The sequence below is a fragment of the Paenibacillus sp. FSL K6-1566 genome (genome assembly GCF_038050475.1).
Lineage (GTDB): Bacteria > Bacillota > Bacilli > Paenibacillales > Paenibacillaceae > Paenibacillus_AQ > Paenibacillus_AQ lactis.
In genome coordinates this window covers 1,787,306-1,832,500 of sequence record NZ_JBBOSR010000001.1, presented here as the reverse complement: position 1 = coordinate 1,832,500, position 45,195 = coordinate 1,787,306, and the positions used below count along the sequence as shown (strand labels likewise).

Annotated in this window: 39 protein-coding genes, 2 rRNA genes and 1 other annotated feature (2 of these 42 only partly in view); all 41 genes read right to left on the bottom strand. The window is 53.7% G+C overall.

The genetic code is table 11. From position 1 onward, the window contains the following. A 23S ribosomal RNA gene (locus tag NST08_RS07775) occupies window positions 1-725 on the bottom strand (it extends 2,322 nt beyond the left edge of the window). A gap of 347 nt (window positions 726-1,072) precedes the next feature. Then, window positions 1,073-2,626: ribosomal RNA gene (locus NST08_RS07770) — 16S ribosomal RNA — on the bottom strand. Together the 16S and 23S rRNA genes form the textbook arrangement of a ribosomal RNA operon. Before the next feature lie 570 nt (window positions 2,627-3,196). Next, the gene (locus NST08_RS07765) at window positions 3,197-4,906 is read right to left on the bottom strand and encodes a LysM peptidoglycan-binding domain-containing protein (protein ID WP_341341663.1); all 1,710 of its coding nucleotides are present in this window, start codon (window positions 4,904-4,906) and stop codon (window positions 3,197-3,199) included. Window positions 4,907-5,071: 165 nt separating this feature from the next. After that, window positions 5,072-5,956, bottom strand: coding sequence for a branched-chain-amino-acid transaminase (gene ilvE / locus NST08_RS07760; protein ID WP_007130706.1), 885 nt, complete (start codon window positions 5,954-5,956; stop codon window positions 5,072-5,074). After that, a complete protein-coding gene (pheA, locus tag NST08_RS07755; RefSeq protein ID WP_007130707.1) occupies window positions 5,957-6,844 on the bottom strand; it encodes a prephenate dehydratase in 888 nt (295 codons plus the stop codon). Then, window positions 6,841-7,809, bottom strand: a complete 969-nt coding sequence (gene thrB, locus NST08_RS07750; RefSeq protein WP_028407031.1) for a homoserine kinase — start codon at window positions 7,807-7,809, stop codon at window positions 6,841-6,843. The genes pheA and thrB overlap by 4 nt, the downstream gene beginning before the upstream one ends. Further along, the gene (thrC, locus tag NST08_RS07745; RefSeq protein WP_028407032.1) at window positions 7,806-8,879 is read right to left on the bottom strand and encodes a threonine synthase; all 1,074 of its coding nucleotides are present in this window, start codon (window positions 8,877-8,879) and stop codon (window positions 7,806-7,808) included. The genes thrB and thrC overlap by 4 nt, the downstream gene beginning before the upstream one ends. Window positions 8,880-8,948: 69 nt before the next feature. Further along, on the bottom strand, window positions 8,949-10,235 hold the full coding sequence (locus NST08_RS07740; protein WP_213617297.1) for a homoserine dehydrogenase: 1,287 nt from the start codon (window positions 10,233-10,235) through the stop codon (window positions 8,949-8,951). A 59-nt stretch (window positions 10,236-10,294) separates the two neighbouring features. Beyond that, on the bottom strand, window positions 10,295-10,732 hold the full coding sequence (locus tag NST08_RS07735) for an ACT domain-containing protein (protein ID WP_077569210.1): 438 nt from the start codon (window positions 10,730-10,732) through the stop codon (window positions 10,295-10,297). A 683-nt stretch (window positions 10,733-11,415) separates the two neighbouring features. Next, window positions 11,416-12,165: a hypothetical protein gene (locus tag NST08_RS07730; RefSeq protein ID WP_251537025.1), complete on the bottom strand. Its 750-nt coding sequence runs from the start codon at window positions 12,163-12,165 to the stop codon at window positions 11,416-11,418. Window positions 12,166-12,193: 28 nt separating this feature from the next. Then, complete coding sequence (locus tag NST08_RS07725) at window positions 12,194-12,958, bottom strand: hypothetical protein (protein ID WP_210095139.1); 765 nt, start codon at window positions 12,956-12,958, stop codon at window positions 12,194-12,196. After that, window positions 12,955-14,286, bottom strand: coding sequence for an SPFH domain-containing protein (locus NST08_RS07720; RefSeq protein WP_144879859.1), 1,332 nt, complete (start codon window positions 14,284-14,286; stop codon window positions 12,955-12,957). Before NST08_RS07720 ends, NST08_RS07725 begins: the two co-directional genes overlap by 4 nt. Window positions 14,287-14,540: 254 nt before the next feature. Beyond that, the gene (obgE, locus tag NST08_RS07715) at window positions 14,541-15,851 is read right to left on the bottom strand and encodes a GTPase ObgE (RefSeq protein ID WP_007130715.1); all 1,311 of its coding nucleotides are present in this window, start codon (window positions 15,849-15,851) and stop codon (window positions 14,541-14,543) included. Window positions 15,852-15,864: 13 nt separating this feature from the next. Further along, window positions 15,865-16,605 (bottom strand): Spo0B domain-containing protein, encoded by a 741-nt coding sequence (locus NST08_RS07710; RefSeq protein ID WP_007130716.1) that lies wholly within the window; start codon window positions 16,603-16,605, stop codon window positions 15,865-15,867. 304 nt (window positions 16,606-16,909) lie between these two features. Next, entirely contained in the window at window positions 16,910-17,221 is a 312-nt protein-coding gene (gene rpmA, locus NST08_RS07705; RefSeq protein WP_007130717.1) for a 50S ribosomal protein L27, read from the bottom strand. Window positions 17,222-17,238: 17 nt separating this feature from the next. Further along, window positions 17,239-17,571, bottom strand: coding sequence for a ribosomal-processing cysteine protease Prp (locus NST08_RS07700; protein ID WP_341341662.1), 333 nt, complete (start codon window positions 17,569-17,571; stop codon window positions 17,239-17,241). 13 nt (window positions 17,572-17,584) lie between these two features. Beyond that, window positions 17,585-17,896: a 50S ribosomal protein L21 gene (gene rplU, locus NST08_RS07695; protein ID WP_007130719.1), complete on the bottom strand. Its 312-nt coding sequence runs from the start codon at window positions 17,894-17,896 to the stop codon at window positions 17,585-17,587. A gap of 13 nt (window positions 17,897-17,909) precedes the next feature. Beyond that, window positions 17,910-17,994, bottom strand: a sequence feature (ribosomal protein L21 leader region). Between the two features lie 56 nt (window positions 17,995-18,050). Then, window positions 18,051-19,292: an Rne/Rng family ribonuclease gene (locus NST08_RS07690; RefSeq protein WP_210095141.1), complete on the bottom strand. Its 1,242-nt coding sequence runs from the start codon at window positions 19,290-19,292 to the stop codon at window positions 18,051-18,053. Window positions 19,293-19,415: 123 nt separating this feature from the next. Continuing rightward, complete coding sequence (locus tag NST08_RS07685) at window positions 19,416-20,270, bottom strand: M50 family metallopeptidase (RefSeq protein WP_007130721.1); 855 nt, start codon at window positions 20,268-20,270, stop codon at window positions 19,416-19,418. Further along, a complete protein-coding gene (locus NST08_RS07680) occupies window positions 20,263-21,183 on the bottom strand; it encodes a M23 family metallopeptidase (protein WP_341034089.1) in 921 nt (306 codons plus the stop codon). Before NST08_RS07680 ends, NST08_RS07685 begins: the two co-directional genes overlap by 8 nt. Before the next feature lie 280 nt (window positions 21,184-21,463). Beyond that, window positions 21,464-22,258: a septum site-determining protein MinD gene (minD, locus tag NST08_RS07675; RefSeq protein WP_007130723.1), complete on the bottom strand. Its 795-nt coding sequence runs from the start codon at window positions 22,256-22,258 to the stop codon at window positions 21,464-21,466. A 3-nt stretch (window positions 22,259-22,261) separates the two neighbouring features. Further along, window positions 22,262-22,924, bottom strand: a complete 663-nt coding sequence (gene minC, locus NST08_RS07670) for a septum site-determining protein MinC (RefSeq protein ID WP_007130724.1) — start codon at window positions 22,922-22,924, stop codon at window positions 22,262-22,264. Window positions 22,925-23,008: 84 nt separating this feature from the next. Further along, window positions 23,009-23,539 (bottom strand): rod shape-determining protein MreD, encoded by a 531-nt coding sequence (mreD, locus tag NST08_RS07665; protein ID WP_007130725.1) that lies wholly within the window; start codon window positions 23,537-23,539, stop codon window positions 23,009-23,011. Beyond that, window positions 23,536-24,411 carry a rod shape-determining protein MreC gene (gene mreC, locus NST08_RS07660; RefSeq protein WP_007130726.1) on the bottom strand — a complete coding sequence of 292 codons (876 nt, stop codon included), beginning with the start codon at window positions 24,409-24,411 and terminating at the stop codon, window positions 23,536-23,538. The genes mreD and mreC overlap by 4 nt, the downstream gene beginning before the upstream one ends. 56 nt (window positions 24,412-24,467) lie before the next feature. Beyond that, entirely contained in the window at window positions 24,468-25,502 is a 1,035-nt protein-coding gene (locus tag NST08_RS07655) for a rod shape-determining protein (RefSeq protein WP_007130727.1), read from the bottom strand. Between the two features lie 38 nt (window positions 25,503-25,540). Continuing rightward, on the bottom strand, window positions 25,541-26,230 hold the full coding sequence (gene radC, locus NST08_RS07650) for a RadC family protein (RefSeq protein WP_007130728.1): 690 nt from the start codon (window positions 26,228-26,230) through the stop codon (window positions 25,541-25,543). Between the two features lie 88 nt (window positions 26,231-26,318). Then, complete coding sequence (locus tag NST08_RS07645) at window positions 26,319-26,930, bottom strand: Maf family protein (RefSeq protein WP_210095143.1); 612 nt, start codon at window positions 26,928-26,930, stop codon at window positions 26,319-26,321. Window positions 26,931-26,955: 25 nt separating this feature from the next. Beyond that, on the bottom strand, window positions 26,956-27,198 hold the full coding sequence (locus NST08_RS07640) for a DUF4321 domain-containing protein (protein WP_007130730.1): 243 nt from the start codon (window positions 27,196-27,198) through the stop codon (window positions 26,956-26,958). Window positions 27,199-27,325: 127 nt separating this feature from the next. Next, entirely contained in the window at window positions 27,326-28,759 is a 1,434-nt protein-coding gene (locus tag NST08_RS07635) for an SPOR domain-containing protein (protein WP_028406581.1), read from the bottom strand. 206 nt (window positions 28,760-28,965) lie between these two features. Next, window positions 28,966-30,339, bottom strand: coding sequence for a UDP-N-acetylmuramate--L-alanine ligase (gene murC, locus NST08_RS07630; protein WP_028406582.1), 1,374 nt, complete (start codon window positions 30,337-30,339; stop codon window positions 28,966-28,968). A 6-nt stretch (window positions 30,340-30,345) separates the two neighbouring features. Then, on the bottom strand, window positions 30,346-31,749 hold the full coding sequence (locus NST08_RS07625) for a bifunctional folylpolyglutamate synthase/dihydrofolate synthase (RefSeq protein WP_007130733.1): 1,404 nt from the start codon (window positions 31,747-31,749) through the stop codon (window positions 30,346-30,348). A gap of 7 nt (window positions 31,750-31,756) precedes the next feature. Continuing rightward, complete coding sequence (locus NST08_RS07620) at window positions 31,757-34,426, bottom strand: valine--tRNA ligase (protein WP_007130734.1); 2,670 nt, start codon at window positions 34,424-34,426, stop codon at window positions 31,757-31,759. Window positions 34,427-35,049: 623 nt separating this feature from the next. After that, entirely contained in the window at window positions 35,050-36,438 is a 1,389-nt protein-coding gene (locus NST08_RS07615; RefSeq protein ID WP_028406584.1) for a LysM peptidoglycan-binding domain-containing protein, read from the bottom strand. A 244-nt stretch (window positions 36,439-36,682) separates the two neighbouring features. After that, a complete protein-coding gene (locus NST08_RS07610; protein WP_028406585.1) occupies window positions 36,683-37,588 on the bottom strand; it encodes an RluA family pseudouridine synthase in 906 nt (301 codons plus the stop codon). Then, the gene (gene hemL / locus NST08_RS07605) at window positions 37,585-38,880 is read right to left on the bottom strand and encodes a glutamate-1-semialdehyde 2,1-aminomutase (RefSeq protein WP_028406586.1); all 1,296 of its coding nucleotides are present in this window, start codon (window positions 38,878-38,880) and stop codon (window positions 37,585-37,587) included. The genes NST08_RS07610 and hemL overlap by 4 nt, the downstream gene beginning before the upstream one ends. Window positions 38,881-38,918: 38 nt before the next feature. Further along, on the bottom strand, window positions 38,919-39,914 hold the full coding sequence (hemB, locus tag NST08_RS07600) for a porphobilinogen synthase (RefSeq protein WP_007130738.1): 996 nt from the start codon (window positions 39,912-39,914) through the stop codon (window positions 38,919-38,921). 125 nt (window positions 39,915-40,039) lie between these two features. Continuing rightward, window positions 40,040-41,596: a uroporphyrinogen-III C-methyltransferase gene (cobA, locus tag NST08_RS07595; protein ID WP_251537040.1), complete on the bottom strand. Its 1,557-nt coding sequence runs from the start codon at window positions 41,594-41,596 to the stop codon at window positions 40,040-40,042. Window positions 41,597-41,600: 4 nt separating this feature from the next. Continuing rightward, the gene (hemC, locus tag NST08_RS07590; protein ID WP_028406588.1) at window positions 41,601-42,554 is read right to left on the bottom strand and encodes a hydroxymethylbilane synthase; all 954 of its coding nucleotides are present in this window, start codon (window positions 42,552-42,554) and stop codon (window positions 41,601-41,603) included. A 2-nt stretch (window positions 42,555-42,556) separates the two neighbouring features. Then, entirely contained in the window at window positions 42,557-43,216 is a 660-nt protein-coding gene (locus tag NST08_RS07585; RefSeq protein WP_007130741.1) for a precorrin-2 dehydrogenase/sirohydrochlorin ferrochelatase family protein, read from the bottom strand. A gap of 3 nt (window positions 43,217-43,219) precedes the next feature. Further along, window positions 43,220-44,053 (bottom strand): cytochrome c biogenesis protein CcsA, encoded by an 834-nt coding sequence (gene ccsA / locus NST08_RS07580; RefSeq protein WP_007130742.1) that lies wholly within the window; start codon window positions 44,051-44,053, stop codon window positions 43,220-43,222. Window positions 44,054-44,071: 18 nt separating this feature from the next. Further along, window positions 44,072-45,195, bottom strand: the 3' portion of a protein-coding gene (gene hemA / locus NST08_RS07575; RefSeq protein WP_213617200.1) for a glutamyl-tRNA reductase. It continues 280 nt past the right edge of the window; the window shows 1,124 of its 1,404 coding nt (coding positions 281-1,404); its start codon lies beyond the right edge, outside the window — the gene reads right to left on this strand; the stop codon is at window positions 44,072-44,074.

Genomic DNA, 45,195 nt, shown 5'->3' with positions numbered 1-45,195 from the left:
TTCGGGTCTACGTCCACATACTAAAGCGCCCTATTCAGACTCGCTTTCGCTGCGGCTACGGCTTCTCGCCTTAACCTTGCATGGGAACGTAACTCGCCGGTTCATTCTACAAAAGGCACGCCATCACCCATCGATCGGGCTCTGACTTCTTGTAAGCACACGGTTTCAGGTTCTATTTCACTCCCCTTCCGGGGTGCTTTTCACCTTTCCCTCACGGTACTGCTTCACTATCGGTCGCTAGGGAGTATTTAGCCTTAGCAGATGGTCCTGCTGGATTCATACGGGGTTTCACGTGCCCCGCACTACTCGGGATCCGTCTCGGAGGGTTCACATTTTCGATTACAGGGCTTTTACCTTCTATGGCCGGCCTTTCCAGACCTGTTCGTCTAATCTAAACCTTTGTAACTCCATGTGAGACGTCCCACAACCCCAGAGAGCAAGCTCTCTGGTTTAGGCTGTTCCGCGTTCGCTCGCCGCTACTGACGGAATCACTCTTGTTTTCTCTTCCTCCAGGTACTTAGATGTTTCAGTTCCCTGGGTATGCCTCTAGCTGCCCTATGTATTCAGGCAGAAGTGACTGGCTATTACACCAGCCGGGTTTCCCCATTCGGACATCCCCGGATCGAAGCTTGCTTACAGCTCCCCGAGGCAGTATCGTTGTTCGCCACGTCCTTCATCGGCTCCTAGCGCCTAGGCATCCTCCGTGTGCTCTTAGTAGCTTAACCATGTCGCTCCAGCTTCGTGCCATGTGCTCTGTTGTTCGCTTGTTTCCTGATTGGATAAAACCACTCAATGGTGAAACAAGCTTCCAAAGGATCACCTGTCACGAATCTTTCGCTCTAACGCTACTCTTTCACTTCTTGGTCAATCACTTGACACAAGTCGTTAGAGAAGGATATTTCTAAAACGCAAATTCGTTTCGTTATCTAGTTTTCAAGGATCAAATGAGAGGTTGAACTCTCAAAACTGACCAACGAGTGAGTGATCGGCGACCTTGCGGTCAGCCTAATTGTTGGCGACTTGAAGTCAGCCATATTCGAATGTCTTCGTTGCAGAAGACGATTCTCCATAGAAAGGAGGTGATCCAGCCGCACCTTCCGATACGGCTACCTTGTTACGACTTCACCCCAATCATCTACCCCACCTTCGGCGGCTGGCTCCCGTAAGGGTTACCCCACCGACTTCGGGTGTTGTAAACTCTCGTGGTGTGACGGGCGGTGTGTACAAGACCCGGGAACGTATTCACCGCGGCATGCTGATCCGCGATTACTAGCAATTCCGACTTCATGCAGGCGAGTTGCAGCCTGCAATCCGAACTGAGACTGGCTTTTTAGGATTGGCTCCACCTCGCGGCTTCGCTTCCCGTTGTACCAGCCATTGTAGTACGTGTGTAGCCCAAGTCATAAGGGGCATGATGATTTGACGTCATCCCCACCTTCCTCCGGTTTGTCACCGGCAGTCACCTTAGAGTGCCCACCCAAAGTGCTGGCAACTAAGATCAAGGGTTGCGCTCGTTGCGGGACTTAACCCAACATCTCACGACACGAGCTGACGACAACCATGCACCACCTGTCTCCTCTGTCCCGAAGGCCGCCTCTATCTCTAGAGGATTCAGAGGGATGTCAAGACTTGGTAAGGTTCTTCGCGTTGCTTCGAATTAAACCACATACTCCACTGCTTGTGCGGGTCCCCGTCAATTCCTTTGAGTTTCAGTCTTGCGACCGTACTCCCCAGGCGGAATGCTTAATGTGTTAACTTCGGCACCAAGGGTATCGAAACCCCTAACACCTAGCATTCATCGTTTACGGCGTGGACTACCAGGGTATCTAATCCTGTTCGCTCCCCACGCTTTCGCGCCTCAGCGTCAGTTACAGCCCAGAGAGTCGCCTTCGCCACTGGTGTTCCTCCACATATCTACGCATTTCACCGCTACACGTGGAATTCCACTCTCCTCTTCTGCACTCAAGTTCCCCAGTTTCCAGTGCGTCCCGAAGTTGAGCCTCGGGTTTAAACACCAGACTTAAAGAACCGCCTGCGCGCGCTTTACGCCCAATAATTCCGGACAACGCTTGCCCCCTACGTATTACCGCGGCTGCTGGCACGTAGTTAGCCGGGGCTTTCTTCTCAGGTACCGTCACTCTCATAGCAGTTACTCTATGAGACGTTCTTCCCTGGCAACAGAGCTTTACGATCCGAAAACCTTCATCACTCACGCGGCGTTGCTCCGTCAGGCTTTCGCCCATTGCGGAAGATTCCCTACTGCTGCCTCCCGTAGGAGTCTGGGCCGTGTCTCAGTCCCAGTGTGGCCGTTCACCCTCTCAGGTCGGCTACGCATCGTCGCCTTGGTGAGCCGTTACCTCACCAACTAGCTAATGCGCCGCAGGCCCATCCTCAAGCGACAGATTGCTCCGCCTTTCATAACTCCGCCATGCAGCGAATTTAATTATCCGGTATTAGCTACCGTTTCCGGTAGTTATCCCAGTCTTGAGGGCAGGTTGCCTACGTGTTACTCACCCGTCCGCCGCTAAGCATCAGGAGTGCAAGCACTCCATCAGCTCCGCTCGACTTGCATGTATTAGGCACGCCGCCAGCGTTCGTCCTGAGCCAGGATCAAACTCTCCAATAAAGATCGTCCGAAGGACGATCGATTGAAAGAGCGATTAAGCTCATTAGAAAAACTGACGAGAATTTGTTCAATTCTCTATTGTAACTCCCCGCCGAAGCGGTTCGTTTTTACTCACTCGTTGTTCAGTTTTCAAAGATCAACCTTTTCGTTACCGGCGAATCTCGTTCGCATCAGCAACTCTTATAATATATCATATTCATTTCGATAATGCAAGAGGTTTTTTAAAGTTTTTTTTATTACTTAAAATCGAAACCAAAAATTATTCATCGACCTCTTCCCTGCCGCAAAGGCGTTCGTTTCGCGACTGGATTTATAATATATCATGAATCAATACTGTTTAACAATGCATAATTTTTTCCAAATCCATTATTGCAGCTTGTACTAATTAAAGAGTGGCTTTCAAAGCACTTAAAGCTCGTTCCGCCCTATATTTTACCACGCTTTGTATCCCTACTATAATGAGACAAGACGGCCGGTGACCGGCCGCCCTTCTACTAAAAATCCTAACATGGCTCTAAACCACTCACAACTTACCTCTAAGCTGTTACCCCTTATTTTTTCGCTAAACCTTTATCCTTTTATCCATGGGTTTTGCTGTTTGTTCTTTGCCGACTGCGGCTTCCGTGTTTTCTTGGCTGCAGTTCTGGAGGCTTTCCCCCCCGTCTGACGATGAACCTTTGCCTTGGCCGTCTTACTATTCTCTTCAATTGCAGCGTCACGAATTTCAGCTTCCTGATCGCTCTCTTCAACTGAATGATTCGTTGGAGATGCATCTTCCGTAAAGCTTGAAGCAATTCCTACTCCTTGTTCTTCATTTTGACGGTCTATCCACATCTGTTCATAAGGGTTCATGAATGATGGATTTGCGCCGAAACCTCCAATCGGTGCCGAAGGAACGCTGTAGGCACCCGACGAATTCATGGCACCATGCTGCCAATTATAAGGCATTGCATTCTCCGATGCGCCCTGGTTAGCATATGGATAACTTTGAGGCATACCGTAAAAAGGACTAACTTCTCCGCCCTGACAGCCGCAAGGTGAAGAGGCGTAGCCAAGCGGCGAAATCCCGTGATGTTCCGAGTACGGCATATAGTTAGAAGTAACTCCTGCCGTATAGGACTCGGAAACGGATACCTGGGAATACTCCATCCCAACCGAGTCCCCGGACAATCCCGGATAACCTCCCGCTGCATTTCCCCAAGCTTCTCCATAGGACGCCGGAACGGCCGGCTGTGGCACGTGGTAGTATGGATGAACGCTCTCTCCTTGCCATTTTACCGGTTCATGGCACCCGCATGGGGATTCCGGATAACCGTATTGCGGCATCGTAAACTGAGGCTCATGATATCCATGATGATGGTGATGTTGGTACGGACCAAGACATGGATGATCCGGAACATGGTGAATCGGAAACTCCGGACATGGATGCATGAAAGGTTGGACATGGAAATCAGCAACCTTCGGGCATGGTTCATCGACCGGAAGAACCGGATGCGGCATTGGCATTGTCTTTAACGGATACATTTGCTCCGGCTCAAAAGGTTTGTATTCCGGTTTGTATTCCGGTTTATACTCCGGTTTAAATTCTGGCTTGAACTCTGGCTTATACTCCGGTTTGTATTCTAGTTTAAATTCGGGTTTAATCTCCGGTTTATACTCGAGTTTAATCTCAGGTTTGTACTCGGGCTTAATCTCGGGCTTAATCTCCGGTTTGTACTCCGGCTCTACCTTTTTAGGCTCCTCCGGCAGAGGCGCAATCTCCGGTAGCTTCGGTAACACAGGCGGCTCTGGCATTGGCTGTGGCGGGGCCACCGGCGGCTGCGGTACGGGCTGGGTAATTTCTTCTTTGACGCCCGTGTAATCCTTGCTGCCCGGCTTCTTTTTGCCTGGAGCCATTTCAGCACTCATCGTTACGCCATCGCTGTCCCCCGTCTCCGTATAAATGCCAGATGACGGGATGTTCACAATCTCTCCCACCAAAAGGGCATTCGGATTTTTAAGCTGCGGGTTGGCATCGATAATTTCTTTCAGGGTCACTCCCCAAGCTTTGGACAGCTTCCATAGAGAATCCCCTTGCTTTACCGTGTGCTTATGGATAATTGGCTGGCTGCCGCCAGGTACCGGAACGGGCTCTGTCGGAATTTTAATTTTAGCCCCGACATCAAGCTTATTCGGATCGACCAGCTGCGGGTTGGCAACGATGATCTTCGTTAACGGTACGTCAAATTTTTTGGACAGCTCATATAGGGTGTCGCCTTCCTTGACGATGTGTATCTTCACGCCGCTAAAACCTCCTACACTCTTCTAGGCGTCATGGTTATTCGCCCGTGTTCGTTACTACATCCTATGCAAGAAATGGGCGATTGACATCCCTCGATACAAAAAAAATCCTTTCATCGACATGAAAGGATTGTTCAATAAGCTTGATTTACTTGTCCGTAATCTTTAGGATTCCCAAACTTTATACCCGTCAATCTCAACGATTTTCCGGAATTCTTCAAGCAATCGGAGCGTAATCGGACCCGCTTGCCCTTTTCCGATGGTGCGCCCGTCAATTTCGCGTGCAGCGATGACCTCGGCGGCCGTACCTGTGAAAAATACCTCGTCGGCGATATACACATCATGCATGCTGAAAGGCTCTTCCTTAAGCGGAATGTCAAGCTTGCCGCACAGCTCGATAATCGCCTGGCGCGTAATGCCTTCAAGTGCGCCCAGGTAACAAGGCGGCGTTGTGACGACACCATTTTTCACGATAAAAATATTGTCTCCCGAACCCTCCGTAACATACCCTTGAGCGTTCATCATAATGGCTTCATCGGCCCCTGCGAAGTTTGACTGGATCTTAACGAGGATGTTGTTCAAATAGTTCAGCGACTTGATCTTCGGATTGAGCGCATCCGGAATGTTTCTGCGCTGGGCCACAGAAACCGCCCGCAAGCCGTTCAAATAAGCTTCCTCAGAATAGATTGCCAACTGTTCGACAATGATCAACACCGTCGGTTTCGGGCAGCGACGTGGATCAAGCCCCAGATTGCCGGCACCGCGCGACACGACGAGGCGGATGTAGCCGTCTCTCATATCGTTGCGGCGAATCGTCTCCGCCATTGCCTCCAGCAGCTCATCGTAGGCCAATGGAATAACTAGATCGATAGACTTGGCCGAATCGTATAAACGGTCCAAATGCTCTTTGCATTTGAAGATGTTGCCGTTATAAATCCGGATGCCTTCGAAAATGCCGTCCCCGTACAGGAAGCCGTGATCAAATACCGAAACTTTCGCATTCTCTTTCGTGACAAATTCTCCGTCTAAATAGATCCATTGCTCAGACATTTACTTTACCCCCAATTTCTCGCTTTCGTAGGCGTAACCCGGATACGATCCAAGCGTGCGGACTTGGCATCCGAGCGCTTCGATTTCTCCCATGGCGGCCGTCAACAGAACGGAATCGGCCGGAGCCATTACATCAATATAGAAATAATAGTTGCCGAGCTTTTTCTTGGTCGGCCTGGATTCGATTCGGGTCAGGTTCAGCCGTCTCCACGCAAATGCCGAAAGCACCTGATGCAGCGCACCCGGCACATCTTCCGGCAGCGTAACCAGAATGCTCGTCTTGACATGCTCCGGTGAACGGTCAATGGCGATCGGCTCATGGCCGATCAGCACGAACCGGGTGTAATTGTTGTCGTGATCCGTAATCCGCTCTGCGAGCAGATCCAATCCATGCTCCGCTGCACCGAGGGATGTTCCGATGGCCGCCCACCCTTTGCCCGGATTTTCTTTTACGATTTTAACGCCTTCGGACGTGCTGCCAACCTGTTCAAGCTCCGCCTGAGGGGCTGCTTTGGCCAGGAATTGGCGGCACTGGGCAGTCGCAACCTGATGGGACCAGATTTTCGTAATCTTGCTGAAATCCATCATTCCATCGGGTCCGCGGAATTCCGAAGCATTGCCGATCAAATTTTGAATCGACGGATACACCCACTCCACCTGCATCGGCATATCCACCTCATTGACAAGCCAATCCATATGGAGGCTTACAGAGCCCTCAATCGTATTCTCAATCGGAATGACGCTATAATCACTCTTGCCTTCGACCGTAGACATGAACACATCAGAGATCAGTTTGTAGTGGACCAGCTCGACAGGCTGATCGCCAAGAAGATATCGTATCGCTTCATGAGATACCGATCCTGAGGGCAACAAGGCTATTTTTTTCATGCGGTAACTTCCCCTCTAATCATATCCAAAAAGGATCTGTTGTTGATGTCGTCCATCGTCCGGACGCCCTCGGCTGCCGGGTCCAGACAGAAGCACGAGGCCGAAATGCCTTCGGCCTCCATCGCTTTCACCAAGTAAGCCTTGAGATCATCCACACGCCGATCGTCACGATCCACGAAAGCGATGATCGTCGGGCCTGCTCCGCTGAGCGCGACCCCCAGTGCGCCTTGATCAGGCGCTTCCGCCAGAATTCTCGGCATCCCGGGCACGAGCGGTGCCCGGTAAGGCTGGTGAATGCGGTCCTGCATCGCTGCACGTACAAGATCCAGGCGGCCTGCCGACAGGGCAGCCGTCATCAAGGACGATCGACTAATATTATATACGGCATCGGCCAAATTGACCTGGGCAGGCAGCGCCTCCCGTGCTTTGGACGTGGCCAGGTGGAAATCCGGAATGACGACCACCGTCCCGAGACGGGCCGGCGGGTCGATCCGGATATAATCCGCATGCTTTCCATCCCATACCGCCGTAATAATGCCGCCAAATAACGAGGCGCCAACGTTGTCCGGATGCTTCTCGAGGGCAGTCGCCATATCGAACAGCTTGGCCTCAGACAACGGAGAGCCGATCAACGCATTGGCCGCGAATAAGGCGCCAACGATGGCGGAAGCACTGCTGCCGAGTCCCCGGGCCAACGGAATGTCGGAATACATCGATATTTCAAGCTCGGGAACCGATTCTCCTGCTTCATCGAACACCATTTGCGCCACTTTATAGATCAAATTGCTTTTGTCGACCGGCACTCCCTTCATCTCGTCCCCGTAGAGATGAAATTCAGTGCGATCAGCCGGCTTCAGCTCGATCCAGGAGTATAGTGACAATGCCATGCCGAGCGTATCAAATCCGGGACCGAGGTTGGCCGTACTGGCCGGAACCTTCACCCTTACGCCTTGGGACAAACTCATACCTGCGCAGCCCCTTCAAGCTTCGCGATGGCTTCCATGACTGCGGACTCCGTATCGGATACGACCAGCGGTTCCGATTTGACGGTTGAAATCGCGATGTTCGGATCCTTCAATCCATGTCCAGTCAGAACGCAGACAACGGATTCCCCGCCTTTAAAATATCCTTCCCGCTTCATTTTATATACGCCTGCAATCGAAGCTGCGGATCCCGGCTCGGCAAAGATTCCTTCACGTGACGCGATTTTGCGGTAGGCTTCCAATATTTCCTCATCGGTTACATAGTTAATCTGGCCGCGGGACTCCTCGGCTGCAGCAACCGCCGTCTTCCAGCTGGCCGGATTGCCGATTCGGATTGCCGTTGCGACCGTTTCCGGATTAGCAATCGGCTCGCCTTTCACGATGGCCATGGCTCCTTCGGCCTCAAAGCCGAGCATTTTAGGAAGCGAAGCCGCTTTGCCGGCTGCATGGTATTCCTTGAAGCCTTTCCAATATGCGGAGATATTGCCCGCATTCCCAACCGGGATCGCCAGCACGTCCGGCGCTTTTCCCAACTGATCAACCACTTCGAATGCAGCCGTCTTCTGCCCTTCAATCCGGTACGGGTTCACGGAGTTGACGAGGGTAATCGGATGCTTAGCCGTGATCTCCCGGACGATTTCCAGTGCGCGGTCAAAATTGCCGTCGATGGCAATCACTTTGGCGCCGTAGATCATCGCCTGTGCGAGTTTGCCCAGGGCAATATTGTTGTTCGGGATAATAACGATGCAGTTCAACCCGCCACGCGCCGCATAAGCAGCCGCTGCAGCGGAGGTATTGCCGGTCGAGGCGCACATAATGGTGCGGCTGCCTTCCTCCATCGCCTTTGCTACCGCCATCACCATTCCCCGGTCTTTAAAGGAGCCTGTAGGATTCAGGCCTTCAAATTTAAAGTGCAGATCGATTCCTAGCTCCTCCGACAGGTTTTCGGCGCGGATCAGGGGCGTATTCCCCTCTTTAAGGGTCAGCAGCGGGGTTTGTTCATTAACGGGTAAATATTCTTTATAAGTTTGAAGCAGTCCTTCGTACGGCATCTCTCATGATCTCCTTTTCTATGAAAAAATATAGTCTCGGCTCTGATGCTCACTTCGCGGTCTTATGGGTTAGCCTTCTACGCGGTAGACGCTCTTGATCCGCCGAATAACCTCCAGGCCCTCGAAATGATTCAGCACCTTATCCATATTTGCCTTGCTCGCATGGTGCGTGACGATGATGATCTCTGCATCCGGATTCTGGTCATTCGGCTGCTGGACGACCGATTCCAGGCTTACGTCATGCTGTGCAAACACTTGGGTGATTTGGGCGAGTACTCCCGCTTTATCATCGACATGCAGCAGAATGAAGTTTTTATACGAAATCTGCTCATCCGTCTTAAGCTTCTTCGGTTTATACGGAACGATCGCTTTCAGACCATTCACGCCAAGCTTCAAGTTTTTGATGATCGCGACCAGATCCGCCACAACGGAGGTCGCCGTCGGCATCTCGCCGGCACCCGCACCGTAGAACATTGTCTCCCCTACAGCTTCCCCATAGACGTAGACGGCGTTGAAAACACCGTTAACGGCTGCGATGGGATGTCCCGTGCGTACCATGGTCGGCTGCACGCTGATGCTGACCTCGTCGTCCTGACGCTCCGCGATGCCGAGCAGCTTCATCTCATAGCCCAGACGTTTGGCGTACGAAATGTCTTCTTTGGTTACTTGAGAGATTCCCTTGACCGATACATCCTGCAGCTCGACATTCGTCCGGAAACCAAGCGTTCCGAGAATCGCCATCTTGCGTGCCGCGTCCAGGCCCTCCACATCAGAGGTCGGGTCTGCCTCCGCATAGCCGAGCGCCTGCGCTTCAGCCAGTACGTCCTCAAAGGATGCGCCCTCCTGGCTCATTTTCGTCAAAATATAATTGGTCGTACCGTTCACGATCCCCATAATCTTCATAATGCGGTCCGATGAGAAGCCTTCAATCAGCGTCCGGATAATCGGAATACCGCCGGCTACGCTTGCCTCATAGAATACATCGCACTGCTTCTCTTGCGCTTTTGCCAAAATCTCGGCGCCGTGCAGAGCCATCAGATCCTTATTCGCCGTCACGATATGCTTGCCGCGGTCCAGCGCTTCCAAAATGTACGTCTTCGTCTGATCGATGCCGCCCATAACTTCCACAATGACATCAATCTCCGGATCCCGGATCACTTCCCACGGATCCTCCGTCAGCTTGCTCTGATCCACACTGACGCTGCGGTATTTCTCCAGATGCTTCACCGCAATCCGCTCGATCACGATCGGTGATCCGACCTGGCTGCTCAGATCCTCCTGATGACCTTCTACAATTCGCACAACCCCAGTTCCTACTGTTCCCAATCCTAAAAGCCCTATCTTCACCGGCTTCATTCCTACAATTACCTCCCGTATCCCATCACAATAAGCGATTTACTTAACCATGAAACGAATTATCCTTGCCCGATCATCTGTACTTTGCGTACGCCGGTGATCCGGCGCAGACCGTCCAACAAATCGTCGAGCTCTTCAATCAAACGGGAGACCTCAACAGAGATCACCACGTTTGCGATCCCCTGTAAAGGAATGCTCTGGTGGATGGTCAGCACATTGCCGCCTTCACCGGCAACCAATCCAAGCACCTCTGACAGCATGCCCGAACGGTGCTCCATATCAATCGATATGGTGACAATTTCATCCCGCTCCAGCTGATTGATCGGATGGATGCCATCCTTATACTTATAAAAGGCGCTGCGGCTAAGCCCTACCTGCTCAACAGCTTCATGGACCGTCTTGACGTCGCCGGAGGCCAGCAGCTTCTTCACCTGCATCGTTTTGACCACAGCTTCGGGAAGGATGTCTTCCCGGACCAAATAATAGCGTTCCTTCACAAAACGTCCTCTCCTCAAAGACTACTGTTTTCGTATAGTGGACATTATACTGGATATATCGGGCAAGGGCAATACATAAATGTCCCTTTTTTCGCGTTGGCAGCATCTTCATGTCCAGGCTATAACCTATACTATATCGCAAATTTTATAGGAACTCATCGTTAACCCTGTAAAAATGTAAATTTAGCGAAGAAAAAACGCCCATACTACGCTTAAAGTTGAGAATGAAGTACTCGGGCCCGCGACAGCAAACATGTCCCTAAAAGGGACTTGTGGGGCCAAATGCAGCGCTGCAGGAGCAAACAAGTCCCTAAAAGGGACTTGTCGCGCCCAATCCGGCGCTGAAGAAGCAAACAAGTCCCTAAAAGGGACTTGTCACGCCCAATCCAGCGCTGAAATAGCAAACAAGTCCCTTAAAGGGACTTGTTGTGCCCAATCCAGCGCTGCAGGAGCAAACAAGTCCCTAAAAGGGACTTGTCGCGCCCAATCCAGCGCCACAGTAGCAAACAAGTCCCTAAAAGGGACTTGTCGCGCCCAATCCAGCGCCGCAGTAGCAAACAAGTCCCTAAAAGGGACTTGTCGCGCAGGCCGGCTTTTATCCTTACACGCTTGGGGCCACTCGATCAAGGCGACCAGTGCTTTAGAAGGGGCTTGGGCAGATCCCCCTTTTTCGAACCCTCCGTCTACCCGATCCTGCTGTGCCTCAGCAGCGTGCCGCAATAGTCGCACTCCTTGTGCTCGCCGCGGGCCACGGACGATTTCGCACCGCATCCGGGGCATTCTATCCAATACGGGCCGTCCTCTTCCGGTGTCTCCGTCCGCTCTGCCGTCAAAATCACGGCTGCTTGATTCAGGACCGAATTCAGCTGCTCATCAAGGCTCTGTGCACCACTGGTTTCGCTGAAGTCTTCTCGGCTCCGCAAGGACGGGATTTTCACGACCCCGTTCTCGATCCGTCCATGGGGGAGCAAATGCATGCGAAACATATCATTCAAATCCCGGATCACTTGCTCCGGTCCCTGCCTAACCGCCTGGGCGATATACGGGATATGGAACAGCCTCCTTCGCACGATGGCATCCGTATAAACCTCGATCAGCATTCCGAAGCTTTGGTCCCGCTTGTGTCCGATCACGAACAAAATGACTGCCGGAAGCAGAAAAACGATTCCCAAGAAGATCGTGACTTCCGAAAGACTCCCGGTCTCCCCGGTGCCGGTGCTGCCGACGATCATCAAAAACTCAAGGACCATAAACGTAATTAGCAATACCCAGCCCAAGAGCCTGTAATTTCTCCCCTTGCAGCTGTTTCGACGCTGGGTGGCAATCAATCGAATGGCGGCCAGCACCATCGCTAGCGGAAAAAATAAAACGGCAGCCACGAGGATAAGGGCATCGGTTGTGGAAAATTTCAATTTATAAGGTTTCAAAGGCATACCCATACGTTATCTCCTTGATCTGCTTTTATGTAGAACCTGCTTTTGCATGTAAAAGCTGCATATTACGGTCCTGCACCGTTCTGAGGATATCCCGGATCATGCGTGCCGTTTCCTCGGCCACCTCCGGGCGGGCTTCGGCGCTGACTTCACCGATCAGTGTCACCTGATCTTCCAATACCGCGATTTTCTCCCGGATCAAATGCTCCATTTCATGGAGGGAGGCATGGGGAATGGGATCGCTGTAGCGAAGCGTCTCCTCCAGTTCAGCCAAATCCCGATCCAGCAAGGGGATATCCTCGCCTGACAGCAGGTTCAGCTTTCCCCGGATCGCTCCAACCCAAGCGACCGTTTCACGCTTCCTTGCTGTGTGCTCCCCCTCCTTCTCCTCATGAGCGAATGCATACCTGCCGATCAGAGAGACTAAAGCCAAAACAACGGCAAATCCCAATAACGTCATCGCATGGATTTTGAGATACGCCGGCCCTGAGAGCTTAAACAGGTTTCCCAGCAAAATCACCTCAAGGATGACGGATACGGCATACACCCCGATAATGAAGCCCATGGCGATCGTAAAAGGGGCCTTGGAGGCAGCAGCTTTGCGTCTGCGTTGATGGATGCAGGATCCGGTAAAAAGAAGCACAGACGCCTCAGCGAAACCAATGGCAATGCCGGACATCCACGCGTTGATATCGGTCAGCCCGCCAATAAAACCGAATAGCAGTATCGTTGCCACCGGCACGATCGCGGCAGCCAACCAGAAACCGTTTCGAGTTGCGACTCTTGACGTCATGATGGATCACCGCTTTCACTTTCCATTAACCGATGCCCGCATTCCATGCAGAACTTCTGCCCCGGCTGTACCTCATGATTGCAGTTAGTGCATTGAAGCCTATGGCTTGCTCCGCAGTTCGGACAGAATTTCGCCCCCGGGTCCAGCAAGTGGCTGCATTCCCGGCAAGGGATCGGCAGCTGGGCGCCGCATTCCGCGCATATCTTGGCATTCGCCGGATAATCATAGCCGCAGGATGGGCAGGCTCTGTACGGATCTCCGCAGTTCAGGCAAAACTTCGCATGACGGGGGATCACATGACCGCAATCGGTGCACAAAATATCGCGAGCCGGCTTGTCCGGCTTCTGCACATGGGCCGGCTGACCACAGCCTGAACAAAACCGGGAATGCTCGTCGATCAACGTTCCGCACTCGGTACAGGCTCTTGGCTTCAGTCCGGGGCCGTCCGCAGTCGGTACCTCAGTGTCCCTTAACACTCGGGTCATCGTCTCATATACCGGACCAGCCATGCCGATCCCTACGCCCAGCCCGCTGCCGATGATTCCCGCCGGGCTCCCGGGATTCTTCGCGGCTCCTTCCAGCGTATCGAAGGTCCGCTCCTGATGATATGTATAGCCGATAATGTCCATTTCCGCTTTCTTCGCCAATGCTTCCTTAATTCGAAGAGCCGCGGGGTCATCTTCCGGTATGTTGATGGAATCGACAAAGAAATTGAGCAGCGTAATCCCCATCTCATCGAACGATGGAGCAATCGCTTCCATAATGTGCTTTGATATTTCCGTCATATAGGCGCTGATTTCGACGACGCTGATTTTTTTGAAAATGATGTACGAGGAGATGATATCCTTAATATTGGACATAAGCACCCCCCGGTAATATTTGACCAAGGTGCTTTGATCAAAGGTTGGCAGCGTGCCGACCATTTTCCCCAAAAATTTTCTCGGATCGCTGATCTGGACCCCGAACTGTCCGAATGCCCGCACGGAGACGATAATATTATATTTGGGATCCTGGAGCTGTATCGGCGCGCTCGTCCCCCACTTCACATCCAGTGAGCGCATTTTGTTGATAAACCATACTTCAGCGGTAAACGGGGATTTGCCGCCGAACGGAAGATTGATGATATTCGATAAAATCGGAATGTTTGCAGTGCTTAGCGTATGCCTGCCTGCAGAGAAGGAATCCAAGGCTTGGCCGCCCTTATATAAAATCGCCTCCTGCGATTCATGAACGATAAGTTGGGTCCAGGTGCCCAGTTCCTGGTTCGGATAACGCCAAGCAAACACATCCGGCGGGCCTTCAAATTTAACAACGTCAATGATTGCCATAGTTCTGCTCTCCTTTTGCACGGTTCGTCCGATCTGATGATCAATAAAAAAAGGTACAAATGTACTACTATTGTATACGATTTGACTGGTAAATGGATGAAAAATTTGGGAATGCGGGCATATTCGCGCTCTTTAGCGTACAAAAAAACCGCCAAGCCTGCTTGCATACAGACTTAGCGGTATCTCTTTATCAAACAAAATCAGCGGCGCTCGAAGGCCCCGATTGGGGGATGTTCCATCCTTCTGTTCTGCTCTTAATAATAGCTGCTTCCTTCAACAAACTCGAATTCAAAATCGCCGATTCGTACAATTGTTCCTTCCGTTGCACCGCGCTTGCGAAGCTCCTCGTCCACACCCATATGGCGCATGGTCCGGGCAAGCTTCAGAATCGCGTCATGCGAATTCATCTGCATCCGCTTCAGCATCCGCTCGATCCGTTCGCTGTGCACGACATACATTTCATTGTCGCGGGTAATCGTGAACGAGTTGTCATTCTGGGCTTTGAACTTGTAGACCTTCCGCTCGGCAACCTCGGTCACCTCTTCCACCGTTGGCTCTTCCGGCATGCTCTCAAGAATATCCATCGTTCGGTACAGAAGCTCCTGGATCCCTTGACGGGTCAGTGAAGAAATGGGCATAACTTCAATGTCCGGGCGGATCGCCTTTACCTTCTCGGTGAAGACGGCCAGATTCTCTTCGGCTTCAGGCATATCCATCTTATTGGCAGCCACAATTTGCGGGCGGTCCATCAGAGCCGCATTGTAGAGCCTGATCTCATCATTGATCTTCTCCCAATCCTCGAACGGGTCCCTGCCCTCCGTACCGGCCATATCTACCACATGAATAATGACGCGCGTCCGCTCTACATGCCGGAGGAACTCATGTCCGAGTCCGACGCCCTCATGGGCGCCCTCGATCAATCCGGGCAGATCGGCCATGACGAAGTTTCGGCCATCGCCCACTTCCACCATACCGAGATTTGGCGTGATGGTCGTAAAATGATAGGCTCCAATCTTTGGCTGCGCAGCGGAAACGACCGATAACAGCGTAGACTTGCCGACGCTCGGGAAGCCGACCAAGCCGACATCGGCCATGACCTTAAGCTCCATTACGACGTATCGCTCTTCGCCCTCTTCACCGTTCTCGGCGAGCTCCGGCGCAGGATTGTTTGGCGTTGCGAAACGGATATTTCCCCGTCCCCCGCGTCCGCCTCTGGCTACAACGACCTGCTGCCCATGCCGGGTCAGATCCCCGATCACTTCGCCCGTGTCGTCATCCATCAGGATCGTGCCGGGCGGTATGCGCACAATCAAATTTTCAGCGTTGGCGCCATGCTGGCTTTTGTTCCGTCCCTTTTCTCCGCGCTTGGCCTTAAAATGCTTCTGGTAACGGAAATCCATCAGCGTACGCAGTCCTTCATCCACTCGAAATATGACATCGCCGCCTTTGCCGCCGTCACCGCCGGCAGGGCCGCCCTCAGGCACATACTTCTCACGGCGGAATGCAATGAGGCCATCTCCTCCGTCTCCGCCTTTTACGTAAACTTTCGCTTTATCTACAAACATGATATCACCTTCCTCAAGTCACTAACGGCAGGTATAAGCGGTACGTGGGTTCCCCCGGCTCCGTCTGTTCCACCCGAACGCCTTCGTCCTGTACGGCTTGTTCGATCTGAAGCCTTAAGCTGTCGGGTTCTCCGAAGTCTCCTTCACCCTGTGCCCATACAATCAGCTCATGCTCCTGCTGCATAAATGTTAACGCTAACTCCCGGGTTTCTCCCCATGACGCCTTCCCGCTCATCTGGAAAGCCTTGACCGTCCGAATAATCGTTTCGGCCACCCGATCGGCCGTTCCTGGCGAGACCTTGCCTTCCAACTGGACTTGATCCACAATGTCAACTTCCAGCTGCAGATTGTTGCCGGAGGTCCGGTATGAATGTAAATAAAAAACCAGAGAAGGGATGCCCAGCTTGGATATTTTGCTCTCCAGCGCCATCCGCTCTTTTATTCTTTCCACACAAGCCACGGATTTATCAAGCTTGCCTAATTGAATATAGCCGTATAAAATTTGAAGTTCATTCATCCAATCATGTCGGTGATGATTCAACATCCGAATCGACGCGTGCTCCATATTCCGAACGATCGCCTGCTGCCTGCGCTTCTCCGACCGCAGCACAAGCCATGCAGCGCCAACCGAAGCAGCCGCAGCCCAGATCGCCGTTACGGCACCCGCTGCGAGACTAGGCTTCCATACCATCCATGCTACCGGCAAGACTGAGGTTAAACCGGCCCCAGCCGTTATCCATATCCAGGATTTCATCGCTTCTCCTCGTCTTTCAACAGCAATTGGTTACATTCACCAGATCTCAGTATATCACAGTCTTTCCGCATGGTTCATCCCCTGGATGATGATCTTGGCAAATTTCAATACGAATTACGGTGGAAGGCCAGCGATCGAAGGCGCTGCAGGCTAACGGTTACTCCACCTTGGCTTCGAAGATGCTAACCAACTCGACGACCGGATACCCCGCCCACGGAGTGAAGCAAGCCCCTTCTTATAATTAAAAAAAGAAGCCCCGGCAACGATGCCGAAAGGCTTCTTCTGTAAGCAGTATAAGAAACGATTAAGCTTCCACTGCAGCCGCTACAGGAGCGACTTCAACCGGGTAGACGCTCACTTTCTTGCGGTCACGGCCCCAACGTTCGAATTTCACAACGCCGTCCACTTTCGCAAACAAAGTATCGTCTTTACCGATACCCACGTTCGTGCCTGGGTGAATTTTCGTACCACGTTGACGAACCAAGATGCTGCCGCCGGTCACAACTTGACCGTCCGCACGCTTCACGCCAAGGCGCTTCGCTTCACTGTCACGACCGTTCTTCGTGGAACCTACACCTTTTTTCGATGCGAATAACTGAAGATCCAATTTCAACATGTTGTCTACCTCCTTCTTTAAGTAGTCAATTCTTGTATTCGTATATATTTGCCGTATGAATCGGCAATTCCCTGCAACATGACAACCATCGACTCGAGAAGCAGCTGAACTTGACCCAATGCAGATTCGTCTGCACTCTTCGGAAGATTCGCGCTGAGAAAGCCGCCCTTCATCCGGGTCTCCATAACGATTCCGGTAAGAGCCTCGACGGAATTGACCGTCCCCACCGTGATGCTGGATACTCCGGCACACACGATATCTTGTCCGGGATCGGCATAGCCCGCATGTCCCTCAACCTTAAAGCTACGGATTCGTCCATCTTCCCCGCGCAGGATCTGTACCGTAATCACTTACCGCACCCTCTTACGCTTGGATCTTCTCGATGGTTACTTTCGTATAAGGCTGACGATGACCTTGCTTCTTGTGGTAGTTCTTCTTCGGCTTGTATTTGTATACAACGACCTTGCGGCCTTTACCGTGCTTCTCCACTTTCGCAGTCACAGTTGCACCGGCTACAACCGGAGTACCTGCTACCAGTCCGTCCTCTTTGGAAACGGCCAGTACACGGTCGAAAGTCACGCTCTCTCCGTCACCTGCATTCAGCTTCTCGATGAACAATACATCGCCCTCTTGAACTTTGTATTGCTTACCGCCTGTTTCGATAATAGCGTACATTTGCTTGCACCTCCCTATGTCTCAGACTCGCCTGGAAAAGGTGACTGTCCATACCTGAACAGCGCTTATAAACCCAACCGGAGCGGTTACAGCATGTGCAGCAATAGATTACTTCACACATACCCAATGATAATATCATAATCCTTATTCAACGTCAACCTCCAGAAGGAAGAACAAAGCCTCTCCCTCCGCAGGCACCGCAAGGCTTGGCAAAGGGCAGCGGCATGCTCTCTCTCGCTTTCTTACGGGTCATTTCCAGCAAATCCAGCTTGGTCCAGCCTACGACAAAGGTCTTGCTCCGATCCTTCCGGATCGCCTCCTCCATTGCCGCCGCTACCTGATGCCGATGCTCCTCGCGCTCCATATCGATGAAGTCGACGATGATGATCCCTCCGATGTCCCACAGCCGCAATATGCGTGCAATCTCGCGAGCGGCCAGCAGGTTGGTCTGGAGAATCGTCTCGCCCAGATTATCCCCGCCGATATATTTCGCGGTATTGACATCGATAATGGTCATCGCTTCCGTCTGGTCAATGACGATCGTAACCCCTTCCGGCAGCGCAATCTTTCTTGCGAAGCCGGTCTTCAGCTGATCATCAATCCCGTAAGCCTGGAAGAGCGGGACGCTCTCCGAATAATGGATAACCTTTGGCTCGATGCCCGGGACGCTGTCCTTCAGGTAGCTAATCGTCTCCTCGGCTTTGGGCAGGCTGTCAATCACGAGCTCATCCTCATAAGGATCAAATGAATCCCTGATCAGGCGCTGCAAAAGGCCAAGATCCCGATGGAGCAAAGCGGGAGCTTGAAGCTTCCGTGCCTTTTCCGTTATTCTCGCCCATTCTTCCCTTAAAAACTCAAGATCACTGCGGATAAAATCGATGGGCTCATCCTCCGAAACCGTCCGGATAATGATGCCCTCTTCCCCGGTCCGCAGCTGCTCTCCAATCCCCTTCAGCCGGCTGCGCTCCGCATCGCGCTCGATCTTCTTCGAGACGGCGACATAATCGGCTGTCGGCATGTATACCATGCATCTGCCCGGAAGGGAGAAATGCGTTGTCACCCTGGCTCCCTTGCCTCCTCTCGGCTCTTTCATCACTTGAACGATCAGCTCTTGGCCGACGGTCAGCAGCTGCGAGATCGAGGGTTTCTGCTTCGGCTGTTTCTCAAGATGCGGATGAAGCACATCATCAACATATAAAAATGCGTTCTTCTTCAGTCCGATATCGACAAAGGCTGCCTGCATCCCGGGCAGCACATTGACAACCTTTCCCTTGTAAATGCTTCCGACTACACTCTGCTCGGAATTTCGCTCAACCGCGAACTCCGCTAATCTCCCATCCTCGATGAGAGCCATCTGAATGTTCTCATGTTCACAATGAACGATCATTTGCCTCATGGCTTCACCTCACAAACGGAAGACGAACTCTATGATTCTATCCTACCACAATTTGGATGAATGAAGCAGACAGAATCGGCCCCACCCTGTGTCTCCCTCATGATGTTTACGATTTTACGCATATCAGGGTGGTCCATTTGATGCGAAGTACGAAGAGATGACATGCTGTTCAGGCACAACGGCGAGCAAACGGCCCGGTCCGCCCATCACATATATCAAATGATACTTCTCTCTTTTAAATAGACGCATGATATCACTCAAAGGTTTCGCAGAATCGGCTACGATCGGCTGTGCAGGTCCGAGCCGCTCCAAATTTCGTTCATAAATCTCGCTGCGCTGCACAAGAAATCGGAGAAAACGGTAAGGTACATTCCGGTGATCCTCAAAGTTGGAGTATGCCAGAAACAGCCCGATCATCAGCAGGTTGAGGCGGATCCCGCCGCCGGAGGATAAGGGAGCAAGTCCGTAAGCGATCATCAGCAGACTGCCGCATATGCCGGCCCGGGAAGTCCATACCAGCGTTGCGTGGTAAGGAGCGATTAAACTGATCAGCGCCTGGAGCACCTTTCCTCCATCAAGAGGCAGAATCGGCAGGAGATTGAATAGAGCGATCATCACATTTCCCTGGATAATATAAGCCAGCATCGCCTCGTCTCCCCAGCCGGCCCAGCGGCAGCAGAGGGCAAGTCCGATCATGATGGCATTTTGGAGCGGACCTGAAAGCGCGATGACGATTTCCTTCCATGCCGTCATCCGCCCATCGTCCTCTATAACAGCAACGCCGCCGAACGGCAGCATCTGAATGGCTCTCACCTTGAACCCCATCGCTGCAGCGGCGGCGGCATGACCTAATTCATGGATAAAGACGATGATGAATAATGTAAGCAGCTCGAGAAAACGTCCCGTTACGACGGAAGCCAGCATGACGATGACAAAAAGCGGATGCAGCGACAGGGCTGTCCCCTTAAAATTAATCAAGCGGCATCACTTCCGCAGGGTCCACGTCCCGGTTGCCCTCTTTGAGAACAAAATAAAGCGTCGGGGGACTGCCCGAATCCGTCGATTGAAGCGTACCGATCGGATCTCCGCCCTGCACCCAATCGTTGACCTTCAGCCCGGTCTCCGCCAGTCTGCTGTAAATCGCCTTCCGGTTTCCCGTATGCTGAATTAAAACCGATATCCCGTTCTCCGGATGCTCTGTCACCTCCAGTACCCGGCCGGTCTCAATGCTTCTGACCGCCCGCTGGGATAACGATCCTCCTGCGGCTTCCAGCACGATTCCCTTCAGATCTACAGCAAAGGATTGCACCAACCTGCCTTCAAGCGGAGGAATGAGCGATGTGGATGCATTCACTTTGGTGGAGTGCTCATCGGTTTGCCCGAAAATCGGAATAAAGGATGGAGCTTCTCCAAAATGCTCTTCGTACCATACCTGGGCCGCGCGGAAATCCATCTCACGGCTCAGCCCTTCGATGATAAAGGCCTGCGTTCGCAGAGCCCATGGCTGCTGCATGGAAAATATCCCCCACACGATGCCGAACAGCAGCGCGCTCACGACGAGGCGTCGAACAAGGCCGGGCAGAAAGGATCCCCTTCGCGGCGGATTCGGAGCGTCGCCGGGATCTATAGTGTCGTACCAGCCGCGATATCCCTGCTGCTTCCAGAGCCGCTCGGGATCCGGCTCCATATCGGCCGAGGACCGATCGGGCAATGCCGGTCTGACTTTCGAATTCTGAGCCCCCTCGGGCTCTTTGGCTTCCGGCTTGACCGTCTCCGCTTGTCCAGGCAGCGCCGGCCACGACTTGTCCGGCGGGAGCGAATGCTGCCCGCCCTCGAGCAGCTCCCGGATTCGGGCTTCCCTACGATGTTTCACTGAGGATTTAACGTCCATAAGCTCTCCCCCTTGGGGCTTGTTTGTCTGTCTGCCTCAAGATCCTTCGGCAGATCTCTTCTTGTCCTATCATATGAGGGAGGGAAAGCCGTTTAGAACAAGCCCTGCTCATCTTGATGAGCCGGATCCGGTAGAAATGCCGTTGCCTTCTTGAGAACCCCTCAGGCTGTCGAGAACCTTTTCTATACGGAGCGGCTTCCAACAGAAAAAAAGGGGTATCCCGCCAGATCCAAGATCTGTTGGGATACCCCTGCTGCTCTATATGAAACTGAAACTTCGCTTAACCCATTCCGAAAAACTTCTTGAACTTGGTGAACATGCCCTTTTTCTGATGAATCTGCATCAGAGGCACGGTATCACCAAGAATTCGGCGTGCGATGTTCCGATAGGCGATCGCCGCTTGGGAATCCGGATTCATTACGGTCGGCTCCCCACTATTGGCCGCCTTGATCACCTTCTCGTCATCGGGCACGATGCCGATCAAATCGATGTTCAGCACCTGCAGCACATCTTCAATCTCGAGCATGTCGCCGGTCTTCACCATGTTCGGACGGATCCGGTTCACGATCAGCTTCGGCGATTCCACATGGGAGCTCTCCAGAAGCCCGATAACCCGGTCTGCGTCCCGAACGGCTGCGTTCTCCGGCGTCGTAACGACGATGGCTTTATCGGCGCCGGCAATTGCATTCTTGAAGCCCTGTTCGATTCCTGCAGGGCAATCGATGATGATGTATTCGAATTCTTTCTTGAGTTCGAGAACGATATCCTTCACTTGATCCGGAGAAATCGCGTTCTTATCCTTCGTCTGGGCTGCAGGCAGCATATACAGATCGTCAAAGCGCTTGTCCTTGATCAACGCTTGATTGAGCCGGCATCGCCCTTCTGCAACGTCGCATATGTCGTAAATAATCCGGTTCTCCAGGCCCATGACGACATCCAAATTGCGCAGACCGATATCCGTATCCACCAAACACACTTTTTTTCCCAAGAGTGCTAAAGCTGTGCCGATGTTCGCCGATGTCGTCGTTTTACCGACTCCGCCCTTACCAGAAGTTACGACGATTGCCTCTCCCATGTACTACACCCCTTTAAACACATTAAAATCCCGACCCAAACGTGAGATGTTGCTGATCTTGTCGATCTCCATGCTTCCGTTCTTCAAATAAGCAAATTCCATGACCGTCTCGCGCGTCTCCCATTCGTCCGGCGGCCGGCTGATCATTTGAGAAATCCGGAGCTGGGTAGGAGCGAAATACGAAGCGGCAATAATCGCTTCTTCGTTGCCGTCCACACCGGCATGCGCGGTTCCGCGCAGCGCGCCCAGTATGTATATATCTCCGGTGCACGTAATGACGCCCCCGGGATTGACGTCTCCTAGGAATAGGAGATCTCCATCATGGTGCAGCACCTGCCCTGATCGCACGATTCCCGTCATCAGCTCCAGCTGGCTGCCGGGAGGGGTCTCCGGCTCGATCGGCGGGGACTCTACATTGCGGATTAGAAGATTTCCTTTTTGCTTCAATATATCGAGAATCATCTGTTTTTCTTCTTCGGATACTTTACGGGATCCCAGCTTTACATCCACATGAATGATCGGTCCGGTCAAAATATTCTGGTGACTGTGCTCCAGCTTATACCTAAGCTCCTGGAGCAGCTCGTCGAGCTCACATTGATCGTCAAGCAGGAATACCAGGCCATCCTTAATGCCCTTAATCGTCACATGATTGGATTTTACAGCCATAAGACCTGTCCCTCCCATCCTAGTACATTTCGCGCTCAAACCTTCAAGTTCCTGCTAGTCTTCGTAAAATGTCTTGGCGTGGGCTTAGGAAGCAGTCTTTCTTCGCTGATATTTCGCGATCAGCTCCAGCTGCTTGCGGACCGGGACATAAATCGCCAAAGCAAAGGCAAAGTGAACGAGGAGATTCGGCAGCATATGATGCAGCAGCGACCAATTGTAAGAGGTCGGATTAAGCCGGAATACCTTGTAGATACCAAACAGCGTGCTATCGAACAGCAGGCTTCCCAAGATGACGATCGTCATCATCATCGGCAGCGGAGCACGCGGCGCCTTGAACACAAGTCCCAGCAAATATGCGGATATGCCCATAGCAAAAGAATAAGTGCCGATCATTTCGCCGTAGTATACGATGTCATGAAGCATACCGAATATAAGTCCGAGCACAAGGCCGGTATGGCGGTGATAATAGATCGAGACGAAAAATATGGCGACCAGAACAAAATTAGGATAGATCTGCAGCTGCAGCGAGCTCGGCGTTAACCAGAAGAACACCGTGCCTTGCAGGATGAACAAAACGAACAACAGGAGAATGAGAATCTGCTTGCGCGCCATCATTTCGGCTCCTCTGGGGTAACCACGATAATGACATATCTCCAGTCCTCGAATTTGGCGGCAGGCGTAATCGTTGCGGTTCTGCTCTGCCCGAATTGGCTGATCTGGACGCTATCTACGGTTCCAATGATCAGGCCCGGCGGAATGACGCCGCCCGCGCCGGACGAAATAATCTTGTCTCCTTCCGCAATCGGATCATCCTCCGCAACCCGTGTCATGAGCAGCGTGTTGGTCTTCTCGTCGTAAGTTTCCACGATGCCGAAGGTTTTGTCCTCCTTGCCGATCGCCGTAACCGAGATCGGCTGCGGATTCGGGTCCTGGGCATCCATCGTTGTCAGCAGCTTCACCGTGGAGGTGAAATTGCTCACGTTGCTTACGATGCCCACCATGCCGTCAACCGTAGTGACCGACATGTTCGGCCGGATGCCGTCGCGCTCGCCCAAATTGACGACAAGCGTCCGGTTGTTCGGATCCGAATTGACAGCGATCACCTCTGCCGTACGGTAATCATATTTATCCCGGTTTTTCTGGTTTTGCGTAAATCGGAGATTATCCCGAAGCCTCTCGTACTTCGCTTTTATCGTATTGTAATTCGCACTCTCTCGCGAATACTGCGCAACCGCCCTACGAAGCTCTTCATTCTCCTCATAGACCGCCTTCATATTCCGCACGTCTTCAAAGAAACCCGCTATATAGGCAGCGGGCTTGTAAAATACGCTTTGCACAAAACCGACCGTATCTTTAACGAATTTCTCAGGCCAAGATAAAGAAGCTCTCGGACCGAGCGTAAATCCCATGATCGCGATAAACGCCACGAGCCCGATGAGCATGATGAACAAGCGCTTGTTGCCTAGCAGCTTAAACAGTTGCAACACCCTCTAACCTTACTGTTTTTCTCTCCCAACATTAGGGGTTTACACGCATCTTGGGTCTACCGTTTGGAACGGACGGCAGAGCTGCTCCGGGATTTGAACAGGTGGATGTTTTCGAGCGCCTTGCCCGTACCGATCGCCACGCAGTCCAGCGGATTCTCGGCAACGATCACCGGCATGCCGGTCTCTTCGGCAAGCAGCTTGTCCAGGTTGCGCAGCAGCGCGCCGCCGCCGGTCAGGACGATACCGCGGTCCATAATATCCGCAGCAAGCTCCGGAGGACATTTCTCCAGCGTAACCTTCACCGCATCCACAATGGCGTTGATCGTGTCAGCCAGCGCTTCGCTAATCTCATCGGACGTAATCGTAATGGTCTTCGGCAGACCGGTTACGAGGTCGCGCCCGCGGATTTCCATCGTTTCCACCGTTTCAAGCGGCATGGCGGAGCCGACTTCCATCTTCAACAGCTCGGCGGTGCGCTCACCGATCATCAGATTATATTGTCGTTTGATATAGGAAATAATAGAATCATCCATCTCATCGCCGGCAACGCGAACCGAACGGCTCGTTACGATGCCGCCGAGCGAGATAACCGCAACCTCGGTGGTGCCGCCTCCGATATCGACTACCATGCTGCCGGTCGGCTCCCATACAGGCAGGTCCGCGCCGATCGCGGCCGCGAACGGCTCCTCAATGATATACGCCTCGCGTGCGCCGGCTTGCTTGGTTGCATCCTCTACCGCACGCTGTTCAACCGCCGTAATGCCCGAAGGAACACAGACCATCACATTCGGATGGCGCGGGAAAACGGAGCGCTGCTTCTGCGCTTGGCGAATAAAATACTTAATCATCGTTGCCGTCGTATCAAAATCTGCAATGACGCCGTCCTTCATCGGACGGATGGCACGGATGTTGCCCGGCGTACGTCCGATCATTTTCTTTGCGGACTCGCCGACCGCCTCAATCGTCTTTGTATCCGTACGCAGTGCAACCACAGACGGCTCCCTCACGACAATTCCTTTACCGCGGACATAGACCAGCGTATTCGCCGTCCCCAAATCGATTCCCAAATCTTTTGTAAAACCACCCAACATGATGTATCTCCCTTTCTTCCTCAATCTGAACTATTATATTACATCAAGCCCCGTTCCTTCAAACTTACGAACGATCCGTCCCCGATAATCAGATGATCCAGCACGTCGATCCCGACAATCTGTCCCGCCTCCACCAGACGGGAGGTAAGGGAGATGTCTTCCGGGCTGGGCGTCGGATCTCCGCTTGGATGGTTGTGCGCGCATACCAGCGACGCACTGCTGCATTTGATAGCCGCTCTGAACACCTCGCGGGGATGAACGATGGAAGCGTTGAGGCTCCCCATCGATAACGTTTCCTGGGCGATGACGTGGTTCTTCGTATTTAAAAACAAGCAGACAAAATGCTCTTTCTGCAAATATCGCATCTGTTCACTGAGCAGCTCCGCTGCATCATGCGGATTGCGTATAATGACAGGCTCCACATGCCTGGATGCCGCCAATCGCCGTCCAAGCTCTATGCCAGCCTTCAGCTGAACGGCCTTGGCGGTTCCAATTCCTTTAATTTGCGTAAGTTCTTCGATGCTGAGGTCCACGAGCTGCCGGATTCCTCCGGCTTCCTTAAGCAGCCGCTGCGCTATATGTACGGCAGATTCCTGGCGGGTTCCTGTTCGAAGCAATATCGCCAGCAATTCCGCATGGCTCAGTGCGCTCGCCCCATAATGCATCATGCGTTCTCTTGGTCGTTCGTCATGGGGGATGTCGCGCAGCAATAATGTTGGCGACTCCATAGATTCCCCTACTTTCTAAGAATAAAATCAATCGGTTTCAGCTTGCCCCGGGTGCTCCCAAGGACAGCGAACCGATCAGCCTTTATATCTACGATTCGGTTAGTACATCCATCCCCATCTCAGACAGCATGTCCGACAGCAGAGAAAGCGGAAGGCCGACGACATTAAAATAGTCGCCCTCAATACCTTCGATAAGCGTTGCTCCAAGGCCCTGAATCGCATACGCACCGGCCTTGTCCATCGGCTCGCCGCTCCTTACATAAGCTTCAACCGCATCCGGACTCAAGCGTTTCATGCTCACTTTGGTTTCGCGGTGAGACACCTTGATCGCGCCCGATGCCAGATCGATGCATGCAACTCCCGTAAATACCCGGTGAGCGCGTCCCTGAAGCATGGTCAGCATTCGCACCGCATCGTCATGATCCACCGGTTTCCCCAGCACGAGATCCTCCAGTACAACAACCGTGTCGCTTCCGACGATAATCCCGCCGCCCTGGTCCGTATTCAGCTTGCGGCGAACCGCCTCCGCCTTACGGAGAGCCAGCGATTCTACAATCCGGTCCGGAGACCATTCTGCAGGCGTATCCTCATCCGCTTCACTCGGCACGATTTCGAATGGAATTCGAAGGGAGGCGATCAGCTCCTGACGCCGAGGAGAGGTCGAAGCCAGTATTATACGGCGATTTCTCTTCTCTTTCAAGGGGGATAGTCTCCTTTGTCATGTCTTAGAGCCTGCGGTATAGCCAGATCGCTGCAATGATGCCCAGCAGACTAAGCAGGCTGAAATGAAGTTCAAGGTTAATGTCGTAAATGATGATGTCAAGGTCGGCTGAAGGGGACCACTTGATGGGCGTAGACGCCGTTAGAAACGACACCGCCTTAACCGGCTCAAGCGCCTTCGCGATCCATGTGCCGGCAAGCCACCCTAACAGCAAAAATAAGATGAGCATTCCTTTATTTTTCTTCATGCATCCTCTTCCCTCGCCATTTTTTGACACCCTAATTATTATACGGTGAATCGATAAGCAATACAAACAGAAATCCGGCAGGGGGAACTATTTCCAATTCCTTGCCGGATTTTACGATGATTTGAAATTATAGGCCGTCCAGGAGCTTCTTCTGGCCCATGATATAGTTCATCATGCCTGTTTGAATCTCCCACAAATGCCCCTTGGATTGATTTTTGATATATTCGGAGAGCGCCATAACCGATCCATTCATGGATTGTTCCATCATTGGGAGCACGGCCAGAGACTCCGGTCCCAGTCCTTCAGACAGCTGCTTGACCGATTGGATCCACTGCTGATGGAGGTTTGTCACGCTCTTCATCGCTTCCGCAGCTGCCGGCCCTCCCCCCTCCTGTTGGCCCAATAGAGAAGCAGACAGCGCACTCAGCTCGGAGACCAGCTGGCCGCTGACCGTAAAATAGTCCGTAAGCGTCTTCGCTTCACCGGAATACACCCGGGGCTCGGCCTGCGGCAAGGAAATTTCCCGCACGTACAGCTCGACCCCTTCGGCCTTGAGCTGATTGCTCAGCAGCTTGGCCTGTTCCCGATCCGGCGATATGCCCGCATAGACCCGATTTTCCTCATTCGGATCCCCTCCGGCCGCGATTCCTGCCGCCAGCAGCTCGCTCTTCGCCTGCTCCACGCGCTCGGGCGTGCTGAAAACACCGTACTGCAGCATATAGAAGGTCGATCCCGGAATTTGCACGGCCGTGGCAGGCTGTTGTCCGGAAGGTGCCGGTGTCTCCGTGCTTTCACCCGTTCCCGTTCCCGCTTCGTTTTCAATCACCGTCTCACTGCCCGTCCCTGGCGCCGATATATCCCCATTGTTATTGCTGCCGGCGCCGCCGTTAAACATCGTCAGAACCATGTACCCGAACATTAACCCGGTGATGACCGCTGCACTGACCGCAGCCGCCATCTTCCAGAAGGACGTCGGCCGCTTCGTCCGGTAATAGCTGTAATCATCTCCCTGTGTTCCCTCATAGAAAACCCCGTCCTGTTGTCCGCTTTCCCATGGATCTTGCTGCGGAGGTACTGCTGAGAATTTTCCCGTACGGGAGTGGGAGTCAATCGCGCCGCCATCCCATACCTCAGGAAGATCCTGATATGGATCCGGGTGCTCCGGATTGCCATTGCCCGCCAACTGCTCATTGGCAGCCTGAAGCCGTCTTCTCTCCTCGGCCAGCCGTCCTCTTCGCGAGGAGTCCCGGCTGCTGCGCAGCCTCCGATCATCCAACGCATCCGGCTGATCCGTCTTTGCCTCGGGATGAACAACGCGCAGATGCTCTGGTTTGGGATCGGCCGATGAAGCCGAATGGTCGATGAAGCCGTTTGAATTCCAGCTTCCGGGTGCTCCATCATCCTCCATCCCCAGCCTCTCGAAATCCCAATCGCTGGGCGTATTCCAGTTTGAAACCCCCAGTTCATTCGTGCCGGGCTCTTCCTGCATGCCCCTGCCGTTCCGATGATTCGGTTTGGGAGGGTCATGGTCAAAACGGATGGTCATCCGCGCTTTGTTCATATTCACACACCTCACTTGTCCTCTCTATACCTAGCTATATGATAGGGCTTGGCAAGTTATGTGCGGCGGAGAAAAGAACAAATAAGGGCCCGTTTCACCGTGTTCGTGTCCGAACAAAGGAAAACGGGCCCTGACGCGTCAGGATCCGGTGAGCTATGCTCTGAAGTGCATAAGCTCGCGCCTGACGGCATGGTGTAATCGTAATCTTACTTGCCTTTTATGGATTCCGCGAGTGCCGCTCCAACCTTCCAGATGTCGCCGGCCCCCATCGTGAGGACAAGGTCTCCGTCCTTGACCCGGTCCTTCAAGTCGCTCAGGACATCTTCCTTCGTCGGCAAATAGCGCGCGCCCGGATTGCTGTTCTGCACGATCAATTCGACCAGCTTTGCCGAGCTGATGCCCTCGATTTGCTTCTCGCCGGCCGGGGAATAAATGTCCGTAATGATCACCTCATCCGCGTCACCGAAGGCTCGGCTGAACGCATCCAGGAGGAAGAAGGTTCTTGAATACCGCTGCGGCTGGAAGACGGCAATAATTCGCTTGCCCGTCGCTTTGGCGGCGCTGATGGTCGCTTCAATCTCCGTCGGATGGTGCGCGTAATCGTCGATCACCAGGATGCCGTTCGATTCCCCGAGCACCTGGAACCGGCGCTTCGCCCCGTTGAACTTCACGATCGCTCTTGCGATCGCTTCGAATGAAATGCCGGCTTTCAGGCAGCTGATAACCGTTGCCATCGCATTATAAACATTATGCTTGCCGGGCACGGACAATTCGACCGTTCCCAGCTCCTGTCCACGGTGAAGCATCTTGAAGCTGACATGACGATCGCCCAGCACAAGCTGGGTCGCCGTATAATCGGCATCCGAATGAATGCCGTACGTCGTCACGTTGCAGCGCAGCTCCGGTAGAATGGCCTGGATATTCGCGTCGTCCGCACATACGACCGCCGTGCCGTCCTCTTTGATCTGGCTGAGGAACTGCACATAGGCCGCTTTCAGACGATTGAAGTCGCCATCGTAGTTTTCAAGATGATCGGCTTCGATGTTGAGCACGACGCCAAGCCATGGATGATATTGCAGGAATGAGCCGTCGCTCTCGTCCGCTTCCGCTACGACATGCTCGCCTTCGCCGGCTTTGGCATTCGTGCCGACGTTCATGATTTCGCCGCCGATGATGAATGTCGGATCCGCTCCGCACTCTTCCATGACGAGGGCGATCATCGATGAAGTGGTCGTTTTGCCGTGCGCCCCCGCAACGGCCACACCCTTGCGTTCATTCAGCAGGCGGGCCAGCATCTGGGCGCGGTGAAGAACAGGAATATTGAGCTTCTCCGCCTCGACTCGCTCCACATTATCCTTGGACAATGCGGTCGAGTAGACGACGAGATCTGCTCCCTTCACCTGCTCCGCCGTATGTCCGATATATATTTTGGCGCCTTTGGCCGCCAGCTTTTCTGTCAATTCCTGAGATGCCACGTCAGAACCCGTGACTTTATAACCCATCTCCAGCATAACTCGTGCAATGGCGCTCATCCCATAGCCGCCAATTCCGATGAAATGAACATGTTCTGATGTATTCAACAGATATCACCAACCTTTTTCAGAATCGGAAAGGCCCAGGAGGCTGGAACGCACGTCGGCAATCAGGTACAACGTGCCCGACACCACCCCAAGATCCTCCGCTTCCGTCCGTGACTTCAACTCTTCAAGTGCGTTTTTCCAATTTGGTTCTATGATGATTTGCAGTGTACGTTTCGCATATTGCTCCCTCACCTGCTCTACGATGTCCCCTAACGCCTTGGCGTCCAATTTCTTCCGGAAATCCGGTTCGGTCAGGATAAGCGTATCCACTATTGGCAGTATATGCTGCAAATACGAATCATGATGCTTATTCGCCAGCATTCCCATCATCAAGTTCAGCTTCCGGTATTTATAGATCTGCGGCAGGCTTTTGGCCAGGGCCTCCGCCCCTTCCGGATTATGCGCCCCGTCGAGAACGATCCGCGGCGAGCTCTGCACAAGCTCCAGTCTTCCCGCCCAGAATGTCTCCTTAAAGCCTTGGCGCAGATCATCATCCTCCACGATAAAAGCCATGTACTGGCGAAGGACTTCCAAAGTCATCATCGACAGCGCGGCATTCGCGCATTGATGCTCTCCCTGCATGGATATATTGATATCCATGCTCCGGAACGGTCCTTGGAAATGGAAAGTCTGGCCTTCTTCATCGCTGCGAAGGGGTTCATAGGTGAATTGCTCACCGGCCAGATACAGCGTCGTCCGGTTCCGCTCCACCGTCTCCTTCAGAATCGCTATGGCCTCCGGCTGCGTGACGGTGCTTACCACCGGCACGCCGGGCTTAATAATGCCGGCCTTTTCCCTTGCGATCTCCTCAATGGTGTCCCCCAGAACGTCGGTGTGATCCATCCCGATATTCGTGATCACCGATACGATCGGATGCACGATGTTGGTCACATCGAGGCGGCCGCCCAGCCCGGTCTCCCATACCACGACGTCGGGATAGCTCACCTCGGCGTAATACAGGATGGCCAGTGCCGTAGACACCTCGAACATGGTCGGTGAACCAAGGCCTGATTGCGCGATTTCCTCAACGAGCGGCTGCAAGCGGTTAGCAAGCGCAAGCAGCGTCTCCTCGGGAATGTCTTCGCCGTTATATTGGAACCGGTTTGTAAACTTCGTGATATAAGGGGACGTATACGTTCCGACGGAGAATCCGCCTTGGAGCAGCGTCTTCGTCAGAAACGCACAGGTCGACCCCTTGCCGTTCGTCCCGGCCACATGGATAAATTTCAAGCGGCGCTCGGGATGACCAAGCCGCTGCATCAGCTGCTGGATCCGTTCCATGCCCGGACGAATCCCGAATGCCACTAACCCGTTGATCCAATCTACCGCTTCCTCATACGTTTGGAATGGAGCTGCAACGGCAGCTCCCGAATGATCCCCCATCGATTTCACCTTCTGGTCCAGATTCATAAGCTGTTTAGCCTCTCAATTCTTCAATACGCGCGATGACCTTGCTGCGTTTATCCGAATAATCTGCCAGCTTCGCGCGTTCTTCTTCAATGACTTTTTCAGGCGCCTTGGATACGAAGCCGGGGTTGTTCAGCTTCTTCTCCACCCGTTCGACCTCGCTGTTCAGATGCTGAATCTCCTTCTCCAGACGGGCGATCTCCTGCGCAATATCGATCAATCCCGCCAGCGGCAGGAATAATTCAACACCGGTAACAACCGCAGTCATGGCCTTCTCCGGCGTTGCCAGCCCGAGCGAGGACTGGTATTCCGACGTATTGCAGAATCGGCGGATATAATCGGCGTTGCGGTCGATAATGCCCGCGATCTGCTCGTTCACCGGCTTGAGCAGGAGCTCGACCTTTTTGCTCATCGGCACATTCACTTCGGCCCGGATGTTGCGGACCGCACGAATGACATCCATCAGCAGGTTCATTTCCGCAACCGACTCCGGATTCTCGAACGCCGGATCATAGACCGGCCAGGAAGCCAGCATCACGGTCTCGCCCTCATGCGGCAGATGCTGCCAGATTTCCTCCGAGATGAACGGCATGAACGGATGAATCAGGCGCATCGTGCGATCCAGCACGTAAGCAAGCACCGATTGCGTCTTTTTCTTGGCTGCCTGATCCTCGCCATAGAGGGACAGCTTCGCAAATTCAATATACCAATCGCACAGATCATCCCAGATGAAATTGTAGAGCAGTCGACCGGTTTCGCCAAATTCGTAGGCATCAATTAGACGCGTAATATCGCGGGAAGTTTCGTTGAGTCGATGCAGAATCCAGCGATCGGCGGTGCCGAGCTCCCCGGAAATATCAATATCGGCGGCGGTGAAGCCCTCCAGATTCATGAGCGCAAAGCGGGATGCGTTCCAAATTTTGTTCGCGAAGTTTCGTGCCTGCTCGACGCGCTCCCAGCGGAACCGCAGATCCTGCCCCGGTGTGCTGCCTGTCGAAATCATGTAACGCATCGCATCTGCGCCGTACTTCTCGATGACCTCAAGCGGATCGATGCCGTTGCCCAGCGATTTCGACATTTTGCGGCCTTCGCTGTCACGAACCAAGCCGTGGATCAACGTATCCTTAAACGGCATTTGCCCCGTAAATTCAAGCCCTTGGAAAATCATCCGCGATACCCAGAACGGAATGATGTCATATCCGGTTACGAGTACGCTGGTCGGATAGTAGCGCTTCAGGTCCTCGCTGTCCTCGTTCGGCCAGCCCATCGTCGAGAACGGCCATAATGCCGAGCTGAACCACGTATCCAGCACGTCCTCATCCTGTCTCAGATCATCCTTGCCGAGCTTCGCGCGCGCTTCTTCCTCGTTCATTGCGACAACGACTTCGCCGGTGGATTCGGAATACCAGGCCGGAATCCGATGCCCCCACCACAATTGCCGGGAAATGCACCAGTCGCGGACGTTCTCCATCCAGTGCAGATAGGTGCGCTCGAACCGTTCAGGAACGAAGTTTACCCCATTGCCGGACTTCTGTGCCTCGATTGCCGCTTCGGCGAGCGGCTGCATTTTAACAAACCATTGCGTTGACAAATAAGGCTCTACCACCGCACCGCTTCGCTCGCTGTGTCCAACCTGGTGAACATGGTCTTCGATCCGGATAAGAACGCCGGACTCCTTGAGATCATTGACGATTTGCTTGCGGCATTCACTGCGGTCCAGACCTTCATACCGACCGGCAAACTCGTTCATCGTTCCCGACTCGTCCATCACCGTAATTTGAGGCAAATTATGCCGCAGTCCCATCTCAAAATCGTTCGGATCATGCGCAGGCGTAATTTTCACGGCGCCGCTGCCGAATTCCTTCTCCACATACTCATCGGCAATGACCGGAATTTCACGCCCCACGATCGGCAGAACCAAAGTTTTGCCAATCATATCCTTATAGCGCTCATCCTCCGGATGAACGGCGACAGCCGTATCGCCAAGCATCGTCTCCGGACGGGTCGTCGCGACCGTGATGGAGCCGCTGCCGTCTTTGAGCGGATATTCCAGATGATACAGATGCCCGTTCACTTCTTTATATTCTACTTCAATATCGGACAGAGCGGTCCGGGCAGCCGGGTCCCAATTGATGATCCGCTTGCCGCGGTAAATCAGCCCTTTTTCATAAAGCTTGACGAACACCTGGCGAACCGCGTCCGACAGCCCTTCGTCCATCGTAAAGCGTTCTCTGGAGTAATCGAGGGACAGACCGATCTTCGACCATTGATCGCGAATGGTGCCAGCGTACAGCTCCTTCCACTCCCATACCTTCTCGAGGAATTTCTCGCGGCCGAGATCGTAGCGGGTAACGCCTTCCTCACGGAGCTTCTGCTCTACCTTCGCCTGCGTAGCAATTCCCGCATGGTCGGAGCCGGGGAGCCACAACGCATCGTAGCCCTGCATGCGTTTGAAGCGGATCAGGATATCTTGCAGCGTGAAATCAAGAGCATGGCCGATATGAAGCATTCCCGTCACGTTCGGAGGCGGGATTACGATCGTATAGGGCTTCGCGTCCGGACGCTTGCCCGCTTCGAAATAGCCGCCTTCCTTCCAATAAGGGTACCATTTTTGCTCCGCAGCCTTCGGGTCATACGTCGTCGGCATTTGCGTCTGAGATTGCGTTTGCTTTTCTTCCATATTTTCGTACCTCCGTCACTGTTAATCAGTTTTGCCATCCCAAAATGTTTTAGCCGCCCAAGCAGGGCGTTAATATCACATCGGCGGCGTGAAAACAAAAAAAGCCCTTCGTCCTCAAAGGACGAAAGACTGTTCTCTCGCGGTACCACCTTTGTTTCGCGCTTAGCAGCCGTCAGGAACTCCGTTCCTTACCGTGCTGTATCATTGAAGAGCTTGAAGCGCGACACTTTACGCAGATAACGGCTGCAGCCGGCGGGCTCTGACCGGCTTAGCATCATGGATGCTCCGGTTCAAGCACGCAACTCCCGGGCGACATTGGGCAAGCTGGTTCCTGCGGAATTTCACAGCGCCTATTACAGCAATTCCGCTCTCTGAAGGCCATATCTTCCTACTCTTCCCGTTCAACGTTGTTCACTTTAGAAATACCTGTACATATTCTATTCAAATATAACGCGGTTGTGCAATATAGTCAATATATCGAGTATTTCCGGCATTTTGCTGCTCCATACCTGCTTGCGCTCGGAAATGGCCGAAATAAAAAAAGAGCGTTCCCTTGCAAATGCCATGCAAGGGAACGCTCTGATGCAGCGCAGGCTTTGTCCTGCGATCGGGTTTTTGCAGATTTACTGAGGAATGTAAAGGACTTGCCCTTCCTCCACATTCTGCTCGGACATCCGATTGTACAGCAAGAGCTCGCGCGGCGAAAGCTGATACCTCTCCGCAATAATATCCAGCGTCTCTTCCCGCTGAACGATGCACATCCGCACCTTCCGGAACGGCGTTTCCTCCCTGCGGTTGCCCAGGAACAAGCTCTTCCATTCGACATCCTCGGTTGAGGCGGGCTCCGCCAATTCCTCGGCCTTCTCTTCCTCATCCAGGGCGGCAATCTCCTGGTCCTGCACAAGCCGGCTGGAATGCAGCAGTGAAGAAAATCCTACGCCTGAAGAAGCTGCAGCATCGCTGCCCTTCGTCGAAAATGCGACCTTCAGCTCCGGCTTGCCCGGATCGGACGGCTCCTCGGCCTTCAGGACAACTTCCGCCTCCTCTGCCGCGCTGTCAGCAGGCTCCGGCGCTTCGTACGTTTCCTGAACCCCTGCATCAACAGCTTGCAGGTCCGGCACAGCCTCCACGCCGTCCCCCTTGCGGTCGACTACGCCCGGAAACGCCGATGCCACTTCCTCTGCTTGCGCTTCAGGAGCAGGCTCTGGCTCCGCCTTGCGTTCAAATTGCCATACACTTGGAACCGAAGGCTCCGCTTCCTGGGCGGCAGGCTCCGGATCATTATGTAAGGCGTATTCTACCGTATCACGCGCATCGGCATCATCAGCTGCTGCCGCCATGCGGGTGTCCGAAACCGGCTCTTCTTCGCGGCGGATTTGATTCTCGTACTGGGCCCATGATGCCAAATACTGCTGCGTCCGCTCCTCCTGCTCCTGGATGCTGGCCCGGAAGTTGACAAAAGGCGCTGTTTCGCTTGGATGCGAGGCAGCAGCATCATTGCTCCCGGAAGGCTCCTCATTGGCTTGGAACGGCTCGTACCCCGCCTCTGCCGCCGGTTCTCCAGCCGTTTGCGTGCCGGACGGCTCGGGAGCATGTACCACCGTGAATTCCTCATTCGCCCAAGCCTGATCCCGGACTCCCGGGGCCGCTGCCTGAATGCCTCTGAGCGACAGAACGCCGGTGATGTTAAGACTACGCCTCGATAACAGATCAATATCGAAGTTTTCGATCTCGACCGCAATGTCATCCAGCGACGATACCCGGTTCATCGGGACGGTGATTTCGACCGGAATCCAGTGCTCCAGCGGCTCCGATTCTCCGGTCTCGGTATCGCCTTTATACACGCCCGCCAGAAGCAGATGCCCCCGGAGCGTAGCCTGATCCTGCTGACTGATGACTTGAATATGCGGGATCAGTTCCGCTTCCTCTAATTCTTCGATTCCCGGCAGCTCTTCCGCCAAATTAATACGCTCATAAATATCAAACCGCAATCCGTAGGACTGGTCAAACACGGGAATGTCCTCCTTTCGGCATATACTATCCGTGATCTGTCGTTCACGGCATGAGCCATTTTTTTGCCACTCAACTTATTTATATGCGGGAAAAAGGAGTGCATGACTTTTTTACGGATTGGGGCTGAATCTTGGTGCTGGATCCGACCGGCAGGCAGCCTTATCGGCAGCGCCCTCAAGGGTTGTCGACAGGTCTGCTTGCCCGCTAGAGCAACAGCTTTGTATACATGCCTTCATGCTCGATTCACTCGTGCGCGAATTGTCTCCGAAGCGCTGTTAAATCCTCCGGCCACGGCGCATGGATCTCCAGCTCTTCGCCGGTGAAGGGATGGGAAAAATGCAGTCTTTCCCCGTGAAGCGCCTGTCTGCCAAGGCGGATGGCGCGGCCCCCGTACATCGTATCCCCGAGCAGCGGATGCCCCATATGGCTCAAGTGAACCCGGATTTGATGCGTCCGCCCGGTTTCAAGGCTTACATGCAGCAAGCTCGTGCCCGGGTAGATCTCCGATGAAATAATATGGGTAATGGCCGGCTGCCCGGTCAGCGAAACCCGGCGGCGGCCCGAATGATGGCGATCCTTCCCGATCGGCAGGTCGATGGTTTTCAAGTCATCCCCTACCCGGCCTTGAACGATGGCGGCATAGATGCGGACGATCTCCTTCTTCCGCATCGCTTCATCCAGCTTGAGCTGGGCGTATTCATTCTTGGCGTACAATACCGGCCCCGTCGTATCCTTATCCAGCCTGTGGATATGCCGGACGGCCGCGCGGATTCCAGCCGTTTCATAATAAGCCGCAACCGCGTGATTGAGCGTGATCTCCCGGCTGGCAGGGTCTGCGGGATGAACGGACATCCCCGCAGGCTTGTTCACGACGAGGCAAAATTCATCCTCGTACAGCACGTCAAGCTCATGCCACCTTGGCTCGATCCCATATTCCCGGTAAGGAAAAAGGACCAGCGACAGCCGGTCCCCTCTCCATCGTATTCCCTGTTCCTGACGGAGCTTGCGATACAGCTTCTCGGGCATCCCCACGGTATCCAGCAGCCACCGGCCGGCGGCTTCCTCCCGGTCCGCTTGTCCGGTCAGTGCTTTGCCCGGCGTCATTTCAAGCCATTCGCCCCGCCGGACCCAGCTTCCCTGATAGCTCATAAGCTCTTGAAGGCGTTATAGTTCGCCTCGATCGTTGCGTCGATATCCTCCGTCGTGTGCGCCGCGGATATGAACATGCCCTCGAACTGGGACGGCGGCACGCTGACGCCCTCCTGCACCATTGCGGCAAAATAACGGTTGAACCGCGCCAAATCGCTTGTTTTGGCGGTGTCGAAGTTAACGACCGGCACATCGGTAAAGAACGGGCAAACCATGGAGCCGATCCGGTTAATCGTGAGCGGAATGCCGAATTCCTTCGCATTGCGTTCAAAGCCGGCCTGCAGGCGCGCACCGCGCTCCTCCAGCTGATCATAGACCGCAGGCGTGAGCAGCTTCAGCGTCGTATAGCCTGCCGCCATCGCCAGCGGATTTCCGCTGAGCGTTCCCGCCTGATAGATCGGACCCGCCGGTGCAATTTGCTCCATCAGCTCCCGCTTGCCGCCATAAGCGCCAACCGGCAGGCCGCCGCCGATCACTTTGCCGAGGCAGGTCAAATCCGGCGTAACGCCATAACGACCCTGCGCACAGTTCAGGCCGACACGGAATCCGGTCATGACTTCGTCAAAAATAAGCAGGCTGCCATAATCGGCCGTCACCTTGCGGAGGCCCGCAAGGAAACCTTCCTGCGGCGGCACGACGCCCATATTGCCGGCAACCGGCTCTACAATGACGGCGGCAATCTCTTCGCCGAACCGTTCAAAGGCAAGCTGAACGGATTCCAAATCATTATACGGCACCGCAATGGTATTGGAAGCTACGCTTTCCGGAACGCCCGGGCTGTCAGGCAGGCCGAGCGTGGCGATACCTGAACCGGCTTTGATAAGAAGGCTGTCCGCATGACCGTGATAGGAGCCTTCGAATTTGATGATCTTACTGCGGCCGGTAACGCCTCTGGCAAGACGGATCGCGCTCATCGTCGCTTCCGTGCCGGAGTTCACCATGCGCACCACCTCGATGGACGGCACGCGCTCACAGACCAGCTTGGCCATCTCCGTCTCCAGAAGCGTCGGAGCACCGAAGCTGGTCCCTTTCTTCGCAGTCTCTTGGAGAGCTTCGACCACTTCCGGATGCGCATGTCCCATAATCAGCGGGCCCCAGGATCCGACATAATCGATAAAGCTGTTGCCATCGATATCATAAACGCGGCTTCCTTCCCCGCGCTCGATATAGATCGGCGTCAGTCCCACCGACTTGAACGCGCGGACAGGGCTGTTAACACCGCCGGGAATATACTTCTTGGCTTCCTCAAAGGCAGAGCGCGACAATTCTTCTTTTCTCAAACCTTGGCTCATATTAGCAACTCCTAACTGTATAATCGTATCGTTACGGGTTAGCGCATCCAGCGTGCCGCATCCTTGGAGAAATACGTAATGATAATATCGGCGCCGGCGCGTTTCATTCCGGTCAGCAGCTCCATAACGATCGCCTTCTCACTGATCCAGCCTTGCTGGGCGGCGGCTTTGATCATCGAATATTCCCCGCTGACATTGTAAGCCACGATCGGCAAGTCGAACTGATCCCTAAGCAATCTTACAACGTCCAGATAGGCCATCGCCGGCTTCACCATCAGCATGTCCGCACCTTCCAGCACGTCGGATTCCGCCTCGCGCAGCGCTTCCCTCACGTTCGCCGGGTCCATCTGGTACGTTTTCCGGTCGCCGAACTGCGGCGCGGAGTCGGCCGCCTCCCGGAACGGGCCGTAGAACGCCGACGCATATTTAACCGAATACGACATGATCGGCACGTTCTGGAAACCGGCATCGTCAAGACCCGAACGGATAGCCTGTACGAAACCGTCCATCATATTGGACGGCGCGATAATATCCGCGCCCGCCTTGGCTTGGGATACGGCGGTACGGACGAGCAGCTCCAGGGATTCGTCGTTCAGGACGTCGCCGCACACATGGCCGTCACGCTCATACGTATGGACCATGCCGCAGTGCCCGTGATCCGTAAATTCGCACAGGCAGGTATCCGCAATGACGAGAAGATCCGGGTACCAGGATTTAATAAGCCGGGTTGCTTCCTGAACGATTCCGTCGTCGGCAAACCCCGAGGTGCCGATACTGTCCTTCGTCTCCGGTATCCCGAACAGCAGCACAGCAGGAATGCCCAGCTGAACGATCTCATCCACTTCGTCCTTCAACGTATCGAGCGAAAAATGAAAGACGCCAGGCATCGACGAAATTTCGGATTTCACGCCGCTGCCGTAGGTAACGAAGATCGGCTGCACCAAATCCTCGGGATGCAGCACGGTCTCGCGGACCATGCTGCGGATGCCGGCATTTTGACGCAGCCGGCGGTGGCGTACGATTGGAAAACTCATAGCTGTGACAACCTTTCTTTTTTAGAGGTTGTTCAAAAAGTCGTCTTTGAAAACCCGACTTTTTGAACTCGCAATTTTAGGAGATTACAAGCGATATATGGAAATTAAACAAATGAATGATAGCCCTATCGCGTGCGAGGATCGTCTTCCTGCTGATTCCAGCTGCAGAGTGCCTCCACCAGACTGTCGATGGTTGCCTCCTCCGCCATCATCGTAACGTCCAGTCCGGCCTCGGCCGCGGTTTGGGCCGTGAGGGGACCGATGCAAGCGATGGCTGAGCCTTTCAGCAGCTCAACAGGGTTCTCGGCCCCCATCCGCTCAAGCACCTTCAGCAGGTTCGTAATGGTTGAGGAGCTCGTAAACGTAACGGCATGAATTCCGCCTTCGGCAAACAGCTTCATCAGCTCCTCGTCATCCTCCCCGCACAATACGTTCTCGTACATGGTTGCTTCCGTAACGGACAGCCCCATTTCGGTCAGCTTCTCTGGCAGCCATGAACGGCCCAGATTCCCTCGGGGAAGCAGCACGTTCTGGCCGGCAGCAAGCTCGGGGCCATAGGCATCGATCAAGCCTTCAGCCTGAAACCGCTCCTTCAGCACCTCGGGCGCTATGCCGTAATCGCGAAGCGCTTCGGCCGTAGCCGGGCCGACTGCAACGATCCGTGCACCGGCTAGCGAGCGGATGTCCCGCCCGTATTCTTTTAAATGACGGAAGAAGAATTCCACCCCATTGGTGCTCGTGAAGAAGACCCAATCATAGGTCGGAAGCTTGTCCAGCGCATACCGCAGGCCGGCAACAGCCTCATCCGATGTCGGCGCGATCGTTTCGATGACGGGAAATTCATAGGGTTCTCCGCCAAGGTCCTCGATTTTCGATACAAGCGAGCTGGCCTGGCTCCGGGTTCTCGTTACGAGAATTCGCTTGCCGAATAAGGGCAGCTTCTCGGCCCACTTCAGCCGCTCCCGCTGCAGGACGACATCCCCAACGACAATAACGGCAGGCGGCTGGAAGTCGGCCGCTTGGACCTTCTCCTCAATGTCGGCCAGCGTGCCGGTCAGCGTATCCTGCTCGGCGCGGGTTCCCCATCTTACCAGAGCTACGGGGGTTGCCGGAGACCGGCCATGCTTGATCAATTGACGGCTGATGTAGCCGATCTTTGCCACTCCCATCATGAAGATCAACGTCCCGGTTGCGTTGGTCACTTTATCCCATTGAATCATTCGATCGAGCTTCTCCGGACTCTCATGACCGGTCACGATGGACAAGGAAGAGGCATGCTCGCGATGGGTGACCGGTATGCCCGCGTAGGCCGGCACGCTGATCGCCGACGTGATTCCCGGCACGATCTCATATGAAATGCCGTTTTGCCTAAGCAGCTCCGCTTCCTCCCCGACCCTCCCGAATATGGTCGGGTCGCCGCCTTTCAAACGAACGACCACCTTGCCTTCCAGCGCCAAATCAACGAGCAGCTGGTTGATCTCCTCCTGCTTCATCGTATGCCGGTCGGGCAGCTTGCCGACGTACACCTTCTCGACGCCCGGCTTTGCCCACTTAAGCAGCCTTGGGCTCGCAAGCCGGTCATATACAATGGCATCGGCTTTCTCTATACATTCCTTGCCTTTAATTGTAATCAGGCGCGCGTCGCCAGGACCCGCTCCTACGAGATAAACCTTACCTGCCATCCCCTCATCCCCTAACTTGTGCCAGAATCTTCTCTGCTCCCTTAGCCTTCAACTTCTCGGCCACTTCGATTCCGAGCGATTCAGGATCGGTTCCCTCGGCGGTTTCTTTAAGGATGATTTCGCCGTCCGGGGAACCTACCATACCTGTTAATTGTATAATGTTTTGAGCTCCGCGGGAATCTCCTGAATCCTCCTTGATGACAGCATACGCTCCGATCGGTACTTGGCAGCCCCCGTTCAGCTCGCTCAGGAACCTGCGTTCTGCCGATACGGTCCGTGCTGTCACCTCATCGTTGTAGAGGGATAGCAGATGCAGAAGCTCCGTATCGTTCTCGCGGCATTCGATTCCGAGCGCGCCTTGTCCCACGGCCGGCAAGCTGATATCGATTGGCAGATAGGACGTAATCCGATCCTCCCAGCCCATCCGCTGAAGACCTGCCGTTGCGAGAATAATAGCCTGGAATTCCCCGCTCTCCAGCTTCCGGATCCGGGAGTCGATATTGCCGCGGATCCAGTCAATCTTCAGATCCGGCCGGTACGCCTTCAGCTGGCTGGAGCGGCGCAGACTGCTTGTCCCCACCTTCGCCCCTTGCGGAAGATCATCCAATGTCGAGCCTTCCATGGAAATGAGGCAGTCGCGGGGATCCTTCCGCTTAGGAACGGCACCGGACACCAGGCCTTCCGGAAGAACGGACGGCATATCCTTCATGCTGTGCACCGCCATATCGATTTCCCCGTCCAGCATGGCTTGCTCGATTTCCTTTACGAACAGTCCTTTCCCGCCAACTTTGGACAGGGTGACATCGACAATGCGATCGCCTTTCGTGACGATTTTCTTGACGGTAAACTCGTACTCTAATCCATGTTCCTTCGCTAACCGCTTCAAATCATCGATAACTTGTCCTGTTTGTGTAAGTGCAAGAGCACTCTGCCTGCTGCCAACCACGATCGTGCGCATATTCATTCCTCCTGATTGTTCTCAATCCATAGCTTGATTTTATCCGTATTCCAGGACGCATAACCTTCGCGGCGAATATCGCCGAGAATATCCAATCGGTATAATCGGTCCAACAGCCGTTTGCGCGCCTCAGCAGATGCCGCTTGTGCCTTAATCGCCGAGCGCATGCTGTATAATATATCGAGATATTCCTCGTATTCCTGGCCGAACTGCTCTTCGAGCTGCTGCCGAATTCGCACGGCCGCAGCGGGCCCTGCCCCGGACGTAGCTACCGCTAAGGTCAATCTTCCCCGGCGCATGACCGCCGGGCTGATGAACGAGCCCGCCTCTCCGTCGCTGGCCACGTTCACCCATATTCCAAGCCGGTCGGCCTCCAGTGCGATCGTTTTATTCAGCGTATCATCGTCCGTTGCGGCGTAAACCAGGAAAGCTCCTTGCAGGTCCCCCGGCTCATAGACCCTGCTGGTCCATTGCACGGCTCCTTCATCTGCCAGCCTGCGAAGCAGGCCGCTCTTTAATTCGGGGCTTACAATATGTACGCTTGCTCCGGCATCCAGAAGCGCCGCGGCCTTCCGTTCAGCCACGGCACCGCCGCCGACCAGCAAGCATAAACGCCCGTCGCATTTCAGCATCACGGGCACATACTTAGAATCATTCATCATCCGTCACACTCCTGACCAGCTGTGAAAACCGGACCACGTATTCAGATAAAAGTTCAATATAATGAATCCGTACCCGATCAGCGCCCAAACCGCGGCCTCCATGCCGGAGCGTTTCAGCAGGCTGCGTTTCAGGAAATAAACAATATACATGCTGAGCGCAAGGAGCGTAGACAGCACCTTAATATCCAGGAGCAGCTGCCATCGCCCTGCCATGGCAACCGACATGATTGCCACGATCAAGGACAGCACCAAAATCGCCGTTCCCGTCATCAACGCTTTATAAGCGTAAATGTCCAGCTTCTCCAAGCTGGGCAATCTTCGTACCGTATCATTCCAGTGTTTATGCTTAAGCTTTCGGTGCAGAAACATATAGATTGCGGCAAAAACAGCCCCTACCGTCAGTGCGGCAAAGCTTATGCTCGCCAGCGCGATGTGAATCAGCAGGAGCCGATGCTCAGTCTCCCAGCTGTATAGGGCGTTATCTCCTCCGGCTTTGAACCAAAGCTGGTTGACCAGCATGACGCAGAAGCCGACAAGGTTGATCAGCAGCACCGCATACTCGGATCGCTTTAAATACGTTAGTGCCATCGATGTTATCGTGATGCAGAACGTAAGGAGGAGCAAGAAATCAAACAACGTAAACACGGGGAGATGAAAATGCCCGCCCTCCATCGCTCTGATCCCGATTCCCCCAAGCTGAAGCAGCGCCGTTATGCCAAGAAGCCCTGTGCCTATCCGCTTCGCCACCGAATTGCGCGATACGCAATCCGAGATAAAAAACAGAAGGCTCAGGGCATAGATACAAATGCCGGTATTATAAATAAGGTTTAGCAGCATGGAATGAATTCACCCGCCTCATAGGGTGGCTGGGGCAAGAGATACCTTTATGGGCTTCTCCTCTGCCTGCCGATCGGCAGCGCTCGATATCGCTTCAGCTTTGGTTGCTGCTTTGTCCTTGGTGTGGCTGCGGGTCCCCTGCTCTTTTTCATGAATCAGGCTTTCCAGCGCGAAAATTTGAGTGAAATAGTCGAGCGCTTCATTGCCGTGCTTACCGCCGGTCATTTCTTTAATCCGATTGATCGGGTCATGCATCATTTGGTTAACGATGCTCTTCGTCAATCGGCGAATAACCTTGCGCTGACGTTCGTCCAATTCCGGAAGCTTATTAAATAAGCTTTCAAGCGTCTCTTCGTGGATGGTATTGGATTTCTCCTGCAGAGCGCGAATCGCCGGTCTGACGCCAAGCGTCTTCAGCCAAGTGTGGAATGCGTCCATCTCCGCCTGAATCATAACCTCGATCTTAGCGGCCTCGACGCGGCGCATTTCCATATTCGTCTCAACAATACCTTCCAAATCATCAATGTCATACAAAAATACATTCGACAGCTCGCCGACAGCCGGATCAATATCCCGCGGAACGGCAATATCAATCATGAACAGCGGCCGCGACTGGCGCTTCTTCATGCTCTCCCTTACCCGGTCGGCATTCAGCACGTATTCATTCGAGCCCGTCGAGCTGATAATGATGTCTACGTCATAAAGAAGCCCCATGCCTTCTTCCATCGTGCAGGGCGTGCCCTCGAACTTGCTCGCAAGCTCCTTGGCGCGGCCCAGCGTCCGGTTAGCCACAATTACCTCTGCGGCGCCGTTGGCATAAAGATGCTTGACGGTAAGCTCGCTCATCTTGCCTGCGCCGAGAATCATAACCTTCTTATCGTTGAATGTGCCGAAAATCCGTTTGCCAAGCTCTACCGCCGCATAGCTGACCGACACGGCGCTCTCGCCGATCGAGGTTTCCGAGTGGGCGCGTTTTCCGAGCGTTACCGCCTGCTTGAACAGCATATTGAACCAGGTTCCGGTAGCATGATGCTGCTGGGATGTTAAAAAGGCATTGCGAACCTGTCCCAGGATCTGCGTCTCTCCGATCACCATGGAATCCAGGCCGCAGGTGACCTTGAACAGATGGGAAATGGCCTGTT

What these genes read in the sequence shown, in the direction of transcription:
- ilvE (WP_007130706.1), bottom strand. Translation starts at nt 5,956, where the DNA reads ATGTCTGAGCAATGGATCTATTTAGACGGAGAATTTGTCACGAAAGAG.
- pheA (WP_007130707.1), bottom strand. Translation starts at nt 6,844, where the DNA reads ATGAAAAAAATAGCCTTGTTGCCCTCAGGATCGGTATCTCATGAAGCG.
- thrB (WP_028407031.1), bottom strand. Translation starts at nt 7,809, where the DNA reads ATGAGTTTGTCCCAAGGCGTAAGGGTGAAGGTTCCGGCCAGTACGGCC.
- thrC (WP_028407032.1), bottom strand. Translation starts at nt 8,879, where the DNA reads ATGCCGTACGAAGGACTGCTTCAAACTTATAAAGAATATTTACCCGTT.
- NST08_RS07740 (WP_213617297.1), bottom strand. Translation starts at nt 10,235, where the DNA reads ATGAAGCCGGTGAAGATAGGGCTTTTAGGATTGGGAACAGTAGGAACT.
- NST08_RS07730 (WP_251537025.1), bottom strand. Translation starts at nt 12,165, where the DNA reads ATGCCTTTGAAACCTTATAAATTGAAATTTTCCACAACCGATGCCCTT.
- NST08_RS07725 (WP_210095139.1), bottom strand. Translation starts at nt 12,958, where the DNA reads ATGACGTCAAGAGTCGCAACTCGAAACGGTTTCTGGTTGGCTGCCGCG.
- NST08_RS07720 (WP_144879859.1), bottom strand. Translation starts at nt 14,286, where the DNA reads ATGGCAATCATTGACGTTGTTAAATTTGAAGGCCCGCCGGATGTGTTT.
- obgE (WP_007130715.1), bottom strand. Translation starts at nt 15,851, where the DNA reads ATGTTTGTAGATAAAGCGAAAGTTTACGTAAAAGGCGGAGACGGAGGA.
- NST08_RS07710 (WP_007130716.1), bottom strand. Translation starts at nt 16,605, where the DNA reads ATGAAATCCTGGATATGGATAACGGCTGGGGCCGGTTTAACCTCAGTC.
- rpmA (WP_007130717.1), bottom strand. Translation starts at nt 17,221, where the DNA reads ATGTTGAAATTGGATCTTCAGTTATTCGCATCGAAAAAAGGTGTAGGT.
- rplU (WP_007130719.1), bottom strand. Translation starts at nt 17,896, where the DNA reads ATGTACGCTATTATCGAAACAGGCGGTAAGCAATACAAAGTTCAAGAG.
- NST08_RS07690 (WP_210095141.1), bottom strand. Translation starts at nt 19,292, where the DNA reads ATGAGGCAAATGATCGTTCATTGTGAACATGAGAACATTCAGATGGCT.
- NST08_RS07680 (WP_341034089.1), bottom strand. Translation starts at nt 21,183, where the DNA reads ATGGACGTTAAATCCTCAGTGAAACATCGTAGGGAAGCCCGAATCCGG.
- minD (WP_007130723.1), bottom strand. Translation starts at nt 22,258, where the DNA reads ATGGGAGAGGCAATCGTCGTAACTTCTGGTAAGGGCGGAGTCGGTAAA.
- minC (WP_007130724.1), bottom strand. Translation starts at nt 22,924, where the DNA reads ATGGCTGTAAAATCCAATCATGTGACGATTAAGGGCATTAAGGATGGC.
- mreD (WP_007130725.1), bottom strand. Translation starts at nt 23,539, where the DNA reads ATGATGGCGCGCAAGCAGATTCTCATTCTCCTGTTGTTCGTTTTGTTC.
- NST08_RS07655 (WP_007130727.1), bottom strand. Translation starts at nt 25,502, where the DNA reads ATGTTGGGTGGTTTTACAAAAGATTTGGGAATCGATTTGGGGACGGCG.
- radC (WP_007130728.1), bottom strand. Translation starts at nt 26,230, where the DNA reads ATGGAGTCGCCAACATTATTGCTGCGCGACATCCCCCATGACGAACGA.
- NST08_RS07640 (WP_007130730.1), bottom strand. Translation starts at nt 27,198, where the DNA reads ATGAAGAAAAATAAAGGAATGCTCATCTTATTTTTGCTGTTAGGGTGG.
- NST08_RS07635 (WP_028406581.1), bottom strand. Translation starts at nt 28,759, where the DNA reads ATGAACAAAGCGCGGATGACCATCCGTTTTGACCATGACCCTCCCAAA.
- NST08_RS07625 (WP_007130733.1), bottom strand. Translation starts at nt 31,749, where the DNA reads ATGAATCTGGACCAGAAGGTGAAATCGATGGGGGATCATTCGGGAGCT.
- NST08_RS07620 (WP_007130734.1), bottom strand. Translation starts at nt 34,426, where the DNA reads ATGGAAGAAAAGCAAACGCAATCTCAGACGCAAATGCCGACGACGTAT.
- NST08_RS07610 (WP_028406585.1), bottom strand. Translation starts at nt 37,588, where the DNA reads ATGAGCTATCAGGGAAGCTGGGTCCGGCGGGGCGAATGGCTTGAAATG.
- hemL (WP_028406586.1), bottom strand. Translation starts at nt 38,880, where the DNA reads ATGAGCCAAGGTTTGAGAAAAGAAGAATTGTCGCGCTCTGCCTTTGAG.
- hemB (WP_007130738.1), bottom strand. Translation starts at nt 39,914, where the DNA reads ATGAGTTTTCCAATCGTACGCCACCGCCGGCTGCGTCAAAATGCCGGC.
- cobA (WP_251537040.1), bottom strand. Translation starts at nt 41,596, where the DNA reads ATGGCAGGTAAGGTTTATCTCGTAGGAGCGGGTCCTGGCGACGCGCGC.
- hemC (WP_028406588.1), bottom strand. Translation starts at nt 42,554, where the DNA reads ATGCGCACGATCGTGGTTGGCAGCAGGCAGAGTGCTCTTGCACTTACA.
- NST08_RS07585 (WP_007130741.1), bottom strand. Translation starts at nt 43,216, where the DNA reads ATGATGAATGATTCTAAGTATGTGCCCGTGATGCTGAAATGCGACGGG.
- ccsA (WP_007130742.1), bottom strand. Translation starts at nt 44,053, where the DNA reads ATGCTGCTAAACCTTATTTATAATACCGGCATTTGTATCTATGCCCTG.